Below are 57671 nucleotides of genomic sequence, written 5' to 3' on the forward strand. Positions count from 1 at the left end.
ACCACTGTTACGCCATCAGCAGGGTCTGCGCTGCGCTGTATCGATGGCTCCACGCAGCCCCTGCTGCTATAAATGGTGTCATTTCTATCTAGCGGAGATAGTGTCTTTTCTAATCAGCTCGAACATTGCGTGTGTGTAAGCGCGCTGCCGAGATGAGCCTCGCCGAACAGAGCATCGCGCGCAAAAGTGGAACCGGCTTTTCGCGCGATGCTTCGCCGACGCATTCCCGGTGGCGGTCCATTGTTGTTGACGGCAGTTTATATTCTGCCGTGCCTCGTGCACCGCTAAGGCTAATCCAGAAATCTAGTAGGTTGAAAGCTTTACGCGAAGCAGCGCAGGCTGTTCGTTGAAGTTGAAGCCATAGGAGATTTGATCACCATTCCAGCGGCGACTTGCTTGCCAGCGGCCATCGATGAAGGTCCCCTCCTCCGCACTCATGATCTGCCCGTTCACGGCCGGATCGACGGGCGTGAATTGAAAGCGGCTATATTGCCCGGCAACCAGAAATTCATTGGGGCCGAGCTGAGCGACCACACCGCCACCGACAGGCTCCTTCGCCCATGGCGGCGGTTCCATGCCCGGCCAGGGAATGTCGAAATTGTTGCGTCCATAGGTGACGGAAATCTTCCAGCTGCCCATGGAGGTCGAGTCCTCACCCGCGCTGTTCTTGGCGGTGCCCCAGGTCGGGTGCTCGCTGGCGATCGCAGCCCAGTCGCTCGCGATAGGCCGGAACAGGCGGTAAGGGGCGGCGAACGCTTCAATCGTGGCAGCGTCCAACTTGCGCGTGCCGAGCGGGTAATTGGAGTAGCTCGTCGCATCCATTCCAAATGGCGCCCAGCCGATAGCCCCCCGCCCCAGCGCGGCCCAGAAGAAACGAACGGCCCAGATTGCGTTGCTCGTCTCGGGGACAAACAGCGCATTGTCTGGCCGCGCATAGCGATCCAGCAGGCCCAGATAGGTCTTTTCAAGCGGCAGATAGAGGTCAGGTCCGATAAGATCCAGCGCAGGCGCAGCCGTCTTCCAGATTGGCAGCACGTTCCAATTGGGGCCGCCGCTCGCGACCTGGGCGGCCATGGCAGTGCCCGTCGCGTCGAAGACCGCGGCGTTGGTGTACAGGGGCAAGTTCTTCTCCGCCTTGCCAGCGACAGCCACTTCCTGCACGAACCGCGCATAGGTCCAGGCGGCGAATGCCTGGTCCGCTTCCTTGCCGAACGCCTCCGCCCATGTCCCCGCCTGCTTTCCTGATGCGCGGCGGATGTCTTCGGGCACCTGCTGGGCGAAAAGCCGATCGGCTGCTGGAGAATAATCGCGAGCAACGCCGTGGCTCCCGATCTCATTTTCAACCTGGACCATGATGACGGTGTGCTCGCGATCGACCTCGCGCAAATGCCGCATCAGTGCGACAAAGGCCTTTCGGTCGGCAGCAAGTGTCGCCTCACCAAGTGGGGAAAGCGTGGTTGTAGGGCGGCCGTCCCGCTTCTGCAGACGGGGGAAGCGCTTCGTGTCGCTTTTCACCCATTCCGGCGTGTAGGTTGAATCGCCGTTTTTCCAGCTTCCGAACCATAGCAGCACAACGCGCATGTCATTTTTACGCGCCTGGGCGAGCAGCGTATCGACCCAGCTATAGTCGAACCTGCCCTCGGTAGGCTCAAACTGTTCCCAGGCGACGGGAATTTCGATCGTATTGGCGCTCAGCGCCTGCATCACCGGCCACACCTGAGGCAGTACCGAGGGATAATTGCTCGAATTATGCACCTGCGCGCCCAGCATCAGATAGGGCTTGCCATCCACCAGCAACGCGTGCCGCCCATCTTCCGTGCGAAGACGCGGCAGTTCACCTGCATGGGCCGACGCAGCGGCAGCGACGCTGCAAAGCATTAGCGTCATCAAGCGAATAGAGTGGCGCACATGATCTCCTATCAACTGCCGCTTCTTATATCGACGCGCGCGACGAAGTAAACAATTGCGTTTTATTTCTTAGTCGCTGCGCGCGCTGTTGATCAGGAGATGTCTGCTGACGCGGAAAACGCGGAAATAGTCTGCACTCTGCCCGTTTATCGCGGCTATCGGCGCGAGACAGGTTGGGTCAGCGCCTTTGTTCCGCCGGTCCACTCCTTCCCCAGGCGGCTCCGTCCAGGGCGACGATCTGGCGGCACACGTCACCGGGTGTCACTTCTTCGAGCCATTCCTGTAGCATGTTCTCGATCCAGACCACCGCACTGTAAAATCCGCCTTCCAGCAACCGGGGGTCCATGCGGCTTTCCATGGCGCTGAAATATTCGTCGGGGAAATAATCCAGTGCATCCGAAAGAATGGTGACGAACATGAAAAGAGCGGTTGAATAGATCGACGCCTTATATCGGAAATATAGTTCGTCCCTGTCGATCTGCGGACCACCCTGGATGGCGCATTCTTCGATGAAAATATCGATCACGCGCTTCACCAGGGCGATATGCTTGTGCGGTTCCGGCATCATGAGCATACCGCTCAGTGCCTGCGCGATGCTCGCCTGGCCCGCACCGCCCCAATCCAGAATTCCGGCCTGAAGCTGTCCCTTTTCATCCCGCCAGAACCAGGCATTGTCTATATTCAGGTTGATGTGGCAAAGCCCGGTATAGTCGACATTCGACAGCAGATAAGCCAGCAGCTTGTCCTTATGCTCCAGGCCGAACAGCACGTCCTCGCGCCAGGTTTTCAGAAATTCCGGTTGGGTCACTTCCGAAGAAAAAAGTTGGGGAGCCACACTGCCGATGAAGTTGATAAGCCGGTCAAGGCGCGGTTCGGAATCGCTGATGGGTGCGAAGTCGGGCGCGGCTTTTCCGAACGGAAAAATCTCTTCCAGATCATGCCCCAGATCGCCCCGCTTATGCGCTGCCACCAACCGGGCAAGGCTGCGCGTCAGAACTTCATAATGTTCCTCCACATTCGGCACTTCATGGTCGTAACCTTTGCGATAAGCCGGTTCGACAGGATCGACGCCAAAGGGCACCCTCTCAGTTATGAGGATGTAGTTCCCGGTATATGAACTATAATCGCCGAAATAATATTGGGTCGTCGTCACCGGCAATTGCCGTTCGCGGGACAGGCGTCCCATTTCAATTTCGCCGTTCGACAACCGCAGCAATCCATATTTATGGTGGGCGTCGCCAGGGGGGAATTTCACGAACAACTCGGTCTGCAGGCCCGGTTCGTTTCGTGCATAAGCCAGCGTCAGCAGCCCGTTTTCCGACGCGCCACGAATATCCAGTTTATCGAGGGCGACGATATCCGTGACGCAATTGTCGCGTGAAAGGACGCCGGAAGCCTGGAACGCCGCTGTCAGAAACGCGGGGCCAGCTTTCCGCAATCCTGCCAGATCGATCGGGAATTCCAGCCGATAATGATCCCCTGGGGTGACGCACAGATGGCGCTCCAGAAAGCTTTCATAATCCAGCGCGATTTTGGTGAAAGGCGCTGCACGGCCAAGCGCGTCGGCATCCACCCAACCGTCGGGGCTTGCGATGCGGGCGCGATCCCGTCCCTTACCGTTTCTTGCCAGTTCCGCGCAGACGACCAGCGCGCCTTGGTGCAAATGATGAAGTTCGGGGGTATCGGTCCCCGGCCCCGCCGTTACCGCGATGCCCTGGTCCGCGACGATCCGGCATCGCATGCCGGGAGAGACTGCAATTTCTTCAATCATCGGCACTGCGCTCCCCCGGCTATTATTCAACAGCAATCATGCGCGCCCGCAAAAGACGCTATATTACACCTACGTGTGCATTTAAGACGGTGCCGCGTATAAGGCAAATCAAACGCACTGTTCGTGACAGGGCTTGCCTGTCACGAGCCTGCTCCCGCTATCAGCCGCCCATCTGGCTCAGCTGAACCACATGCCCTTCCGGATCGGCGATGAAGGCAACCTGCATACCGCCCATGCCAGGGACTTCGCGCGCGGCCTCAAGGACGCGGCCGCCAGCTTGTTCCGCCCGCGCGATGAGTCCGCCGATGTCCGCCGTCGCGAAACCCAGGATCAATTCGTTCGCAGCGGGCGCTTCAGTGTCATGGAATTGAGCCAGAATGAACATCGGGCCACCCGCATATGTCGGCATGAACACGACTTCGCTGACCTTGCGTCCCATCATTTCGGCCTCAAGCCGGTTCATCTCAACCAAGCCGATGACCGAACTGTAGAACCCGACGGCGCGGTCCAGGTCCTTGACCTGCAGCTTGATGAACATGAAATCGGTGTCCTGGGTTTTCGCGTGCGGTATCTGGCTTGCCATTATCGTCTCTCCTGAGATGGGATCATACCCCGTTAAATATGCGGCGGCTGCGCAATCGTCATGCGGTCAACATCTGCATCGGCTCTGGCCGTTATTTTCGCAGAAGATGACCGGCAGCTCCAAAACCGCCGCCATGTTCAGACATTCGGCCAAAACGCCCCGTTGGAGCAGCCGTCAGGCGGCTTTGTCCATCGCATCGGGCGGAATGTTGGCGGGGCCACCTATGTCATAGACCTTGGAAAGCAGGCCGACGAAAGCGTTGTCGTGCATCGGATCGGTCGGCACTTCGAACGCGACGCCGCGCTTCTTCATGTCGTCGATCAGCATGTTGATCGCCAGTTCATGCGTGATGTCGTCGCGATGGTCGTAGGTCAGCTTGAAGTCGTCCAGATCCTTGAACAGACGCGCGCCCCAATGGACGAGGAAGCGCATTTCCTGTTCGGGAACCCTTTGCGTGACTTCACCAAAGGTTTCGATCTGCCAGCCGGCAGGATCCTGCGGGTCAGCGCCGAAAGTGGAACTGATGTCCAACCCCTGCGGCCTGCGCATGGCGACCGGACCCCCAGCCTGCCCATGGTGGAACATCATTTCATTTTCGACGACCACTGCGCGCCCCCACATGGGTGCGTTGATCTGCAATGGCTCACCGCTTGGGCCATCGGGCCAGCAGTTGAAGCCGCCGCCTATTTCGCCATTATAATACCAGGCGATCACCTGCCCCTTCTTTGAGCGCCAGCGATTGAACAGGCAGGACTTGGCCATGGTCAGCAGCAGCCAGAGCGGCGTGTTTTCCATTGTGAGGCCACGAAAGACGGTGCCGTCCAGATGGGGCGGCCCGCCGAGCGGCGTCGGCCCCTGGATATTGAAGAGGAAGGTTTCGGGTTCCGCATATTGGCAGTCGTAATAATTGCGCACCAGCTCGAGAAAGCGGGAGTTGTAATAGCAATCCTCAATCTCCGGGTAGAAGCAGGTGCCCCCACGCGCCAAATATCCTCGAAATCCGGGATAGATGCCAATCATGTCCCAGGTCAGCTTGACCCCTTCCGGCAATTGCTTGCCTGCGCCTGAGGTCGCGGCGATAACCTCCTCCGCCGTCTTGAAGTTTTCCGCCAGCATCAGCGGCCAAGGACCATTGTTACGAGCAACACTCAACAAACGTGCATGCTGATCGTCCGTATAGGCTTTATCGATCAGCTGCGGCGGTGCGACAGGGCGGAACTGCTCTGCGAGATCACGAAGCATCATCTAGTCTCCCAATATTATTCGGTTTTCATCCGTTTCTTGTATGAAGGGGTCAGATGGTCAGCATTTCCATTTCGCGTGGTGCGGCCTTGGCGGCATCACCGGCGCGCGTGACATTGAAGTCTTCTGCGCGGGGCGAGCGCAGATCGTGCCAGATGCGCGAGTTGTGGCGCGGAATGGCCAGAATGACCTTCTTCTGCCCGTCGGCGCCCTTGTCACGATAATAGCCATGGGCGCTGCCGCACTGGACCCAGGCGGTCTTGGCCAGGTTCGCGTCAACATCGTCGATGAACGCCTGCGTTGCTTCCGGCGAGACATCGAAGGATGACAGATGATCATCGACCATCCATTGCAGCAGCTCGACGATATAATGGACCTGCTGCTCGCTCACGACCGCATGGTTGGCGACCAGATAGCTGTAGGGCGCGCCCATGAAGACGAAGTTGGGGAAGCCGGTGATCAGCATGCCTTCATAGGAGAAGGGATGCGGGTCGAACGCGTCCGTCAAAGTTTCGCCCCCGGCGCCGCGAATGTCGAACTGCCGCCCGAAATGGAGGTTGTAGCCGGTCGATAGCAGCAGCGCGTCGCATTCGATGCGGGTGCCATCGGACAGGATCACCGCGTCCGCATCGGCCTGCGCCAGTTCGCCGCGCACGATCGAGACATTGGGTTTCTTGAGCGTGTCATAGAAGCCGCAATCCAGGATTGGCCGCTTGGCGAAGACGGGGAAGTTGGGCGTCAGCAGCTCGACCATCTCGGGATTGTCGGGGAAATGGCTCTTCAGATAGCCTTCACACATCATCCGCATGCCATCGTTGATCGGACCGAAGCCGCCGGTCCTGGCGGCATATTCCTCATCCTTCATGATCATGCCGTGCATGTCGCGCATCTGGCTGTGCAGGCTCTGCAGACGCTTCCACTGGGCCACGAAGGGCACATGCTCCATTGCCCAGCGCTCCAACTCCCCGACCGGGGCATGCGCCTGCGGGTTGGGGATGATATGTTCCGGCTGGCGCTGCACGATCACCAGTTCGCCGACCTTGTCAGCGATGGCGGTCGCGACCTGCACGCCCGAGCAGCCCGTGCCGACCAGCACGACCTTCTTGCCCGTCAGATCGACATCATGATCCCAGACCGCCGAGTGGATCACCGGACCCTTGAACGAGTCCAGATTCTGGACCTTGGGATAATTGGGATTGTTGTTGGGCCCCACCGCCATGATGAGGACGTTGCATTCATAAGTTTCCGGCTTGCCGTTCCGTACCGCCTTCACGGTCCAGATCTTGCGCGCTTCGTCCCACTGCGCGCCTTCGACCCAGGTTCCGAACTGAATACGGTCGCGCAGATTATATTTATCGGTGACGCGGTCGAGGTAGGACAGGAATTCAGGACCGCGCGGATAGAATTGCGTCCACGAAGCATTGGGTTCGAAGGAGAAGGAATAGATGCGGCTGGGCGTATCGACCGCAGCACCCGGATAGGTGTTGGTGAGCCAGTTGCCGCCAACCGTGTCCATCGCTTCCAGGACGGTGAAGTCAAACCCCGCCTGCTGCAGCTTGATCGCGGCGTTGATCCCCATCATGCCCGCGCCAACGACCAGCACCTTGAAATCGGCGGGGGGCACGTCGGCGGCCTTGCGAACGCGGGTGTCCGTGGTGAACCCGGCATGTTGGAAAGCGACGTCCACCGACATTTCCGGCAGGTCCTGACCCAGCAACAGGCGGCTCATCCGCTTGAACATCGGGCGATCGATCTGCGACATGACCGGCGGCTTGCCCGACTTCACCGCGGCGCGCAGCTGATCGCGAATCTCACTGGCAACGGATGCATCGATCGAAGGCCGCTCTTCATGCGCATTGATATCGACGAAGGTCTCGATCAATTCTTCCTGCCGCCCGTCAATGTCATTCCAGTAACGATGAAGAAGAGTGCGGTCGCCGGTAATCTGGATCAGGGCCATCAGCGCCATCGTCGGGTCCAGCGCGTCGATGGCGGCGTCGATCTTCGAATCGGTAGTGGTAGCCGGGGCGTGCATCCTGTCTCTCCTGATATGCCTGTTCGCAGACTCGTTATGGACGAATTACACTTTCATGTGTAATTCTGTCAACAGGCGAGCAGCCCTTGCTATTCCCCCCCGGCTGCGCGACGAGGCGAAATATGGATAAACCGATCATGAAGAGGCGAGCCGGCCGTCCAACGCAGCAGGTGGCCGAGCAGAAGCGCAAAAACCTGATCCTGGTCGCCCTAGAGGAATTTGCGCGCGTGGGCTTTCATGCCGCATCGCTGCGCGACATCGCCGACAAGGCGCAGATATCAAGCCGCACGCTTTACAACCATTTCCCCGACAAACTGTCGCTGTTCGAAGCGTGCCTTGAACATTCCGGGGCCGAGATTCGGCCTGAAATGCCCGACATCAAAGGCGACCTGCACACGCAGCTCGTCACCTACGCCACCGAGATGCAGCGACAGCTATTTTCCGAGCGCAGTACGCGCCTCAGCCGACTGATCTATCGGGAAAGCAGCTATTTCGATGAACTGCGGCAGATCGCCCGCCTGCAGTTCGAACGGCACCAGGTCAGCCCGGTCGCGGCCATGCTGGAAGCAGAAGGCGCCGCCCCAGCCGAAAGCCACCGCATCGCCAAGCAATTTGTCTCCATGGCCTTTGGCGAATGGCAACGCCGCCTGCTGTTCGGCGGCGATCCCATGACCCAAGAGGAAATGGCCGATCAAGCCACACTCGTGACCGACATCTTCTTGAGCGGCATCAAATCCTATTTTTCCTGAGTTGGTCAGTCTTTAGGGCACTTCTCTGGTAGATCGAGGATGCTGCCCAAGCGGGCCAGCATGGCGGCTTCGCCGGCTGCGGTCGGATCGACAGGTTCATATTCCAGTTCGATCATTCCCGAATAGCGGGCAGCTTCGACAGCGGCGAGTATTGCGGGCCAGTTGAGCGTCCCAAGGCCAATGTCGATCCGGTTTGGCACGTCTACGGCCTGGATTAATCCAATGGCGTCAGCGCATTCATCCAGTGCGTCCGGCACCGCATGGCCCATCATTGCGACATGACCGATGTCGAACAACAGCCGCACCGATGGCATCCCGACAGCGCGCACCATGTCGAGCGCGTCCTCTAGCTGGTTAAGGAGAAGTCCGGCTATGCGGCTTTCAGCGATTGGCTCAACCAAAAGTAGCAGTCCTGCGCGGGCGGCCATTTCGGCGTGATGTTTCAGATTTTCGGTCATGGCCATGAGTTGCGCTTTGCGGGATCGGGCGGGGTCGAGGCCCGCGACGCAGACCGCCCCTGCCCCACCAAATTGGGCCGCGATGGCGCAGCTTTGCGTGACGCTGTCCTTTATCGCATCACGTGCCGCCGCGTCTTCTGTGCTCCAGAGTGGGGTGTTCCAATGCATCGGATCGCCGCCAAAGCTGGTCAGCACCAGTCCGCGACGTGCCATTTTTGCCGCCATCGCCGCCTGCTCCGACGGCGGTCTCAGCTTCAGGAACAGGTCTTGCACCCCGGCGAAGCCATGATCGGCAAGCGCGTCGATCTGGTCGAGCGACTTGGTGGAGCGGGCGAGATGCGCGAGCATCGGCCGGTCGGGGGAGCTGAGGCCGAGATGACCGCCGATAGGCCAGTGGTCGCTCATTGCGTCACCGCGCGGGCGAAGTCGAGTAGCGCCTTGTTGAAGGCGACGGGCTGTTCCTGCTGCACGAAATGGCCTGCTTCGGGGATGGCAATGATGTCGCGAAGGCCGGGGACGCGCTTGCGCATCCGCTCTTCCCAATCGGTGAAGAATCCGAAGGAGGGGTCCTTTTCGCCATAGAGGAACAGGGTGGGCGCTTCGACGTCATGGTCGGCCCATTTTTCGCCGATGCGCCAGTTCATATCAGCGGTGCGGTAGCTGTTGAGGCCGCCAATGAAACGCAGCATCGGGTCGGCATCGACATATTCGCTGACGAAGCGGCCGAACTCCGCTTGGGTGAGCCATGGCCAGGGGAGCGGCGGCGCGGGTGGCAGGACGTCTAGATAGCCGCTGCCGACGGAGGAGACCGTTTTCCAGCTCCAGAGATCGCCCTTTGATGAGAGGGCGTAGAAGAGGCGGGCGAGGAATTCGGGGGCTCGGTCGGCGAGTTCGCGCTCGGCGGGGCCTGCTTCCATGAAATAGTGGAAGTGGACGAAATGCTCGGCGGCCATGGCGGCGAAGCGTTCGCTGGGGAGGCGATCGGGGGAGGATGCTTCTGGCCTGGCGGGGGCGTCGGCTGGGAGGCGTGGCGCGCCGCCGAGCATGGCGCGTCCGGCCATGTCATAGTCGTAGGGGATGGTGGCGATGAGGCCCGCCACCCGGTCCGGCGCACGGACGGCGAGATTCCAGGCATATTGCGCGCCGAAATCCTGGCCGACGATGACCGCCTTGTCCGCTTGATAATGGTCGAGCAGGGCGATGAGGTAGGCCTGCATCCGGTCGGCGTCATAGGCGGCGGGATCGATGGGGCGGTCGCTGCCGCCATAGCCGAGGCTGTCGATGGCGACGGCGCGGAAGCCTGCTTGCGCCAGCGGCTCCATCTGGTGCCGCCATGACCAGGCGAGGCCGGGGAAGCCATGGATCATGAGGACGAGTGGCCCCTCCCCCTGTTCGACTGCGCGCAGGTGGTAGCCGCCAACGTCGATCAGCTTTTCGGTCATAGATGTGCATCCTCTTCCCCGCGGACGATGCGCCAGGCGAGGCCCGCTATTTCTCCCGCACGCGCGCCGTGGATCGCGGCGGCGTCGCTTGATGCATTGCCGCTGATCGCGCGGTGATAGACGCCCTGGCGGATGGCGGCGTTGCGGAACATGGCGAAGGAAAGGGCGTAGCGCCAATGGGTGGGGTCGATGGGACCTGCGCCGCTGCGCTGCGCATAGCGTTGGAGATAGTCGGCTTCGGACGGGATGCCGAGCGGGGGGAGGTCTGCGTCGGACAGGCCGCGATAGCCCTCCTTCGGCACACGCCACGCCATCAGATGCTGTGCAAGATCAGCGAGGGGATGGCCGAGCGTCGAGAGTTCCCAGTCAAGAACCGCGATGATGCGGGGCTCTGTGGGCGCGAAGATCATATTGTCGTTGCGATAGTCTCCGTGGACGATGCGGCTTGCTTCGAGGCCGGGATCGTTGGCGGGGAGCCAGTCGATGAGCTGCTCCATCGCGTCGAGCTGCTGCGTTTGGGTGGCGCGATATTGTTTGGTCCAGCGGGCGACCTGGCGGGCGAAATAATTCCCGGGCTTGCCATAGTCGGCGAGGCTGACCTGCGCCGGGTCGATGGCGTGGAGGGCGGCGAGGACGCGGTTCATTTCGTCATAGATGGCGGCGCGGTCTGCGGGCGTCAGGTCAGGGAGGCGGGCGTCCCAAAAGTTTCGGCCCTCTGCATAAGCCATGATGAAGAAGGGCGTGCCGACGATGCTGGCATCCTCGCACAGGGCGAGCGGACGGGCGACGGGGACGGCGCTGTCCTTCAGCGCATCGGTGACGCGATATTCGCGCTCAATCGCGTGGGCGGAGGGGAGCAGCACGCCATCGGGCTTGCGGCGCAGGACGAAGCGGGGGTGCCCGTCCACCGACAGCAAATAGGTGGGGTTGGACTGGCCGCCTGCGAATTTTTCCGCGCTGATCTCCCCCTCCGCGCCCGGAACATGGGCGCGAAGCCATGGGCCGAGGCGGCTGGTGTCGAGCGTGCGGACGTCAGTCATATTTGGCGAGTTCGAGGCGGCCGAGCTGGTGACGATGCACCTCGTCCGGGCCATCCGCAAAGCGGATCTTGCGAGCATGGGCATAGTAGCTGGCGAGGAAGAAATCCTGGCTGATGCCCGCCGCGCCATGCGCCTGCATCGCCCAGTCGATGACCTGGCAGGCCATGTTCGGCGCGGCGACCTTGATCATCGCGATGTCCGCTTTCGCCACCTTGTTGCCGACCGTGTCCATGCGATGCGCGGCGTGGAGGGTGAGGAGCCGCGCCTGGTCGATCATGATGCGGCTGTTGGCGATGCGTTCGATGATGACGCCCTGTTCGGCGAGCGGCTTGCCGAAAGCGACGCGGCTCTTCACCCGGCGGCACATGGCCTCCAGCGCGCGTTCGGCCATGCCGATCATGCGCATGCAATGATGGATGCGGCCGGGGCCAAGGCGGGCCTGCGCGATCTCGAAGCCGCGTCCTTCGCCGAGCAGCATGTTGGAGGCGGGCACGCGGACATTTTCGAACAGGATTTCCATGTGGCCATGGGGCGCGTCGTCATAGCCGAGCACCGTCATCGGGCGCAGCACCGTGATGCCGGGCGTGTCGCGCGGGACCAGGATCATCGACTGCTGCTTGTGCTTGGGCGCGGTCGGATCGGTCTTGCCCATGAAGATCATGAGCGCGCAGTCCGCCTCGCCCATGCCGGAAATCCACCATTTGCGGCCGTTGATGACATAGTCATCGCCGTCGCGGACGATCGAGCTTTCGATATTGGTGGCGTCGGACGAAGCCACCTGCGGCTCGGTCATGGCGAAGGCGGATCGCATTTCGCCCGCCAGCATGGGTTCCAGCCAGCGTTCCTTATGCTCGTCCGTGCCGAAGCGTTCGATCGTTTCCATGTTTCCGGTGTCGGGCGCAGCGCAATTGAACACCGCAGGGCACCAATGGACGCGGCCCATTTCCTCGCACAACGGGGCGTATTCGAGGTTGGTGAGCCCCGCGCCGTGGGTGCTTTCGGGGAGGAACAGGTTCCAGAGGCCTGCCTCTTTCGCCAGCGGCTTCAGTCTGTCGATCAGGGTGATGTGCGCCCAGCGGTCGCCGGTCGCCACCTCCTCATAGTAGCGCTGCTCATTGGGATAGATGTGCGCGTCCATGAAAGCGCGCAGGCGGGCGAGCAGATCGGCGGTCTTTGCGTTGGGATCGTAGCTCATGCGTAGAAGCCCCTGCCCTCGCGCGCATATTGGACGAGCAGCGGCGCGGGGGTCCAATAGGCGTCGCCTTGTTCGGCGCGGAATTTTTCGATGGTGGCGAGCAGCTTGTCGAGGCCGATCTGGTCGGCCCAATGCATGGGGCCGCCGGTGTAGCTAGGCCAGCCGAGGCCGTTAACCAGCGCCACATCGATTTCATGCGGGCGCGGGACGATGCCTTCGCTCAGCAGCTTGGCGCCTTCGTTGACCATGGCGTAGAGCAGGCGTTCGCGGATTTCATCCTCGCCAATGTCGCGCAGCTTGAGGCCGTGGCGTTCAGCGTGGGCGGCGATCATCTCGTCCGTCAGCGGATTGGCGCTGGCCTTGCGTTTTTCATCATAGCTGTACCAGCCCGACCCGGTTTTCTGCCCAAGGCGTCCGGCGGCGACCATCTGTTCGGGGAAGTCGGCGCGCAGTTCGCGCTCCGTCGCGCTGGCGGCGCGCACCTTGCGCGCGGCGGCCTGCACGTCGAGGCCGGCAAGGTCGCCCAGCGCGAACGGTCCCATCGGGAAGCCGTAGGAGAGCAGCACCTTGTCGATGGCGGCGGGCGTGGCGCCTTCCTCCACCAGGAAGAAGCCCTCGCGGGAGCGCTTGGAGAGCATGCGGTTGACGATGAAACCGTCGCACACGCCCGACAGGACGGGCAGTTTGCCGATGCGCTTGCCGAGCGCCATGATCGTCGCGACCACTTCGGGGTCGGTCTTTGCCGCGCGGACATTTTCCAGCAGGCGCATGACATGGGCGGGATTGAAGAAGTGCATGCCGCACACATCTTCCGCCCGCCCGGATGCGGCTGCCAGCGTATCGATATTGAGGAAGCTGGTGTTGGAGGCGAGGATGGTTCCAGCGGGCGTAACCTCGCCGAGCTTGGCGAAGACGGCCTTCTTGATTTCCAGATCCTCGGTCACTGCCTCGATCACCAATTGCGTCGGCGACAGATCGCGGGGGTCGTCGCTGGTGGTGATGAGCGCGAGGCGCTTGTCCATCGTCTCCTGCGACATGCTGCCCTTGGCGACGGAGGAGGACCACATTTTGGTGATCGCCTTTATCGCGGCGTCGATATTGGCCTGATCAAGGCCGATGGCGATAACCGGAATGCCGACGCTGACGAGGGCCATGACGATGCCGCGACCCATGACGCCAAGGCCGATGACGCCCACGCGTTGGATGTCGCGCACCGGCGTGTCCGCAGGCAGGTCGGCGATGCGGGCCACTTCCCGTTCGGCGGCAAACAGGTTGCGCAGCGCCTTCGACTGCGGCCCGGCCATGCATTCGCGGAAGATCGCCAGTTCTTGGCGAACCGCTTCTTCGAATGGCAGTTCATAGCCCAGGCGCACCGCCTCCAGCGCGCGCAGCGGCGCGGTCTGGCCGCGCATCTTTTTGGCCAGCAGCTTCCTTGCCTCTTCGAACAAGGCGGGATCATCGGCGGGCATGGGCAGCGTTGCTGCGCTGCGGGGGCCTTTGCCCCGCGCCACGAGCGTTTCGGCGAAGGCGTGCGCCTCTGCGGCGAGGTCGTCGCCTTCGGCCACGGCATCGATCAGATTGTCGGCCAGCGCCTTGTCCGCGCTGATCTGGTTGCCCTGCGTCAACAGCGGGAGCGCTGCGGCCAACCCGGCAAGGCGCGGCGTCCGCTGCGTGCCGCCGCCGCCGGGCATCAGGCCCAGCTTGACCTCAGGGAAGCCGAATTTCGTAGCTTTGGCGGCGATGCGATAATGGCAGGCGAGAGCGACTTCGAAGCCGCCGCCCAGAACGGTGCCATGCATCGCGGCAATGATCGGCTTGGTCGCGTGGTCCATCATTTCCATGACTTGCGGCAGGCCCGGATCGGCCATGGGCTTGCCGAATTCCTTGATGTCCGCGCCTGCGATGAAGGTTTTGCCAGCGCAGCGGATCACCAGCGCCTTTACGGCGGGGTCGGATTCCATAGCCTTGATGGCGCTGGCCAGCCCCTGGCGCACGCTGGCGGATGTGGCGTTGACAGGTGGATTGTCGATCAGGGCTTGGGCGATCGCTCCCTGGACGCTGTAGGCGACGGTGTCGGACATGATTGATTTTCCAGCTACTGTCAGGATGCAGGCGGAATGGTCAGCAGCACCTTGCCCTTGACCTTTCGCCCTTCGAGATGATGGAGCGCCGCGACAACGTCGGTCATGGCGAAGCGCGTATCGACGACCGGCCTGATCGCGCCCTGCGCCAGCCATTGGAGCAGCTGGCGCATGTTCGCCCCCTGCCTCTCCGGATCGGCGCGGAGGGAATTGCCCCACAGGACGCCGACCGCCGACGCGCTTTTGAGCAGCAGCAGATTGGCGGGGATGGAGGGGATTTCCCCACCAGCAAAGCCGATGACCAGTAGTCTGCCACCCCAAGCCAGGCTTTTGACGGCAGTCAGGTTCATGGGGCCGCCGACCGGGTCGTAGACGACATCGACCCCCTTGCCGCCGGTCAGCGCCTTGACCCGTTCGCGCAGGTCTTCGTCGGCATAGTTGATCAGTTCGTCTGCGCCCTGCGCCTTGGCCAGCGCCAGCTTTTCCGCGCTGGACGCGGCGGCGATGACATGCGCGCCCATCAGCTTGCCCAGTTCCACCGCAGTCAGCCCAACGCCGCCGCCTGCGCCCAGCACCAGCAATGTTTCGCCCGGTTGCAGGTTCGCCCGGTCCTTGAGCGCGTGATAGGAAGTGCCATAGGTGATGCAGATGCCCGCTACGATGTCCAGGTCGACGCCATCGGGCACGGGCCAGACCTGCGTTGCGGGGGCGCGAACCTGCTGGCCAAAGCTGCCGGTGCCGGTGAACGCGACGACCCGGTCGCCGATCGCGAACCCTTCCACGCCTTCGCCGATTGCCGCGACGCGTCCCGATGCTTCGCTGCCCGGCACGAATGGCAGGGGCGGTTTCGTCTGATATTTGCCCTGCACGATCAGCACATCGGGATAGTTCACGCCCGCGGCCGCGACATCGATGAGCAGTTCGCCCGGTTCGGGCTGTGGCGCAGGAACGTCGCCCCAGGTCAGAGCGTCGATCGGCGCGAAAGCGGGACAGATCACGGCCTTCACATCACTCTCCTTCTTTTCCGCACGGGGCGGGTTGGAGAGATGATTAGGCCCTTGCGCCTGTTGCTACCAATTCGAATAATCGACGCGATACATCAGAAAAACTGATGTTGATCACAGGTCAGCCTGCTCAGAAGCAAAGCTATGGAAGGCGCGGACGGCGGCGGGCAGTGGTGTGTCCCGTCGGCTGATCAGGCTGACGATGCGGGTGGAGCGAAGTTCGGGAATGTCGAGCAGGGACAATTCGCCCCGCGCCACTTCCTCCCCCACCGCCAGGCGGGACAGGCAGGCCAGACCCGCGCCGTCGCGGACGGCGCGCTTGATCGCCTCCACACTGTCGGCTTCCAGGACGATATTGAGCGAATTGAGGGATTTGAGCACTTCCACGGTGAAGAAGATGCGTTCGCTGGACTGGGTTTTTTCCAGCACCCAGGCTTCGTTCGCCAAGGCGGCGAGCGGCATTTCACCGCGCCCGACAAGCGGATGGTCCGGCGCTGCGCACACGGCCAGCGCGTCCCTGCGCCATGGCTGCGCCTCCAGATAGCTGGAATTGACCGGTGATCCGACGAAGCCGATGTCGAGCGCCATGTTGCGCACCCCTTCCATCACGTCGTGCGACGGCAGCACGCGCAATTCCATCCGAACGCCCGGATGGCGGCGCATGAAAGTGGCGCACAGGCGCGGCAGGACATGGTCGGCGACCGACGCGACGGCGCCTATGCGCAGACGGCCCCGCACTTCTTCCGGCAGGGAAAGCGCCTCCATATCGGCGACCTGCACCAGCACGCGCCGCGCCATTTCCAGCATGGGCCGCCCCTGATCCGACAACAACAACCGGCGGCCCGACCGGGCGAACAACCGGACGCCCAGATGGGTTTCGAAATCCTTGAGCGACATGCTGGCGGCAGAAGGGCTGAGCCCGATTTCCTGCGCCGCGCCCGCGACGCTGCCGGTCCGGGCGACGGATTCGAACACGGCAATCTGACGCAATGTAATCTTCACCCGCTACTCACATGGCCGTATTTCAAGAGTTCAAACCTTTAGGACAGGGCGAGCGAGGGACCAACAGGAAAGCAGGGCGTCGACTACAGCTTGACCGATACCGAACGGTTGGATACCGTTCCTTAAAAAGGAGAGGTTCATGAGCGCGCGTTGCGACCTGTTGATCCGTGGCGGCAGCATCGCCGACGGTAGCGGCGGCGAACCATTTATTGGCGATGTCGCGATCCTGGATGGACTGATCCTGTCTGTCGGTGCCTTCGATGGTGTGGCGGACGAGGTGATCGACGCGGCCGGCCTGACCGTCACGCCCGGTTTCGTGGACATTCATACCCATTATGACGGTCAGGCGATCTGGTCCGAACGCCTGTCTCCATCATCGTCGCATGGGGTCACCACGGCGGTAATCGGCAATTGCGGCGTCGGCTTTGCACCATGCCGAAAGCAAGATCATGACCGCCTGATCCGCCTGATGGAAGGGGTGGAGGATATTCCCGGCGTGGTCATGGCCGAAGGGCTTAGCTGGGATTGGGAGAGTTTTCCCGACTATCTGGACGCACTGGAATCGCGGCCGCGCGACATTGATGTGGCTGCGCTGCTGCCCCATAGCCCATTGCGCGTGTTCGTGATGGGTGAACGTGGGGCGCGACGCGAACCGGCAACCGAGGATGACCGCCAGAAGATGCAGGCGATTGCGCGTGAGGCTCTGGATGCCGGGGCGATCGGCTTTGCCACGTCCCGGCTGCTGATCCACCGCACGAAGGCGGGCGAGCATATTCCCACCTATCAGGCCGACGTGGAGGAATTGAAGGCCATTGCCGGGGTGATGCGCGACGCGGGCACCGGTGTGTTGCAGATGGTGCTGGACGCGCCCTTTTCCCCTTGGCCGGACGAGCTGGCGCATTTGTTGGCGGTTGCGCAAGCGTCGGGCCGTCCGGTGACTTTCACGCTGGGCACTTCAAACCAGGGCGATCCTGTGTGGCGCGAGGCGCTGCGCATATGCGACGATGCGAACGCGCGCGGCCTGTCGATCAGCCCGCAGTTGTTGCCCAGGCCCATCGGCATGGTCTGCGGCTTTGAACTATCCACCCATCCATTTTGCCTGTGCCCCAGCTATCAGCCGATTGCAGCGTTGCCACTTGCTGAGCAACTACCTTATTTGCGCGATCCGGCCTTTCGCGCGCGGCTGATCAGCGAAGCCCCGCAGGAAGGGCATCCGCTGGCGATGATGACGCGCAATTGGGACTGGATATTCCCCCTGTCCGATCCGCCCAACTATGAGCCGCCCGCCGAAACAAGCATCGGGGCGCAGGCGCGCGCGCGTGGTGTCGGGCCGGAGGCGGTTGCCTGGGATCTGTTGATGAACGACGGTGACGGCGACGGGCTGCTCTACAACACGCTGGGCAATTATTATGATGGCAGGCTGGACGAGATATATGAACTGATCAACCATCCCGGCGTGGTCATGGGGCTGGGCGACGGGGGCGCGCATTATGCGGCGATTTGCGACGCCAGCTATCCGACCTTCATGCTGACCTATTGGACGCGCGACCGTGAGGGGCCGAAACTGAGTGTCGCGCAGGTGGTCCAGGCGCTGACCGCCCGGCCCGCCCAGACGATGGGATTGCAGGACCGGGGGCGGATAGCCGTTGGTTACAAGGCGGATGTCAATGTCATCGACCTGGACGCGCTGATATTGCACGCCCCCCATATCCGGCATGACCTGCCCGGCGGCGGTCGGCGGCTGGATCAGGCAGCCACCGGGTTCGTGGCGACCATCGTGTCGGGCCGGGTGATCCGCCGCAACGATCAAGCCACCGATGCGCTGCCCGGTCGTGTCGTGCGTGGCGCGCAGGCCGCGCCGGTCGAAATGGCCTAGCCCGTATTCATGTGCGCCACGCGTTCCTGCAGCCACTGGGCGACGGCTTCTATCCGGGGGAGCTTGCGCAAATCTTCGTGGATCACCAGCCAGAAGCTGCGCGTGATCTGAACCGCATCGGTCAGCAGCGACCGAAGTTTACGGTCCCTGCGACCGATGAAGTCGGGCAGGATGCCGACACCCGCACTTTCCGCGATCATCCGATATTGCATGTTGATGCTGGTCGCCCTGAGATGTGCTTCCAGCCCGGCATGCACTTCATTGAGATAGTCCAGTTCGGGCGAGAAGATGAAGTCGGGGACATAGCCGATCAGCGTATGGTGCAGCAGGGCAGCAGGACTGGAAGGCTCCCCCCGCTGTTCCAGATAGGCGTCGGCGGCATAGAGGTGCAGGCGATAGTCCCCCAGCCGCCGCGCCGACAGACGCCCTCGCTGCGGACGCGCGAGCATCAGCGCCATGTCCGCTTCCCGCTTGGAGGGATTTAGGAAGCCGGACGCGGATATCAGGTCGAGCCGGATGCCGGCGTGGCGCGCGTGAAAATCGGCCAAGCCGGGCGCCAGCACCCATGTCCCGAAACCTTCCGCCACTGACAGGCGCACCTGCCCCGACAGCATCCGTGACTTGCCGGTTGCTTCTTCCATCGCAGCGAGGCTGGCGCTTTCGACGCGTTCAGCATGGGCCATCATCGCCAACCCCTGTTCGGACAGCACACGTTCGCCCATGCTGAGATCGAACAAACGCGCGCCCAGCGCCTGTTCCAACCGAGCGATCCGGCGCGTGAGCGTGGTCGGATCAAGCCCCAGCGCGCGGGCGGCGGGTGCGATCTTGCGCGCCCGCGCGACCGCCAGAAATACGCGCATGTCATCCCAGTCGAACATCGTCATCCTTATGCGGTATGCTGCATTTTTGCAGCCAATAGATGCAACAATACGCTATTGCATGCAATTGTGCTTACGCCCAGAGACGGCGCAACAGCAGGAGAGATATGCCATGCGCGAAATCAGCCACAAGCTCGCCTTTGCCGACGCGCCCGCCCCCGGCCGCTTTGGCGATGTGTTCGACCCCAATAATGGCGGTGTGCAGGCGCGCGTGGCGCTGGGCGACAGCGCGCTGCTGGACCGCGCCGTCGAAGCCGCGAAGAAGGCGCAGCCCGCCTGGGCCGCTGTCAATCCGCAGCGCCGCGCCCGCGTCATGTTCAACTTCAAGGCGCTGGTCGAACAGAATATGGACGAGCTGGCCAAGCTGCTCAGTTCCGAACATGGCAAGGTTGTGGCCGACGCCAGAGGCGATATTCAGCGCGGGCTGGAAGTAATCGAATTTTGCTGCGGCATCCCGCATGTCCTGAAGGGTGAATATACCCAGGGTGCCGGGCCGGGCATCGATGTCTATTCCATGCGCCAGCCGCTGGGCATCGGCGCGGGGATCACGCCGTTCAACTTTCCGGGGATGATACCGCTGTGGATGTCGGGCGTGGCGATCGCCACCGGCAATGCCTTCATCCTGAAACCGTCGGAGCGAGACCCTTCGCTGCCGGTCCGCCTGGCTGAGCTGTTCTTGGAAGCGGGCCTTCCCGAAGGCATCCTGCAAGTGCTGCACGGCGACAAGGAAATGGTGGATGCCATCCTGGATCACCCGGACATCGCGGCGGTCAGCTTTGTGGGATCATCCGACATCGCTCATTATGTCTACAAGCGCGGGGTCGCTGCGGGCAAGCGCGTCCAGGCGATGGGCGGCGCAAAGAATCACGGCATCGTCATGCCGGATGCCGATCTGGATCAGGTGGTGAACGACCTTTCCGGCGCGGCGTTCGGATCTGCGGGGGAACGGTGCATGGCGCTGCCCGTGGTCGTTCCTGTGGGTGAGAAGACGGCGGTGGCCCTGCGCGAAAAGCTGATCCCCGCAATTGCGGCGTTGCGTGTGGGCGTTTCCACGGATCCCGATGCGCATTACGGTCCGGTCGTCACCGCCGCGCATAAGGCCAAGATCGAAAATTACATCCAGATGGGCGTCGATGAAGGCGCGGAACTGGTGGTCGACGGTCGGGGCTTCACATTGCAGGGGCATGAGCAGGGATTTTTCGTCGGGCCGACTTTGTTCGACCATGTGAAGCCGACGATGCGCACCTATCGCGAAGAGATATTCGGCCCCGTGCTGCAAATGGTCCGCGCCGACAATTTCGAAGAGGCGATCGCCCTGCCCAGCCAGCATGACTATGGCAATGGCGTCGCCATCTTTACCCGCAACGGCCATGCGGCGCGCGAATTTGCGGCGCGCGTCAATGTCGGCATGGTGGGAATTAACGTCCCCATCCCCGTCCCTGTCGCCTATCACACATTTGGCGGATGGAAACGTTCAGCCTTTGGCGACACGAACCAGCATGGCATGGAAGGCGTCAAATTCTGGACCAAAGTGAAGACCGTGACCCAGCGTTGGCCCGATGGCGGCGCAAGCGGGGACAGCGCGTTCGTCATTCCGACCATGGGATGACCCGCGTCCTTCTGTCGGCGGCGGCGTCCCGCTATCGTACGGCAGCGGGATGCGCCAGAAAGCAGGAAGCCATGACCAACCAGTTCGACCTTACCGACGAGCAGCGAGAGATACAGGATCTGGCGCGCCGCTTTACCGCCGACGCGATCACGCCGCACGCGGCGGAGTGGGATGAAAAGCACATCTTTCCGCGCGACACGATCCGCGCGGCCGCGGAACTGGGGTTCGGCAGCATCTATGTGTCGGAAGAATCCGGCGGTATTGGGCTGGGACGGCTGGAAGCGGCGCTGATCATGGAAGCCATGGCCTATGGATGTCCATCCACCAGCGCGTTCATATCGATCCACAATATGGGCGCATGGATGATCGACCAGTTCGGCGGCCAGGCGGTCAAGGACAAATATTTGCCCGATCTGGTGCCGATGACCCGCATGGCGAGCTATTGCCTGACCGAAGCTGGGTCCGGCTCCGACGCCGCCGCGTTGAAAACGCGGGCGGTACGGGACGGCGATCATTATGTGGTGACCGGGTCCAAGCAGTTTATTTCGGGCGGCGGCGAAAACGAGATTTATGTCACCATGGTCCGCACCGGAGAGGAAGGGGCCAAGGGCATCAGTTGCCTGGTGATCGAAAAGGACATGGATGGCGTCAGCTTTGGCGCGCAGGAACGCAAGCTGGGCTGGCACAGCCAGCCGACCGCACAGGTCAATTTCGATGGGGTGCGCGTGCCGGTGGACAATCTGATCGGTGCGGAAGGTGAAGGTTTCCGCATCGCGATGATGGGACTGGACGGCGGACGGCTGAATATCGGTGCGTGCTCGCTGGGCGGTGCGCAGCGGTGCATTGACGAAGCGCTGCAATATACGAAAGAACGCAAGCAGTTCGGCCAGAACATTGCCGATTTCCAGAACACGCAGTTCATGCTGGCCGACATGCAGACCGAGCTGGAGGCAGCCCGCACCCTGCTATATGCCGCCGCCGTCAAGGTCACGGCAAATGCGCCCGACAAGACCCGCTTTGCCGCGATGGCCAAACGCCTGGCGACCGATACGGGGTCGGCGGTGGCCGACCGCGCCCTGCAGCTGCATGGCGGCTATGGGTATCTGATGGACTATCCGGTCGAGCGTTTCTGGCGTGACCTGCGCGTCCATTCGATCCTGGAAGGCACCAACCAGGTCATGCGCATGATTGTCGCGCGTGACATGCTGAAGCAGTAAGCGCCATGACGGATCAGCTCACCACCTTCATCGACAATGGCGTTGGCCGCATCCGGTTGAACCGACCCAAGGCGATCCATGCCCTGACACCGGAAATGTGCCACGCGATCATCGATGCTCTGGCCGCATGGGCCAAGGATGATCAGGTGGCCGCCGTAATGATCGACCATGCGGAAGGGAGAGGGTTCTGCGCTGGCGGCGACATTGCGCTGATCGCCAGTAGCGCAAAGGATGATTGCGCCGAGGCGGAACGGTTTTTCCATGTCGAATATCGCATGAACCATATGCTGTTTGGCTATGGCAAGCCGATCGTCACCTTCATGGACGGGATCGTCATGGGCGGCGGCGTCGGCATATCGCTGCCCGCCCGATACCGCGTGGCGACCGAACGCACGACATTCGCCATGCCTGAAACGGGGATTGGCCTGTTCCCGGACGTGGGCGGCGGCTGGTATTTGCCGCGCCTGCCGGGGCGGGCGGGCGCATGGCTGGCGACTACTGGCGCGCGGATCAAGGGGGCGGACTGCGTCGCCATGGGCATTGCCACCCATTATATGACATCCGACAAGATCGAAGCGGCCAAGGCGCGGATCATTGCGGAGCCATCGCGCCTGTCCGACATATTGGACGAGATGGCCGACGATGCCCCGCCGTCGCAATGGTCGGCCCGTCGCGCCGACATCGACCGGCTTTTCGCGTCGGACCGTTATGAGGATATATTGGCGGCGCTGGATGCGGATGGGTCCCCATGGGCACGCGAGCAGTTGGTCATATTGGCGTCCAAGTCGCCCCAAACGGTCAAGGTCGCACTGCGGCAGTTGGCCGAAGGCGCGGACTTCACTGATTTTGCCGACAATATGCGCAACGAATATCGCATCGCCTGCCATGTGATCCGCCGCCCGGATTTTGTCGAAGGCGTGCGCGCCGTCATTTTTGACAAGGACAATGCGCCGCGCTGGAATCCGGCGACTCCGCAGGATGTCACCCACGATCTGGTTGACAGCCTCTTTGCTCCGCTGCCACCGGGCAAGGAGTGGACGCCTTACCCGCAAAGTGGAGTTTGACCGATGACCTATGAAACCATCCTGGTGGAACAGCGTGACGCCGTTACGCTGATCACGCTGAACCGGCCGCAGGCGCTCAATGCGCTGAACAGTCAGGTGCTGAAAGATTTGAGCGCTGCCTTTGCTGCCTATGACGCAGACGCTTCGCAGCTGTGCGCGGTGGTGACCGGCAGCGGCGACAAGGCGTTCGCGGCAGGCGCGGACATCAAGGAAATGGTGGAAAAGGATGCCGCCGATTTCTTCCTGGAGGATTTCTTTTCCGGCTGGCAGACCGGCGTGGTGGCGACCCGCAAACCCTGGATCGCGGCGGTCAACGGCTTTGCCCTGGGCGGTGGGTGCGAATTGGCGATGATGGCGGACTTCATCATCGCGTCGGATACGGCCAAGTTCGGCCAGCCCGAAATCAAGCTGGGCGTGGCGCCCGGCATGGGCGGATCGCAGCGCCTGACCCGCGCCGTGGGCAAGGCCAAGGCGATGGAAATGTGCCTGACCGGTCGCATGATGGGTGCCGAAGAAGCGGAGCGTTCCGGCTTGGTCGCTCGCATCGTCCCGGCGGCTGAACTGCTGGATGACGCGCTCAAGACCGCGCAGGCGATCGCTTCGATGCCGCCGATGGCGACGATGATCAACAAGGAAATGGTAGACATGGCGTTCGAAACCGGTTTGGCCCAAGGCCTGCTGACCGAACGTCGCCTGTTCCAGATCCTGACCGCGACCCAGGACAGGATCGAAGGCATGACCGCCTTTGTCGAAAAGCGCCCTGCCCAGTGGAAGGGGCGCTGACCGGGACCTGATCCCGATCTTCAGCTAATATCGTAAGGAGACGGCCATGACCACGACCATTGCTTTCATCGGCCTGGGCAATATGGGCGGGGGCATGGCCGCCAACCTGCTGAAAAATGGCTACGCCGTCCGCGCTTTCGACCTGTCCGCATCCGCGCTGGATAAGGCGCGGGACGCCGGGGCCATCCCTTGCGCCAGTGCCGAAGAGGCCGTCGCCGGGGCCGATGCGGTGGTCACGATGCTGCCTGCGGGCAAGCATGTCGACGCGGTATATAACGGGTCGGTCTTTGCTGTCGCAAAGCCTGACACGATCATGCTCGACTGTTCGACCATCGATGTGGAAACCGCCCGCCGGACGATAGCGACGGCGGAAGGCAAGGGCTTCGCCATGGTCGACGCCCCAGTTTCGGGGGGAATAGCGGCGGCCCATGGCGGCGCGCTGACCTTCATGGTCGGCGGCACGGATGCGGCATTCCACCGGGCAAAGCCGATCCTGTCCGCCATGGGAAAGGCGGTCATTCACGCAGGGGCGGCAGGCAATGGTCAGGCCGCCAAAATCTGCAACAACATGCTGCTGGGCGCGACCATGATCGCGACCTGCGAAGCATTTGCCATGGCGCAGAAGATCGGGCTGGACCCCCAGACATTCTACGATATTTCCAGCGTATCTTCAGGGCAGAGCTGGTCGATGACCAGCTATTGCCCGCTGCCCGGCGTCGGCCCGGATTCACCAGCCGACAATGGCTATGAAGGCGGGTTCGCCGCCGCGCTGATGCTGAAGGACCTGAAGCTGGCCGTCGAAGCCGCCGCCGCCGTCAACGCCAGCGTGCCCATGGGCAGCAACGCGGAAGCGCTTTACCAGATGCTGGTCAACAATGGCGAAGGAGCCAAGGATTTTTCGTCGATCATCCAGTTGCTAAGGGGCTGAACACGGCAGTTTAGCCCTGCCAGCCCCCTGCGCGTCAACTGTTGCCGCCGGTCATATGGCGGGCGGCGACATAGCCGAAGGTCAGGGCCGGACCGAGCGTCACGCCCGCGCCCGGATAGCTTTCGCCCATGGACGACGCGGCATTGTTGCCGATGGCGTAGAGGCCGGGGATCACGGCCCCGTCGTCGCTGACCACCTGCGCATTTGCGTTGGTCTTCAACCCGCCATTGGTGCCGATGTCGCCGGGATAGATGGGCAACGCATAGAATGGCCCCTTGTCCAGCGGGCGCAGGCATGGGTTGGGCGAATGGCGGAAATCCCCATACATTTTGTCATAGGCGGCTTCACCCCGGTGAAATTCAGGGTCTTCGCCCTTGGCAGCGTTAACGTTGAACCGACCGATGGCCGATGACAGGCGGGCCGGGTCCACACCGATCTTCCCGGCCAGTTCCTCGATCGATCTGCCCTTCTTCAGGATGGAGCGGACGCCCTTGCTGTGCATGGCGACAGGCATCAGCGGGTAAAGCGGCCCCATCGGGAATTTATGACGATATTCATGGTCGAAGATCATCCAGCAGGGGTCGGCGTCGGCATGTTCAGCCTGTCGGCGGGCCATCTGCTGGCCGACGATGTGATAGGATGATGCTTCGTTCAGAAAACGCTCACCGCTCTGGTTGACCATGATGCAGCCCGGCAATGCGCGTTCGACCGTGCATAGCCGGCCCCTGTCCTCGCCAGGCACATAGAAGACCGGCGCGGCCCAGGCGGATTGCATGTTCATGGTGCCTGCGCCTACCGCTTCGCCCGCGACGATGCTGTCGCCGGTGTTGCTGGTCACGCCGCCCGAATAGCGCGCGGCAGGATAAAGGGGCGCGTTGCCGTCGCGCATCGCCTGATTCTTGTCAAAGCCGCCAGCGGCCAGAACGATGCCCTTGCGTGCGCGGATGCGGTAGGGCTTGCCGTCCTTTTCCACCACGGCGCCAGTGACCGCATCGCCTTCGCGCACCAGTTCCTTCAAGGGCGTTTCCAGCCACAGTGGTACGCCCTTTTTGTTCAGGGCCATGCGCAGGCCCCCGGTCAGCGCGTTGCCCAGCGTCAGCCGCCGGTCCTTGCGCGATGTCAGGCGGAAGGGCAGGTCCAGCCAGTATTTGGCCATGTTCTTGACCAGGTTCTTCATCCAGCCCTTTTGCCGATAAAGCAGTTCGTAGGTCTCGCTGAAATGCCAGTTCAGATAGCCGAACAGGCTGGCGGCGGGCGACGCAAAGCGGAGCGTGCGAACGTCCGCGCCCAGTGGCTTGCCGTCCAGGGGATTGGGCAAATGGGTGCGGAATCCTTTTGCCGACCCGCCGGGATTTTCGGCATGATAGTCGGGATAGGGAAAAGCCATGTATTGGACGGGCGTGTTCGCCATCAGCCAGCGCAGCATGGGCGAGGCGTTGTTGACGTAGGCGCGGATATTTTCGTCGGGGACGTTTGCGGCGGATAGCTTGCGTAAATACATGAAGGAGTCATCGATATTATCGTCGAAACCGGCCTGCTTCGCGACATCGCTGCCGGGTATCCAGATACCGCCACCCGATGTCGCCGACGTCCCGCCCCAACGGTCCGCCTTTTCCACGATCAGCACATCGGCATGATTGTGCGCGCCGACCAGCGCCGACATCAAGCCGCCCGCGCCCGATCCTATCACGAGGATGTCGACTTCCTTGTCCCAATTGTTCATATTCGCCCGCTTCAGAAAATTGCCCATGTCGCGGACGGATCAAGGCCCATCGCTGGACCATCCCAAAGGCAGATGCCTCTCCCGCTTCTTAAACGCAGACGTTGCCTTACCTTGCCTTAAAGTCAACATACGCGTAGAATTTTGTTCGATATATTGCGACAATCAAAGGAGAGGATATGCCCGCGTTAACGGGAAAGGTCGCGCTGATCACCGGCGCGGGCCAAGGGATCGGCCAGGGCACGGCGCTTGCCTTCGCCAGTGAAGGCGTCGACCTGCTGCTGGCGGGGCGAACGCTGGACAAGGTGGAGGAAACGGCGCGGCTGGTCAGGGAACGCGGCGTGCGCGCCGTTCCGGTCGCCTGCAACGTCAAGTCTTTCGACGATCTGGCCACTGCGGTGGACAAGGCAGCGGCGGAGCTGGGCGGCGTCGACATATTGGTCAACAATGCGCAGGAAGTGCCGCTGGGGCCGATCGATCAGGTCAGCGACGAGGCATTTACGGCAGGCTTCGAATCCGGCCCCCTCGCCTCTTTCCGGCTGATGAAGCTGGTGCGTCCCCACATGGTGCGGCGCGGCGGGGGCACCATTTTCAACTTCGCATCATCGGCAGGCATCCGCTGGGACATGAGCAATTATGGCTGCTATGCCGCGGTCAAACAGGCTACACGTGCCCTGACCAGGGCGGCGGCGGCGGAATGGGGGCGGGACAATATCCGCGTACTCACCATCGCGCCCCACGCGGAATCGCCGGGCCTGAAATCCTGGATCGACCATAATCCTGAGGAAGCCGAAGCCTTTTTCCGCACCATCCCGCTGGGGCGTGTCGGGCGGCTGGAGGAAGATATCGGCCGTGCGCTGGTTGCGCTGTGCGGATCGGACCTGACCTACCTGACCGGCGCGACCGTCCCGCTGGACGGCGGACAGGCGAATTTCGACTGACATTATAATCTGCCGGAGAGTGATATGGAAAAAGTGATTTGCGCGCTTTGGGCGCCGCAAGGCGAAAGCCGTGCCGACTATGGCGCGCGCCTTGTCGCGGAATTGCCCCGCGCGCTCAAGGCGGCGGGTGCGAGCGGCATTCGCCTCAACATCCGCGACGCAATAGTCGAACCCGCCGCGCCGCTGGTCCAGCAATGGCAGCCGCCACAGCAGGACGCGGTCGTGCAATTATGGCTGCCGAGCGCCAACGCCATCTTTCGCGAAGCGGTGGATGCGGTGCTGGCGCAGATGAGCGGGCGGTTCGAGGCGTGGCTGGTCGCCGAATCCACCATCATCGCCAATAGCCAGCATCAGCCCGCGCCGGGATCGCGGACATGGGGCTGGTCGCAGGCGAGCTTCATTTCATTCCGCCCCGACATGAAGTGGCAGGATGCCGTCGCGCACTGGCACAGCCACCATACGCGCGTCGCCATCGATACGCAGTCGAACTTCGAATATGTGCAGAATATCATCGTTCGTCCGCTGACCGGAGACGCTCCAACCTATGGCGCCTTTGTCGAGGAATGTTTCCCACTGGATGCGATGACCGATGGCCGGGTGTTCTTCGATGCGGTGGAGGATGAAGCGAAGTTCGCCAAGAATACAAAGGATATGGCTGATAGCTGCGCCGGGTTCATCGACTTTGCGCGGATCGACATCATTCCGACCAGCCAATATGACTTCGCGCATCTGGACCGCGCCTGACACGGGGGCATTCACAAAAGGCTGGTAAAACCGTGCAGGAAGATGGCGGCGGCGCGCTTTGCAAATCGCCGCCGGTCATCCTGCGCGACTGCCTGATCCGCGCCGAACAGCCGGTTGCCGCGCGTCGCCAGCACCAGCAATTGCCGCGCGAGCCATTCGCGGTCATCCCGCGCGCCCAGCGTCCCCAGCCAGTGCGATAGAGGCCCGGCCCAGGGTTCGCGCAGGATGGCGTAGATGGCGCGCGCCGTTTCAGGGTCGCGCCGCGACTGGCTGATCGCGGCACGGTGGAGCTGGATCGAGGGTGCGTCAGCAAGCGAGGCGATGGCCGCATCCAGGAACGCCTCCAGCGCGGCGCGGTCCAGCCTGGCGGAGGGAAGCGGTGGGGCCTGCGTGACTGCCACATTGCGGGCGTGATGGCGCAGGGAGGCGGCGAACAGGCCCGCCTTGTTGCCGAAATGGCGGTAGAGCGTGCCCCGCCCGACCCGTGCCTGCGCCCCGATCAGGTCCAGATTAGCGCCTTCATATCCCTGTTCCAGGAAATGACGGCCAGCCACATCCAGCAGGTTGCGGATATGGTCCGGCAACGCCTGCGTCCCACCGGGAACGGTTGGGGGAGTGGTTGCCGTGTCGGTCATGCCGCCTAGCCAAGGTTCGATTCCCTGGGAAAAGAGCAGCGCCGCCTGCCCTGCCAGCCTGTCCCGTTCATCCTTGCCAGGCGCGGGGAGGCCCATCAGCAGTGCCGGGCCTTCGACGGCGAGCGACCCGAAATCCAGCGCCAGTTCCAGCGGGACATGCCGCGCAAGGCCCTGTTGCCGGGCATATTCCTCCAGCGCCAGCCGCACCGGCTCCATCCGCGCCCATTGCTGGTCGCGTAGCACGGACGCCACATCCGGCATGCGATGGGCGACGCTGGTCGCGACCCACAGCACGCTGAACAGGCCCTGGTCGACGGTCGCGTCGATGATGGTGCGGGCGAGCCAGGCCAGTTCGATGCGCGGGTGGCTGGCCGCCTGATGAACCGCCTGTGCGCGGGCGGTAAATTCAGCGCCTGCCAGTTCCAGCGCGGCGCGAAACAATGCCTCCTTATCAGCGAAATGGCGGTAAATGGTTTCCTTGCTGACATTACCAGCCCGCGCGATGGCGTCGATGCTGACCGCGTCAAAGCCGCGCGCGACAAATTCGCCCCGCGCCACCGCCAGCAGATGTTGCACGCGGTGGGACGGGGTTTCAGCCGCCAGCTTCGAACCATCCGTCATCGCGTGCTGATGCTGCCCCATGCCATCGCTATATCAATTTGGCGGCAGCTTGCACCCCCTTACGGCCCGTGCTGTCCCAAGGCTTGACGATGTCCGAACGGTTGGATACCGTTCGGATACAGGAGAAGGACGCTATGGCGCAAATGGCGTGGGAAGAACGGCCAATCGATCCCTTCGGCATGGAAATCGTGATTCCCCTGGACGCGCCCCTGCCCGATGGGTTCGAACGACGAATGCTGTCGTTGTTCGATGAACATAAGCTGCTGCTGTTCCGTGATCAGCGGTTGGATGAGGATCAGCAGGTCCGATTACTATCCCTGTTCGGCAAGGTGCTGGGGGCGAAGGGCGAATTCCGCGAAATTTCCAGCGACGGCAATCTGGGTTCAGGCCCCCTTACCTGGCACAGCGACCTGGCGTTCACCGACGATCCGTTCAAGATCATCTCTTTGCACGCGGTCGATGTGAATGACGGGCAGAGCTGGACCGGCTTTGCTAATGGCGTGACCGCGATGAAGCGCATGCCCCCCGATCTGGCCGCCCGGATCGAAGGGCGCGACGCGGTCACTGCGCTGGCAATGATCCAGTCCCACCGCACCGTCGATCATGACGTGCCTGACTATGTGCCGCAGCAGAAGCGACCGGCGGTGATTCCCCACCCCCGCACCGGCGAGCCGACGCTATATGTCAGCGATATGCAGACCGCCCGGATCGAAGGGTTGGGCCGCGAAGAAAGCGACGCCCTGCTGGATGCGCTGTTCAGCGAACTTTATGCCCCCGACCGGATTTATCGCCATCATTGGAACAATGGCGACCTGCTGATCTGGGACAATATCGCCCTGCAACATTCGCGCTGCGACCTGACCGGCATGACGCCCCGCCGGTTGCAGCGGGTGTGCGTGGCGGACAAGAGCTTTTTCGAGCTGTTGCCGCAGTTCAGGATCGACGATCCGCGCATCGCCGCCTGGGGATCGGACGGCAAGAAGCTGGAACTTAGAGCATGATCCGATCATACTGGATCGGACCATGCTCTATTTTCTTTTTGTCTTCCGCATTTTCCGAGTCAGCAGATGAATCCATCTGCTTCGAAAATGCTCTAACTGACGGAGCGTGACCATGGCCGATCTTCCCTATCTGCTGCGGGGCGTGATGCCCGTCGGCACCGACAGCAGCGTTCTGGTTTCATCGTCGAAATATCTGAATAATCCCCGGCTTCGCGAATGGCTGGCGATGATCTGCCTGCGCAGGAACGGCGCGGACATGCCGCCTCAGGCGGAAATGTACGAATTTCTGCCCATTCTGGATTCCCTGCGGGATTTCGAAGCGGTGGAGGACATGTTCACGCAGGAGCGCAGGGTCAATCCAGAGCTGGACGCCTGGTTCGAAGAAGGTTTCATTTCCAGCTATCGGATCGAGGATTTCAGCGATTATCAGCCGGGATCGCTGGGCGGGATATTCTACACGCAGATGACGTCGGGCGATTATGAAATTCAGATCACGCCATGGCAGCCGCCGCAGACGCAGTTGCAATTTTATAATCTGAGGTCAGGCCAGACCCATGATTTCGAGCATATATTATGCGGGGGCGGGTTCAACTTCATGGGTGAACTGGTGCCCTATTGGTATCGGCTGACCAATGTGCCGCGATTTATCAGGAACCCCGAACTGGCGGCGGAGCTGAACCTGATCCAGTTGTTCGGGTCGCTGCGCTATACGGTGCGGACGATGCTGCATTATCCGCATGTGTGGCCGACCTGCGTCAATGCGATCCAGCGCGGGATGCGGGTGGGACAGGAAAGCGACGCGCTGTTCATGAAGAGGCTGGAGCCGGTATTCCACCTTCCGCTGGAAGAGGCGCGGGCGGCACTGGGCGTGCGCGGAGCGGTGGACGTCGATACCGACCGCGAAGGCGCTTATTGGGCCGGACGCGAACCGTTGGAATCGATTTTCGAGCCGGCCTGACGGACAGCGATCCGGCCCCGCCCGCACCCTCACCCTCACCCGGCGGGCAGTTCCCCCGACGCCAGGACGGTCAGGGACCCGTCCTCATTAATCTGTTCGGTCAGGATCGACGTGACCTGGCTGACGCTTTCGGCGATCCACCAGCGTCCGCCCTCGCGGCGATAGACATCCTCATACTCGACCGCCAGCCGCGTGACGTGGCGCGGTCCGGTCAGGATCGTGCGGAAATTGAGCGACCACAGCCCCTTCGCCTCGTCCGGCCCGGTCAGGCTGATGTCCCAGTTGGTGGCGTGATGGATGTCATATACGCCGCCATTGCACGCCATGCTTTCATAGGTGGCCACGAAGGCGTCGCGGTCAGTGAATATAGGAAAGCCGTGATAGGCGATCCGCACGCCGCCGGGCAGGAAACAGTCGCGCACCGCGTCGGGCTGCTTCAAATCACAGGCCCGCAGATAGCGCGATTTCAACAGCCGGATTTCTTCCTTATCCTCCAGCGCCTGAAGCCGTGCGGCCAGATTTTCCATGCTGTCGGCCATGCCCTCTCCTTATCATTGTTCGAAAATCCGGGCGTTGCGCCTGCCGCCCCGAAGAGCCAACGCCCCGGCGGTTGGGCCGGGGCGCGAAGTTCATCTTATCCCCATTCGACCACGGACAGAACGTGGTTGGCATAGCCGGGGAAGACATAATCAAATTCCAGGATCATGGTTTCACCCAGCATCCCGCTCGACAAAATGTCGGTTTCCAGAAAGGCCTGAACGCCATTCTTGCCATAGGCATGGCGCGTTGCGTTCTTGTAGATGGGCGACGCGTCCAGTCGAGCGTCGACTTCCGCAGTGCCGGGCAGTGCGCGGTTGTAGACCAGCTTGAGCCGACCCTTGAGTTCAGGATCGCTGCGGTTGGCCTCTTCCAGAGTCAGGAAGACATTTTCCAGATCTTCCAGACTTTCCAGCAGCGTGCCATAATGGAAGCCATATTCAGGGTCCTGGTCCATCTTTTCGCGCATGGTCGCGACGGCGGGATGTTCCTGCGGCGTCCCGATATTGAGCGCGCCGTGGATTGCTTCCATCAATTCGCGCTGCGCTTCGGGCACGCAGGACAGATAGACGATGCCGTCGCCACGCGGCTGATGCTTTCCATCGACCACGAAACGATAGAAATGCGTTCCGTCCGGCAGGGTCAGGTCCTGCGTGAGGACATAGCCGAGCATGCCGAGCAGGCGTGCGGCGAGCGGGCCTTCCTCAGGCTTTTTATAATGCAGGGCCATGTGGCCCATGGACCGGGGTCCGGTCGCGGTTTCAGATTTCAGTGCCGTTGCCATGATGTGTCTCCTGTCCAATAATCCCGCATGCTGTCCGCCCTTTTCATGGTCGGATCAGAACCTTGCATTCCGATGGCCGCGACCTCAGCGCCTCGAACGCCGCGGGCAGTTCATCCAGGCTGACCGTTGAGGTGTGGATCGGCCGGGCGTCAATGGCACCCCGTGCCAACGCGTCGATCACCGCTTCGAAATCGCGCTCCGTATAGGCCTGACTATATCGGATCGTCACCTCCTTGCCCAGCGCGGCGATGGGCAGGATGGTATCTTCCTGAAGCACCACGCCCGCCACGACCACCTGGCCGCGCACGTCGGCCAGGGCTATCGCCTGGGTCAACATGCCCGGAACGCCGACGCATTCGAAAACGACATGCGGCCGCTGAACCCCGGTCGTACGCGCGAATGCCGATGCGACATCTTCCGCCGATCGCGGATCGATGGCGGTCGCACCCACCGCCTCTGCCAGCGCGCGACGTTCCGGCGAAGGCTCGCTCACCACAACATGGCGCACACCGGCATGAAGCGCGAACAGGGCAACCGCTATGCCGATCGGGCCGCCGCCCAGTATCAGCACGGCAGCGTCACCGGGAAGATGCGCCATCGACACGATATGATGGCCGACCGCCAGCGGCTCCACCATCGCGCCTTCTTCGAAACTGATGCCCGCAGGAAGCCTTTGCACCATGGCCGCCCGCGCGCCTACGAACTGCGCGTAGGCCCCCTGCGCCAGCAGCGACGTGCCGGTGAAGAGATTGTGCGAGCAGAGCGCGGGCAAGTGCCGGTCGCATGCAACGCAATCGTTGCATATGTTCAGCGGCAGGGCAGTGACCCGGTCGCCCACTTTCCAGGGACCGGCCACATCCTTGCCCAACGCGGCGATCGTTCCGGCAAATTCATGGCCCAGGATAAGGCCTGCGGGGGAATAATCGCTTTCCACCATATGCAGGTCCGATCCGCAGATGCCGGAATGAGCGACCTGCACGATGACCTGATCCGCATCAGGCACGGGGTCGGCGACGGTTTCCACCGTCAGCGGGCTACCGACGCGATGAAAGACGGCTGCGCGCATCAGCGACACCCTTCCCACCGACGCGGCGATGCCTGTTGCCCTGCCATCCTGTTCCCACACTCCCCACCACGGACCAGAGGCACCGCGTATGAATGACCGAAATGGCCAACGCTATAAGGCATCTTACCTACATCTTGGCCGCGCTTCGCGGAGTACATAGCAACAAGTTTCACGCATCGCAAAGACAATGCCGGGCGTCGACCGTGATGGCGCCGTAGCCTCAGACGCCAAAGCCGCCTGCGACCGACAGCGTCTGGCCCGTTATATAATTGGCGTCGTCCGATGCCAGGAATATAGCCGCCTTGCCGATATCCTCTGCCTTGCCCCACCGCTTTATCGGCAGCAGTTTCTTGACCTCACGCTCCCAATTTTCGTCGAAATAGCCTTGTTCCTGGCCGACCTTGAACTGGCCCGCATCAATGACGCCCACGAGGATGGAGTTGGCGCGGATTTCGTTGACGCCTTCTTCCTTCGCGATGCCCTTGACCAACGATTCGTTGCACGCCTTGGGCGCTACCGACAGTCCGTCGAGATGCGGCCACCAGTCATGCCCGGCCGACCCAAGATGCACGAAGGAGCCGCCGCCTTTCGCGCGGAAGTGCGGGATCGCGATGCGCGCCGCATGGTAAAAGCCGAATGCTTCGATTTCCATCGACGCGCGGAATTGATCCAGCGACCAGTCGGCGATGTTGACCTGAGCCACGACCGGGCCAGCGCCCCAGACGATGCTGTGAATACGGCCATGGGATTCAACGGCGTCAGCGAAGCCGGCTTCCATTTCTTCATAATTGCGCGCGTCGGCCTGATGGATGGTGGCGTTGCGACCGAGGGCACGGATTTCCGCTGCCGTCGCTTCCGCCACCTGCTGTTTTGACCGATAGAAGATCGCGACATCGACGCCTTCGCGCGCGAAGGCCAGCGCCACGCCCTTGCCGATCCCGCCGCTGCCGCCAAAGACGGCGACCGCGCCTTCAGGAAATAGTCTGCCCATGGTCTTCCTTCCTATTATAGCTTGTCATTCGGCGGCGTCGGCCAGTCCGGGAGCGCCCGCTATGCCGCTGGTGTGATGCACGCCGTTGACGCGTGCCTGAAGCTCCAGCGCCTTGGCGCGTGGATTGTAGAATTGGCGATACCAGGCCCGGCTGCGGTGAAAGGGGCCGTCGGTCGGCAGGCGCAATATGTTGATGGCTGGCCCCTTCGTCCGCCAGATCGCGAAATCCTGGGAAAATGCGGCAAGCCCCGCGCCATGATATTGGTCGCGCATTTCCACATCGCGCGCCGACGGCGGCACGTCCTGTCCCCGCGTCACTATGCCGTGCCAGACCTGCGTGACGCCGTCTTCCTGGGGCGTGTGGCAAATGATCTGCACCGCGTCGGTTTCGCCCGAATAGCGGGCGATGAGGATGCCAGGTCCAGTGTAAAAGGCGTCAACGTCCAGCACGCCATCCTCGCTGGTCATGGTTTCATGTCCCCCGCCCGACAGTTGGCGACCGATCACGCCTTCGAAAACGGAGTCGAAATAGGCGAGCTTTTGCCCATGGATCGGCCCGAAGTGGCGGGTGTCGACCAGATTGTCGAGTATCTCCTGCGGATGGACGGGCAATGTGCCCAAATCATCATATTCCCCATGAATCCATTGCGGATCGGTCCATTCAGGCAGGGCCGGAAGTTCATAGTCCGCCTGTCCCCCTTCAGGATCGTGCCAGGCGAATATGCACCCGAATGCTTCCTGCGCCGGATAGGCGCGCAGCTTTGCCGCTGGCGGGATCGTGCCGTCGAAATAGGGGATGTGATCGCAGCGCCCGTCCGGCCCGAACCGCCAGCTATGATAGGGGCAGCGGATGGAATCGCCCTCTATCCTCTGCGCCGCCGCGCCTGACGTCTGCTCCGCCGCCAGATGCGCCTGCATATGCGGGCAATAGGCGTCGAGCAGGACGACCCGCCCCGAAGCGCCGCGATAGATGACGAGATCGCGCCCGAACATGCGCAGGGGCGTCGGCGCGCCGGTCAGGTCGCTGGCCCGCGCCACCATGAACCAGCCACGCGGAAAGGTGAATTCGCCCAGCCTGTAGTCCGCCGTCGTCGCCATATATCCTCTCCTACCAGCGCTTTTTCGCTGTGCCTTTAAAGCCTTGCGAAACTGGCCCTGCGGCTTTGACGGCGCAACAGCTATATATGTTGTGCTATCGCTACAGGATCGTTCACTATCATCAAGAGATAGGATGGTTGAAAATGACAAAGACGCGCAGGCCGGGCATCGCTACCATCCTGTCCACATTGAGGCGGGAATTGAAGGGGCGCGGCGTGCGGGTCGGGCAGCTTGCACAGGATATGGGCGTGGCCGAACCCACGATCTGGCGGTGGTTGCGCGGCGACGGCCTGACGCTGGACCGGCTGGACGAGATGTGCGCCCTGATCGGTATGGACATGCGCGACCTGATGGCGGGCGCCGAGGATGAACGGCTGGAAAATTTCACCCTGGCGCAGGAACGGGTACTGGCGGCCGATCGGGGACTCGCCCTCGCCTTCTTCGCGATCCTGAACGGGGCGCAGCCGCGCGACCTGGAGCGGGAGTTGGGCCTGCCCCAGCACCGGCTGGGTGATCATATCGACCGGCTGGCCCGGCTGGGACTGATCGACGTCGGGCCAAGCGGACGGGTTCGGCCCATGGTAAGGCGGTCGGTGCGGTGGCGTCGGGGCGGCCCATTGTCCGCCGCCTTTGAACGCACGGTAAAGCCGCTCTTCATGTCGATGGATTTCGGGGCGGAGGACGCCCTTTACGTGTCCGACATGGTGATCATGAGCAAGGCCGGGCGCGCGCGCGTCCACGCCCTGTTCGAAGCGTTGCGCGACGACATCCACATTATCGGCGAACAGGAAAAGGCCGCCCGGCTGGACGATCGCGAATGGAGCGGCGTGTTGATGATGGTCCGCCCATTCGACATGGACGAAACGACAGCGGAGTGGCGGGCCAAAAACTGACCGCCGCCAGAAACAAAGATGCAAGGGAGAAGATGTGGCTACATTTCCGGGAGGATGCGCACTGCTGTTCGGCGGCAGCGGCGGGATAGGCAGCGGCATTTCGCAGGTGTTCGCTCAGGGTGGCAGCGACGTCGCCATCGTCTATCGCAGCAATCATGATCGCGCGGAACAGGTCACGCAGGCGGCCCGTGATGCGGGGCGCAAGGCGACCGTCCACCAGGCCGACGTCGTCAGTGCAGAGGATGTGCAGGCCGCCGTCGCCCAGGCGATCGCCGCCCATGGCAGGGTGCACAGCGTGATCTGGGCAGCCGGGCCACTCGTCAACCAACGCTATCTTGCGTCAACGCCGATGGACGAGTGGCGGCACGCCTTCGATGTCGAAGTGCATGGCTTTTTCGCCGCAGCGCAGGCGGTCATCCCCCATATGCGCGAACAGGGCGGCGGCAGCTTCGTCACATTGGGGTCCGCCGGGCACGACTGGTGGCCAGCGCGCGACGGCATGTCGGTCGCCGTAAAGGCGTCGAACGAGCAACTGGTCAAAGGCATCGCGAAGGAGGAAGGGCGCTATGGCATCCGCGCCAATTCGGTGCTGGTCGGCGTGATCGACGCCGGGCAGTTGCACGAACTGACCCGCCTTGGCCAAATCGATGAGCGCTGGGTCAGCAACACGCATCGGCTGTTGTGCCTGAAACGGTGGGGCACGGCGGAGGAAATCGGCCAGGCCTGCCTGTTTTTCGCGTCGGACGAAGCGGCCTATGTCACTGGCCAGCGCATTTCGGTTTCAGGCGGCTTCGGGGTTTGATCGCGACCGGATTTAGAACAAAAGGATGCGTGACTTTTTACGCATCATCATTATTCATGCACCGATAAGCGAAAAATTGCGCATAAAAATGGGACGAGGATCCATGGCCTACACATTACAGCAACTTTCCGATCTGGAAGATATCCGTACGCTCAAGCACCGCTATTTTCGCGGGATCGATACGGCGGACATGCCGCTTTTGGGCACGCTCTTTACCGAAGATGTCACGGTGGATTATCGTGGCGGCACTTACCGCGTCCGCCTGTCGGGCCGTGCCGACATGCTGGAATTCCTGGCCAACAGTTTCCATTCGGGTGCGGTAGCCATGCACCATGGCCATATGCCGGAAATCACCCTGACCGGCCCCGACGATGCAGAAGGCGTCTGGTATCTGGAAGACATTTTTATCGATGTCGAACAAAGTTACCACACCATCGGCAGCGCCATCTATCGCGACGTTTACCGCCGTGAAGAAGGCCAGTGGCGGATCGCGCGGACCGAATATGACCGGGTGATCGAAGTCACGTCACCGCTCAGCCCGGAGTCCACCATTACCGCGCATCATCTGGCCAAGGCGGGGCGCAAGCCGCACGAACGTGCCGATATCGGCCATCTGATCGAATGGACTGCCTGACGAAACGGGCTATTGTCCGCCACTGATGCACAGATACAACGGGCGCGGCATTTTTGCTGCGCCCAGGTGAAGCGGCAGGCCGTCCGCGCTATGATCGGCCGCAATACACAATAATAAGAATGATATTTTTGGGGGAGGAAACATGCGCAATCATCTGCTTTCCATCGTCTCGCTTACCGCCCTGGCCGCGCCGGGTGCTGCGCTGGCCCAGATCAACGATCCGGGAGCATCGCAAGGCGCGCTGAGCAGCGACATCGTCGTCACCGCCCGCCGCCGCGAGGAACGATTGCAGGATGTGCCAATCGCGGTGACCGCCGTCGATTCCGCAGCGCTGGACAGCCGGGGCCTGGATAATGTGACGCAGATCGGCCAGATCGCGCCCAACATCCAGTTCACGCCGGGTCAGGGCGGCAATTCGGGCGGCATTGCGCCGTTCATCCGCGGCGTTGGCGAAAATGATTTCATCATCACGTCCGACCCGGCGGTGGGCGTTTACATGGACGGCGTCTATGTCGCCCGCACCTTTGGCGCGACGACCGAACTGCTGGGCATCGACCGGATCGAAGTGCTGCGCGGGCCGCAGGGCACGCTGTTCGGCAAGAATACGGTGGGCGGCGCGATCAACATCGTGTCGGCTATCCCCGGCCAGCAGCAGCGGATCGAAGCGGACCTGCGCTATGGGTCGTTCAACACCGTGCGTGGCCGGGTCTATGCCGAAATGCCATTGTCGGGCGACTGGTCGCTGGGCTTCGCTGCGCTGGGCGAATTTGGCGAAGGCTGGCAGAAGGTCCCGTCGGGCGACAATCTGGGCAATCGCAATGTCATCGCGGGCAAGGTCGCGCTGCACAAGTCCGGTCCGCTAGACATATTGCTGATGGTCGACGGGCTGCACCGGCGGCAGAACAGCGCGCCGCACAGCATGATCGCCTTTACGCCGACATTGCTGTCCTTCCTGCAATCCACGCTGATCGCGCCCTGCTGCACCGTGCCGGGCGATATTGACCGGACGGACACCACGCCTTCGTTAAGCAAGGATAATACGGACGCGATCAACGCCGCGCTGACGCTGACGGCGGACCTGGGCGGCATGACGCTGAAGTCGATCACCGCCTATCGATATGTCGATGCGCTGTTCGGGCGCGATGGCGATGCGTCGTCGCAAGTCAATTATGCCGGTGATATCCATGACGAAAATGCGCAGCAGGTCAGCCAGGAACTGCAGTTGCAGATGGACCTGGGCGGGCGCGGTTCGTTGTTGCTGGGCGCCTTTGCCTATCAGGAAATAGCGCGCGACAATACGCGGCTGGTCGTCGCCGATGGCCTGTATCCCGCGATGGTCGCCGCCGGGCTGGACCCGTTGGAAGTCGCGCCGGGGATTTTCATCCCGGCGGTGGCGCTGGACCTCAACATCGATTTCCGCAACCGGCAGAAGACCCGCAACCTGGCCCTGTTCGCCAACGGCAATTATGAACTGACCGACCAGCTGTCGGTGGAACTGGGCGCGCGTTATACGTGGGAGCGCAAGAATTTTTCCCAATCGGCGATGCGCATCTATTCGGGGCAGCCGCTGCTGGCGGGCACGCCCTATTATGAGCAGGCGAAAAGCTGGGACGCGTTCACGCCGCGCGCTTCATTGTCGTACAAGTTCAAGCCGGACCTGATGGCCTATGCTTCCTATTCGCGCGGGTTCCGGTCGGGCGGGTTCAACGGTCGTCCGACATCTCTGGAAGAAATCGGGTCCTATGATCCTGAATATCTGACGTCCTACGAAGCGGGTCTCAAGATGGGCTTTGGCCGGGTCGCCACCATCAATCTGGCGGTGTTCCGCAATGAATATCGCGACCAGCAGATCCTGATTTCGACCCTCAGCACCAGCGGGTTGATCGTCGTGCGGAACGAGAATGCGGGCCGGTCTCGCATCCAGGGTATCGAACTGGAGGGCGCTTTCCGCGTGTCGCCGAATTTCACGTTCACCGGCGCGCTGGGTCTGCTCGACGCCAAGTATAAGGACTATGTGTCCGTCATCAACAACGTGCCGACCGACGTCAGCGACCGCAAGCTGAAGCAGGCCCCTGACATCACCGCCAATGGCAGCGCCGTCTACCAGACGCCGCTGACCGATAGACTGGAGGGCATTTTCCGGGTCGATGTCGCCTATAAAAGCGGGGTGTTCGTCGACACCGAAAATACGCCGCTGCTGCGCCAGCCCGACCATGCGATCGTCAACGCCAGCGCGGAATTCCGTCTGGCAGACAGCGGCTTTTCCCTGCGCGCCGGGGTGGATAATCTGACCGACAAGCGGATCATCACGGCAGGCTATGATGCGTCCACCAGCTTCGGCTTTACCGAGGCCTATTATAATCCCCCGCGCCGGTACAGCGTCACGCTGGCCTATCGCCACTGACCTGCGATCCGGCATGGGCGACGGGCGGGAAAGACTTTGCGGCGGCCCGCCCGTTGGCTCTGGAGCGCGCTGCGTTTAATCGCAGGTTGCGCGCTCCAGTTTTTGATATCGCATCGCTTTTGGCGGAAAACCGGTTCCCACTTTTGCGCGCGATGTTCTAGGACAGGAACATGACCGATCCGGCCGTTCCCCTTCCCCCCGTCGCGCTGCTGGAGGCGCTATATGGCGGGCTGATGCAGGAGCCGCCCTGGGAAGGATTTCTGCGTGCGCTGGCGGATGCGGCCGACGCCACCTTCGCCACATTGCTGGTCGCTATCGGCCCGGCGGGGATCGATGCCCATGTCACGCCCGATGTCGATCCCGACCGGGCGGATGAATATCATAAACTGTCCGACGCTGATCCTTTCGTCGGCCTGCCCGAAGGTCAGGTAGTCGCGTTCCAGGATTTCGTGCGCCATGTGTCCCCGCGTTTCCGGGAATGGCTCGACAAGACAGGCGGCGGTCAGATTCTGGGCGTGGACCTGCAGGCCTCCTCTGGCGCTTCGGTGCGGTTGCGCGTCACCCGCGACCAGAGCCGCCCCGATTTCGATGATGCGCAAAGCGCGCTGATCGCCAGCCTGATCCCGCATCTGCGGATCGCGCTGGACCTGCATGCGCGGCTGACGTCCACCCAGGCGGAACGGCAGGTATTCAGCAGCGCGATGGAGGGGCTTGCCGTCGCGACGCTGATCCTGGCGCGCGACGGGCGCATCCTGCGCCGCAATGCGGTGGCGCAGCGCCTGCTGGAGGATGGGCGTTTCATTCGGGAGGATAATGGGCGGCTGGCCCCGGCCATGCACGCGGGCGGCGCCAGCCTGACCCGCCTGCTCGCATCGCCGCCGTCACCGGGCGAAGATGTGCGCTTCGAACTGCCCGCCGCCGATGAACCGCCCCTGCGCGGGGTCGCGCGGGCGCTGCCCTCCGCCGTCTATGGCGATGGGGCGCATGTGGCGCTGTTCCTGTCCGATCCTGCGCGGGCCGAAGGACCCGATGCGGAGTCGCTGAGGGACCGGTTTCAGCTTACCCCGGCGGAAGCGGCATTGGCCGTCCACCTTGCCCAGGGTGCGGCGCTGGTGGACGCGGCCCGCATCCTGGACATTGCGCATAACACGGCGCGGTCCCACCTGCGCGCGATCTTTGCAAAGACCGGCACGCATCGGCAGGGGGAGCTTATTCACCTGCTGCGCACGACCGGCAGCGATTTCGACCTCTGATCCATTTGGAGGATGCAAGAGCGCCGTTGGAGTCATAGCCTGCCCGCATAGACCGACATATGGGAGAGGTTGATGCGGTTCTCTATCATCTATGAAGCGCAGATGGCGGACACGTCGCGCGAAAATGAACAGCGCGTATTTCACGAGATCATCGAACAGTCGCTATTGGCGGAGGAGATGGGATTCGACGTCATCTGGGCGGTCGAACACACCGCGCTGACGCAATATGCGCATATGTCCGCGCCGGAAACCTTCCTGGCCTATCTGGCCGGTCGCACCACGCGCATCGGCATCGGTCATGGCGTCGTGTGCCTGCCGCCCGCGATGAACCATCCGGTGAAGGTTGCGGAGCGTATCGCGACGCTCGACATATTGTCCAACGGGCGCGTGCATTTCGGCATGGGCAAGGGCGGAACCCAGCAGGAAGCAGGCACATTTGGCTATCAACTGTCCGAACTGCAGCCGATGGTCGATGAGAGCATGTACCTCATCCCCAAAATATTGAAGCAAGGCGAGATCGAGCATGATGGGGAATATGTAAAAATCCCGCATCGTCCCATTCATCCCAGCCCCAAACAGGACCCGCATCCGCAACTCTACATGGCCTGCACCCGCGCCGATTCCCTGATCACCGCCGGTTCGCGCGGGTTGGGCGCGCTGGTGCTGGGCTTTGCCGGACCGGACGACATCGCCGACAAAAATGCCATCTACAGGGATGCCTATGCCAGCCGGAAGGCAGAGGACCAGGTTGGATACCGCCCGCAGGCGCATCTGGCCGCCCTGTGCCCCGCAATCGTTCTGGATGACCGGGAAAAGGCGCGCCGCGTCGGACTGCGTGGCCAGCGTTTCTTCGTGGAGTCGCTGGGCTACTGGTATTCAGGAGGTCCAAAGCCGTCGGTCGAGGATCTGGACGCCAGTGAACAGGAAGCTGCGCTGAAACGGCACAAGGAAGAAACCGTCGCCTGGTTGTCCGAAGAGAAGATCGAGGTTGGTCGCCATCATACCGAAAGTTTCGAAGTGGCGCAGGATGCCTATGGGACGCCCGATGACTGCATCCGCTACGTCACCCGCCTGTTCGACGCAGGCGCGGACGAAATATTGTTCATGTTCCAGATGGGCGGCATCCCGCATGAGGTGATCATGGAAACGATCCGCAATATCGGGGAAAAGGTCATTCCGCACTTCCGCGCCGCGCCCGCGCTGGCTGCCGAATAGCTGTGGTTACTGGCCAAGGGCGGGCGCGGATTATCACTGCGTCCGCCCTTGGCGGTGAAAAGTCCATTGTAACAAGATCGCTTTCCAGTGGCATGCGGGTGCAATAGGATCATCCGCAGGCGTAGCGGCGTTCCAGTCCTTTCGCCGGGAGAATGGAAGCCGATGACCCAGACCAGCGCCTGCATCAACGCGATCGGTTGCGCAGTGCCAGAGCAGGACGTGCACTTTTCCTTCATCCAGTGGGCAGCCCGGCAACTGGAGGATGATCGCGCGCGGCAGTTGTTCACGCGCATGGCCGACCGCAGCGGCATCGACCACCGCTGGTCGGTTCTACCCGCCGCGCCGGGGGGTGGCTCCCCCGTCGATCCGGGCGGCTTTTACGCGGACGGCATGCCTTCGACGGCGCGGCGCATGGCGCTATATGGGGAGTTCGCCCCGACGCTGGCGCTGCGCGCGATCGACGCGCTGAGCGCCAAGGTGGCGGTCGAGGACATCACCCATCTGGTGGTCGCCAGCTGCACCGGCTTCATAGCGCCCGGCGTGGATCAGATCATCGCCGCATCGCTGGGCCTTGCCGATGTGGAGCGGACGCTGGTCGGTTTCATGGGCTGCTATGCCGCGGTCGCCGCCCTGCGCACCGCCCGCCATATCGTTCGTTCCGAACCGGCGGCGCGGGTGCTGGTTGTCACGGTGGAGCTGTCGTCGCTTCATCTGCAACCGGAACAGCAGGTCGACCGGCTGCTGATGATGCTGCAATTCGGCGACGGTGCGGCGGCGGCGCTCGTCACGGCGGACCCGCGGGGGATCAGCCTGGGCCAGCCATTCGCGCTGACCCTGCCGGATTCCGCCGAACTGATCCGCTGGCATGTGGGCGATAGCGGGTTCCTGATGCACCTTTCCGGGGAAGTGCCCGCACGCATCCAGTCGGCGCTCAAGGACCCCTCCATCCGGCAACGGCTATGTGGATCGACCGACCCGGCTGAGGTCGACCATTGGGCGGTTCATGCCGGTGGCCGATCGATACTGGACGCCGTGGAACATGGGCTGGATCTGGACGAAGGCGCGCTGGCCCCTTCCCGTTCCGTCCTTGCCCGGCATGGGAATATGTCGTCCGCAACATTGATGTTCATTCTGGCCGATATGCTGGACGACCGGCGGGGGACAAATGGTGTGGCGCTGGCCTTTGGCCCCGGCGTCGCTGCGGAAGGTTTCCGCTTTTCCAGAGCGGGTTGATGCCCGTCCCCGCAATCATCATCGGCGGAGGCCCGGCTGGTTCGGCGGCGGCAATCACCTTGGCGAAGGCTGGACTGAAACCACGATTGGTAGAGCGGCACATGGCCCCGCCGCGCGGCGTGTGTGGGGGATTTCTGGGATGGGACGGGCTGGCGGCGCTCGATGATCTGGGCATCGACCCCTGGGCATTGGGCGCGCGCCCGATTTCCCGGTTCAGGCTGGTAACGCGCGGGCGGACGGTGACAGCCGATCTGCCTGCCACGGCCGCAGGCATTTCGCGCAAAGCCCTGGACAGTGCGCTGATCGATGCGGCCATCGCGGCGGGGGCCGACGTAACGCGCGGCCGGGCGGCGCGCGCCGTCGATCCGCTGGCCCGCACGGTGAGGTTGGACGACGGGGAAATCATCGCCGCCAACGCCATCTTCCTGGCGACCGGCAAGCATGAGATGCGCGGCCTTGCGCGTCAGTTCACCCATTCGTCAGTCGGGTTGCGCGCATCCTTGCCGCCTTGCCCGCCGCGGCTCGATGGGTTGGCCGGGGTGGTGGAGTTGCACCTGTTCGATCATGGCTATGCCGGACTGCTGATGCAGGAAGATGGGTCCGCCAACCTGTGCCTGTCGGTCAGCAGTGACCGGCTGAGCCAGGCGGGCGGTATCGCTGCGCTGTTGTCGGACCTTATGAGCGAAGCGCCAGCGCTTTCTGCCCGGATGGCCGATATCGACCCACCGCATTTCGAGGCCGTCGCCGGGGTCCCCTATGGCTGGCGCGCGCGGCGAAGCGAGGATGGCGTTTTTCGCATCGGTGACCAGTCCGCCGTCATCGCGTCCCTTGCCGGGGATGGGATCGCCATCGCGCTGACCAGCGGCGCGAGCGCGGCGCGCGCGATGATCGCCGGAGGTTCCGGGGCCGCGCCCGACTGGCAGCGCAGGATGAACCGGGAGTCCCGCCGACCGCTGGGCATTGCGGAAATGCTGCGCCGTGGGGCCGCCATGCCCCTGCCGCGCCGCGCGATGATGGAATTGATCCGATGGGTCCCCCGGTTGGGAACGCGAGCCGCTGCGCTGACCCGCATCGTCAGGGATTGAGAGGCGTTTCCCGCACCCGTTCAACGCACAGGCGAAAGGCAAAGCGACGGACGATCCTGACATGGTCGGGAGGAATATCGGCCTGAACCATCAAGTCACGCCACTCACCGGGCCGAAAAGCGCGCGCGATGGACAGTTGGCCGTCTTCTCGCACGATCCGGTGCACGCGCAACAGCCGCGCGAGCAGGGGATAGCCCCGATAGGCAAAGCCATGGCGATGAAGATCGCACAACAGCCAGCCGATCCGGGCTTCATTTTCCATATGGCGCAGGAATGTCATGAGCTGCGCATCGGTCATATGGTGCGCAACCTGGCTGGAAATGATGAAATCGAACCGTTCAGGTTGGTCGCGATAATCGCCAATCCGATAATCGATCGCCAGATCGCGCGGGGTGGCGTTACGCGCTGCGTTCAGGCTTTTTTCGTTGAGGTCGACGCCGACCAATTGCGCGTCGATCCCGCGCCGCCGTGCCCAGCGCGCAATGGCCCGCAAAATATCGCCATCGCCAAAGCCCACGTCCAGCAAGCGAAATTGCTTCGCCGATCCCACCGCCCGGTTCAGGAAGGCCATGGTCGGCCAGGCGGTGAAGGTCCAGCGATTGACGCGCGCCAGGTCGTGCAAGACGCGTTCATAGACCGCCGGGTCAAGGCCGGGGGCATCCATCTGCTCGTCCTGCCGCGACCTTGTCGCCAGGTCGATCATGACGCCGCCATTTTCACGCGTTGGCCAGATAAACCATATAGGTTCATCTATCGTGCCTTCCACTCGAACATGCCATAACGCATCGCGCCCGTTCGCAGTGCGATGATCAGGCGAGGCAGACTGAGCATGAAATCGCGGCTTTGGGTGGTTCGACCGAACGCCAGCCGTCTGATTTCGCGATCGGTGACCAGCCCCTTCAACAGGCGCATCAGACAGATCGACCAGGTGCGCCGGACCTGCCGGCTGATATCCTGATAACCCGCCAGCGCGAACCCTGCGTTCGCCGCCAGTTCGATATAATCAGCCCGACTACCCATGCTCGGCAGCCTTCCTTCGCGGCAGATGGGAAGCAGCAGGTAGCGGGCCTGCCATGACGGGACGCCCTCCCCTTCCAGCCATGCACATACGACCAGCCTGCCGTCGGGCCGCAATATGCGCCTCGCCTCCGCAAAGAAGCGCGCCTTGTCGGCCATATGTTCAGAACTTTCGATGGCATATGCCCTGTCGTAGGCGCCGGTTTCCAGATCATTGTCCATCCAGTCGCGTAACAGGCACTTAAAGCCCGCATCACGGTCCATGGCAACCCGCTGCTGCGCCGCCGACAGGGTCAACCCAACGATCGATACGTCATTTCGGCTCAGAAGATCGGCGGCGGTCGCTCCATATCCGCACCCGATGTCGCAGACCTTATGCCCCGGCTTCAACGCAAGCCGCTGCTCCACCAGCGTGACCAACGCCGCCACCGCCTGTTCGACGGTTTCGCTGCCGTCGCGCCAATAGCCATGATGGACATGATCCCCCCACATGCGGCGATAGGCGATGTCGAGTTCATCATAATGAACCGCTACATGCGCAGCGGTCGCGGGTCCGTCCGGCACGATCATGCCGATGTTATCCACGTCGGCGGCCTTATCCGCAAGCGTGAAGTCCCGCCGAATCATGGCGGCAAAATAGAAACGCCCCCGTCGCTTTTGTTAAAGATCAGGGGTTTAATATACGCACTTTAATGTTCGTTACCGAAATTATAGCCACTATACGTAGAGTTGCGAAGATGCTATAAAGTATCTGGGTGTGTGGCGTGCTTGAGTGCCGTTTATGACCATTCTGGTACACCACCATCACAAAAAGAACAAATAGGGAGAGGAAGATGGCGAGTGTAGCTCGTTCGGCGCTGATGGGGGGCGTAGCCTTCGCAGCGTTTTTCGCAAGTCCGGCAATTGCGCAGGACAATCAGCCAACAGCCAATGAAAGCGCGTCACCGGGCAGGGTCGGCATTTCCAGCGCCGACATCATCGTCACCGCACAAAGGCGCGAGGAACGGGCACAGGATGTGCCGGTGGTCGTGACTGCGTTCACGCCGGAACGACTGGAACAACTCAACATCTCCGAACCGCAGGATCTGTACGGAACCGTGCCGTCGCTGGTGGCGGGTACGCAGGGATCGGCGACGTCGGATTCCCAATCCTATTCAATCCGTGGCCAGTCGACCGGCTTCCTGTCGTCACCAGCAGTGGCGGTCTACATGGCCGAAGTGCCGGTTCCCGCATCGATCAGCCTGCCGTTGCAAGGCGGTCCGGGCATGTTCATCGATCTGGAAAATGTTCAGGTCCTGTCGGGCCCGCAAGGGACTTTGTTTGGACGTAACACCACGGGCGGCGCGGTGCTGTTCACGCCGCACAAGCCGACGAACAAGTTCGAAGGCTATGTCCAGGCGTCCGTCGGAAACTACAACCTCGTCAGTCTGGAAGGCGCGATCAACGTTCCGATCATCAGCGAAAAACTGATGGTGCGTGCGGTTGCCGCCTATGAAGACCGGCGCGGCTACACCAAAGATATCGTGTGGAATAAATGGCGGGACGACAAGCATTGGTATTCGGGCCGCATCGGCATCATGATGAGGCCAACGGAGCGTTTCGAAAACTATCTGCTCGCCTATGGCACCAAATCGTCAAATAATGGCGCGGGGTTCATCCATCGCGGCTGGAACTTTGACTTGCTTCAGGCGGTGGGTTTTTGCGGCAATCCGCCCGTGCCTGGCCTTGGCGTGTCCTGCGATGTTTACCAGGAACAAACCGACCGGGCGAACGCCATCGGCCCGCGTCGGACGCGCATGAGCACCGACGCCTTCAGCAAGATCGAAACCTGGGGTGTCATCAATACGACGGCGCTAGAGTTAAGCGACGAACTCACGCTGCGAAACATCATCAGCTTCCAGAAATTGCGCAGCGATTATGGGACGGATCAGGACGGCACGCCGCTCCAGCAATATGATCCTGCCCGACAAAATGCCGACCTGCCCGACTTCCCGATCCCTGGACTGTCGGAATTTGGCCTGCCGATCACTCCGGGCAATGTCTATGTGAACGGAGACGACAACTGGGACTTCCCTCGCGACTCGCTGAAGCAGTTCACGGAAGAATTGCAGATCCAGGGGGCGATGCTGGATGACCGCCTGAACTTTACGGCGGGCGGATTTTACTATGACTCCAAACCTGACCGGCTGTGGGGCGGTGCGTCGTTCAACTTCTGCCCTGCCCTATATACGGGCGTTTGCTCCCCTGGAGTGTCCTATACCGGCGTCAGCAACAAGTCTAAGGCGCTTTACGCCCAATCGACGCTCGACCTTGGCGTCCTGACATCGGCCGTTGCAGGACTCCGGCTGACTACGGGCTTTCGCTACACCTGGGACACCGTTTCAGGCTTTAGCTATGGCTTCCGTCAGGATTCGGAGATCCCCGGTAACGTCATCTGTAACGTGAATGGCGAGTCGGTGCCGCTGGGTGACGCGGCGAATGACTTTGATGCAGGCGGCGCGCCAGGTTCGGGCTGTCAGTTCGACGCCACGCTCAAGAGCAAGGCGCCGACCTACACGCTGGGCCTGGACTATCGGCCGACGAGCGATTTGATGCTCTATGCCAAGGTGAGCCGGGGATATAAGGCTGGCGGCATCAATACCTTTGCCGTGCGTCCCGAAACGCGGGTATTCCAACCCGAAAAGCTGATGAGCTATGAAGCCGGTTTCAAATCCGACTGGCGCTTGGGCGGCACAATTCCATTCCGGTTGAACGCAACCTATTATTTTTCGAAATATAATAATATTCAACGTCCTGCGGGCGACTTCAACGTCATTACCAGCGCCCAGGGCGCGCAGGTGCTGGGCGCTTCGGCACATGTTCAGGGGCTGGAAGTTGAAACGTCAATCCGGCCGTTCGACCTGCTGGAACTCGCCGCGACGGTCAGTCATACCGACGCGGACTACAAGAAGTTCGAACAGTTGGTGCTGACCCCGGCGGGGCAATTTGCATGCAATGGCGGCGATTTCCCTGGTGGGCGCGTGCCCGCCGGCGAAGTGGCTGATTATAGCTGTAATCGGTTCCAATTCCTGACGCCGTGGATTGTCAATCTGCGCGGCACGCTGGACATCCCCGTGCCTGAGGATATGGGAAAAATGTCGCTGTTCGTCAGCTATTCCTATCTGTCCAGCCAGAACACCTCTCCACTCAGCCCGCCCGAACTCAACGGCGTGCCCGTGGAACCGGGGGTGACATTCAAGGCCTACAGCCTGTTGAACGCGTCGATCAACTGGCGCAATGTCGGTGGCAGCGGGTTCGATGCAACCCTGTTCGGCACCAACCTGACCAACAAGCTGGTTCCGGTCGGCAATTCCGGGGTGTTCCAGACATTGGGCGTGTGGTCGACAAATTATGGCGAACCCAGAATGTACGGGTTGAAGCTGCGCTATCGCTTCGGCGGCTAAAGGGCGGCAATAGCGAGAAGCGGCCCAAGTGCTTGGCCGCTTCCTCCAAGCCAATGCTGGAGGTCCGCCTTGCATAAGGGCGGGCCTCCTCTTTTTTAAAGCTAGAGCGCGCTGTGTTTAATCGGACGCAGGTCGCGCGCTCTAGAGCATGATCCGATCATACTGGATCGGACCATGCTCTATTTTCTTTTTGTCTTCCGCATTTTCCGAGTCAGCAGATGAATCCATCTGCTTCGAAAATGCTCTAGTTTTTGTTATCGCATCGTCTTAAGCGCAAAACCGGTTCCCACTTTTGCGCACGATGCTCTCAGGTTGGTCGCGGGTCGTCGCCTGGTCAGGCGGCGGCGTCCGCGTCTTTATCGGTCGCGATCCACATTGCGGCGACCATTTCCAACAGTTGATGGGCGTCGAAAGGCTTTGCCACCACCGGTATGTGGTCGAACTGTGCCGGAAGATGTTCGCTGCCATAGCCGCTGACAAAGATGAACGGAATCTGCCTGTCGGTCAGCGCCTGCGCCACGCGGTCGGCTGGCTCCCCCTGCAAATTGCCGTCGACCAGGGCGCCGTCGAATTCGCGGCCCTTGATCATGGCTCGCGCCTCGTCCACCGAGGCGACCGGGCCGACTAAAGTTGCCCCCGAATCTTCCAATATGGCGGCAAGTTCAAGCGCGATCAGCGCTTCATCCTCAATCAGCAGCAGCCTTTTGCCTTGCAAGTCCACGCCGCCCGTCCCGCTTCCTTCGCCCGCGCGGCCCATCACTCTGGGGCGAAGTCGCGGGCCACGATGTCGCGCACCTGCCATATAGGGCAGGGTTAGTGTCCAACCGATCCCGTCGGCGTCATAATGCGGTTCCGCGCTACCGCCATCTGCCCGCAGGCTTCGTTCAATCAGTGCGGTGCCAAAGCCCCGGCGCGTGGGCGGCGTCACGGACGGACCACCGCGTTCCTGCCATTCCAGAACCAATTGGTTATCATTGACGTCCCACGCCAGACGCACACGTCCTTCCGGGACGGAAAGCGCACCATATTTATGCGCGTTGGTGACCAGTTCATGCAACACGAGCGCCAGATGAAGGGCGGGTTCAGGGGGAAGGTCGACCGGGGGGCCGGCCGCTTCGAACCGGTCCGCTTCAATAGCGCCGATCGACAATTGTCCTTCGATCAGTTCACGCAGGCTGGCGACCTGCCAGGTCGCGCCGCTCAGCAGGGAATGGGCGCTTGCCAAGGCATGAATGCGCCCAATGAAGGTAGGCGCGAAATCGGAAGGGCCAGTCGAATGGCGCAGCGTTTGCGTCGCGATTGCCTGAACGGATGCAAGCGTGTTTTTTACCCGGTGGTTCAGCTCGCCAATCAGCAACTTCTGGGTTTCTTCGGCGCGTCGGCGATCAGTGACGTCCAATATCTGCAAGTTGATCGAAAAGAAGCGCCCCGTCCCATCCCGCAGCGCAGAACAATAGCATTCGCAATCCAGCGATAATCCCTCAGCCGAATGAAAGCGCAGCGTCTGCGTGGCGCGGGGGAGCGTACCGTCGATCATATCATTCAGCAGCGCGGCAAAATCCGCCTCTTGCTCGGCGCCCAGCCACTTGACCTCGACCGCGCCAAAGCCCGCGACTTCAGCGGAGCGCCACCCAAAAAGCCGTTCCGCGCCCTTCGACCAGGATATGATCCGCTGATCTGCGTCAAGTTCGACCAGCGCCAGTGGCGAATTGTCGCCATGCGCCGTCAGCTTGGCAAGAGCGGCGGCATGGTCGTCGCGCTGACGCGACAGTTCCAGCCGTTGCCGGAACAGCTCCACGAAAATGGCGACCTTGCTCCGCACGATCTGCGGGTCGACGGGCTTTAGCAGATAATCCACAGCGCCGGTTTCATAACCCCGAAAGCGGCGGCGTTCGTCCGTGGCGACCGCTGTCAGGAAAATGATCGGCACGCGGCGCGTTCGTTCAGTCCCTCGCATCAGTTCGGCCAGTTCGAACCCGTCCATTCCGGGCATCTGCACGTCCAGCAGGGCAAGGGCGACGTCATGCTTCAGCAGCAGTTCCAGCGCCTCATCGCCCGACCGCGCCTGCAACAGCTCCAACCCTTCGCCGCTCAACAGAGCATCGAGCGCGGCCAGATTTTCGGGCACGTCGTCCACGGCCAGTATCTTCACTGGATCAATATGCATCAGTCTGCCCCACCCAGAGCCTGGCCATTGCGCCGGAAAATCTTTTCCGCTTCGTCAAAATCGGTGAACCCGGATGAATGGCGTGAAAAGCGCAGCGTTTCCTTGGACCCCAGACCCAGGAAGCCGCCGCGCACCAGCGATCCACCAAATAGTCCCAGCGCGCGGTCCTGCAAGTTGCGGTCGAAATAGATCAGAACATTGCGGCTCGACACAAGCTGCACTTCGGAAAACACCTGGTCGCTGGCGAGATTATGTTCCGCGAAAACGGCGCGGCGGCGCAGCGATTTGTCGAACACGGCGGCGCCATATGCGGCGGTATAATAATCTGACAATGACGTCCTGCCGCCCGACCGGCGATGATTTTCAGTGAAATGTGCGATCTGGTCGCGACTATATATGCCCGCCTCCGCTCGTTCGAGGGCAGCCGGGCTGATGTCGGTGCAGTAGAAAATGGTGCGGTCTTCCAGCCCCTCTTCCCGGAACAGGATGGCGAGCGAATAAAATTCCTCTCCATTGGCGCATCCCGCAATCCAGACCTTGAGCGAAGGGTAAGTCCGCAGGTGCGGGATCACCTTTTCCCGCAGAGCGCGGAAATAAGCGGGGTCCCTGAACATTTCGCTGACCTGGATCGTCAAGAAGCTCATCAAATCCGCGAAAATGGCCGGTTCGCGTAAAAGGCGATGTTGCAGGTGGGACAGGCTGGCACAGCCAAAATGCTGCTGCGCCCGCGCCATGCGACGATGCAGCGATCCACGAGAATAGCCCCGGAAGTCATAATGATAATGCCGCCAGATCGCCTCCAGCAGCAGATCAAGTTCTATTTCGTCAAGTGGCCCCCAAGCCGGCTCTGTCAGCGCGGCATCCATACCCGCACCAGACTGAGCAGTTTATCGACGTCGAGCGGCTTTGCCAGATAATCATTCGCTCCGGCCTGCAGGCATTCCTGCTGGTCCCGCGCCATCGCCTTGGCCGTCAGCGCAATGACTGGCATCGACTTGCCCCAGGGCTGGCTGCGGATTTCGCGCGTACAGGTGAGCCCGTCCATTTCCGGCATCATCACGTCCATCAGCACCAGGTCCACAGGCGCGGCGGCGCCGCGCGCGCTTTCTTCAAGCGCGACGAGAGCCTCGCGGCCATTACGTGCGATACGGACATGCACCCCATGGGGTTCGAAAATGCTCGTCAGGGCATAAACGTTCCGTATGTCATCCTCGACCACCAGAATATTTCGACCTTCCAGCCCTTCGTCGCGGTTCAGGGACTTGGCGATCAGTTGCTGTTGGGGTTCGGGCAGTTCGGACACGATCTGGTGCAGGAACAGCGTCACTTCGTCCAGCAGGCGTTCGGGCGACTTGGCGCCCTTCACGATGATGGACTTGGAATATTTGCGCAGGCGCAATTCCTCATTCTGACTGAGGTCGCGACCGGTATAGACGATGACGGGCGGAAAACCGACGCTGTCATCGGCGCTGAGCCGCTCCAGCAAATCAAGGCCGGTTGCATCGGGCAGGTTGAGGTCCAGCACCATGCAGTCGAATGTTTCGCGCCCCAGCATGTCGAAACATTGCGCGGCGGAATGCGCCTCCAGCGTTTCCACATCGCGGGACGCGAGCAGCAGCTTGATGCTTTCGGCCTGCTGGGCGTCATCCTCCACCACCAGCACCCGGCGCATCCGCTGGTCCATGCGCGCTTCCAACCCTTCGAGCATGTCGATCAGCTGTTCGCGCTTCACAGGTTTGAACAGATAGCCGATCGCGCCGCTCGACAACGCCGCCTGACTGTCGTCATCCACCGATACGACGTGCACCGGAATATGTCGGGTGCGAACGTCGCGCTTGATACGGTCCAGCACCGACAGGCCGGTATGGTCGGGCAGGTTCATGTCCAGGATGACGGCATGGGGCACATATTGCCGCGCCATCAGCGTGCCTTCATCGGCGGTGCCCGCGATAAGGCATTGAAATCCCTGTTCATGCGCGATGTCGCACAGGATGCGGGCGAACACCGGGTCGTCCTCTACAATCAGTATGACACGCGCGTCCCCGGCAAGCTGTCCGCGATCATCCTCGATCACGGTCACTGGCCGCAAGCGGGGTGGCGTGGGGTTGGATGGACGCGGGCGCACCGGATCGGGCGCACCAACGGACGGCACCTGACTCAAGGACGGGTCGAACCGCTGCGGCAATAGCAGGGAAAAGGCGCTGCCCTGCCCCGGCGTGCTTTCAACGCGCACTTCGCCGCCAAGCAGGCGCGCCAGTTCACGCGAGATCGACAGGCCAAGGCCGGTGCCGCCATATTTACGGCTGACGGTCCCGTCGGCCTGGCGGAACGCTTCGAAAATGACCTGCTGCTGATCATCGGGAATGCCAACGCCGGTATCGCGGACGGTGAAGGCAATCCGGCCATCGGCTTCCTGCCCGACGGTCAATGCGACCTCACCCTTTTCCGTGAATTTGATCGCGTTGGACAGGAAGTTTTTCAGCACCTGTTCCAACCGCTGCTGATCGGTTTCGATGTCCGCCACATCGGTTTCTTTCGCGATGCGGAAGGCCAGGCCCTTTGCCTGCGCAGACGCGCCAAAGATCGCCTGCAATTTTTCGATGACAGGAACGACCCGGAAACGGCGTGGCTGAAGTTCCAGCTTGCCCGCCTCGATCTTCGAAATATCCAGGATATCGTTGATCAGGGTCAACAGGTCGTTACCCGACGTTTCGATGGTTTCAGCGTGGCGCACCTGATCCGCGCTGAGATTGCCCGCGCGGTTTTCCGCCAGCAGCCGCGCCATGATGAGCAGGGAATTGAGCGGCGTGCGCAATTCGTGGCTCATATTGGCCAGGAATTCGGACTTGTAACGGCTGGCCTGCTCCAGATCGCTCGCCTGTTTTTGCAACGAACCCTGAGCACGGGTCAGGTCATCGCGCTGAATTTCGAGCTGGCGGGCCTGTTCTTCCAATCGGGCGTTGCTTTCCTCCAGCTCGCTCTGCTGGGCTTCCAGCCGACTTGCGGAGTCCTGAAGCTGGCGGCTTTGCGTTTCAAGCTCGTCATTATTGGCGCGCAGCTCTTCGCTTTGCGTCTGCAATTCTTCGGCCTGTTGCTGGGTTTCTTCCAGCAACTCGCGCAATCGGGCGCGGTATTTGCCGGACCGGATCGCCACCCCCAGTTGATGACCGACGCGAGCAAGCAGCTGATCCGCCAATGCGGCGTCGGCGCGGGCCAGGCCCAATTCGATCACCGCATTGACCACGCCGTCCGCCTTCGTCGTGGCGATCAGCAGTGTGTCGGGCTTGCTCTGTCCCAAGCCCGATCCATAATAGAGATATCCGTCAGGCACCGCATCCAGCATTATAGCGCGACCGTCCCGCGCAGCTTCCGACAGCAGGCCGTCGGACAGTCCGAAGCGCGTCGGCACCTGCGCCTCTGCCGGGACGCCATAGGTGGCATGGCGGCGAAAGCCATCGCCATTGCGTATGAAGATGGCGCCGGCCTTTGCATTCAGCTGACCGGCCAGGAAAACCAGCGCGCTGCGCGCCAGTTCATCCAGCGGCTGTTCGCCCCCGACCGCTTCCGCCAGTCCGACCTGACCGGTCTGCAGCCACTCTTCCCGCCGTACGGCGTTACGGCTGCGAATGAAAAGAAATCCGACGATCGCAAGGATCCACGTCACCGCGCCGCCCAGCGTACGGTTAAGCGCAGCTACCGACGGGTCTATGCCGACCGGAGCGAGGGTGAAGCCGATCATGGTCAACAGGGTCGAAATTGCCGCCACTACCAATGGCGCCTGCGGGCGGGGCGAAAGATAGGCGATCACCGCGGGCAGCAGATAGGCAACCCACACCGCCGTCCCCAGTGGAAAAGCCAGGTCCGCCATAAAAGGCAGCGCCAATAGCGCGATCAACAAAGCATAGATCAGGGAGGAACGGGCGCGATCAGTCAGGGACGGCATATGCATACTCAACGGTGACAATGCGTACCCCCTTAATGCGGGTGACCGCGCTGTCGCAAATTTTCCTTTGGCGAAACCCGATTTTCATCCCGATTCAATCCCCCGATTCAATCCAATACCGCCATCGGCAGCAATCAGCTCCCTCCAGCGACGCTGTGTCATTAATGTCGCACAAGGACCAAGGAATAGCTCTGCATCGACCAGCTTTGACCCTGAAAGGCAGCGCTCAAAAGCCGCTCGTGCAACTCGTCAATTATTCAACACAAGCGTCTGATTTTCGATGGATTTCCGGGCCTTCTGCAAGCCCATAAATTCCGGCAGGCGGAGCGATTTGATCGTTAGCACCTACTCACATTGTTGTTTCAGAGCCATTTTTACCGTCTTGACAAAGTAGACCATGGGGAGCAGTTCGCCGCCCAATATTTGGGAGAGGATCTTCATGAGCCGGAACTTTTTGACATTTTTGTCCAGTGGCGTCGCAATTTCGGTGCTGGCATCGATCGCGCCTGCCTATGCCCAGGATGATAGCGCACAGGCGCCCCAGGGCGCAGCCGCTGAACCGGTTTATGAAGAAATCATCGTGACGGCCACGCGTAGCTCGCGCAGTCTTCAGGATGTGCCGATGTCGGTCAATGCCGTCACCGGCGCACAGCTGCAGAAGCTGAACATCCTCGACACCAAGGACATTTCGCGTCTCGCCCCCGGCCTTGAGCTGACGAACACCACTGGCCGTAACAACACGATCGCGCTGCGCGGCATCGGCTTCGATCCCGATCAGGGCACTGACCCGACGGTTCAGGTCTATCTGAACGAAGCGCCCGCCAATGCGCAAACCGTCTTCACGGCGCTCTACGACATCGGCCAGATCGAAGTGTTGCGCGGGCCCCAGGGCCTGCTGCGCGGTCTGTCCTCGCCGGGCGGTTCGATCACCGTGACGACCCAGCGCCCGAAGTTCGACGAAGTTGAAGGCTATATGCAGGGCACCGTGACCGATCGTCACGCCTATAACGTCCAGGGCGGCGTGACCCTGCCGTTCAACGACAAGGTTTCGCTGCGCGTCGCGGCTCTGGTCGACGGCAATCGTGGCAACCAGGTGCGTAACGCCAGCAACGGCGACTTCTCCCGCGGCAACACGCAGAGCGCGCGCCTGACGCTGGGCCTGCGCCCGACCGAAAACTTCACCGCCTACCTGACCTACCAGTATCTGCAGTCGGACATCCGCCAGTATCAGCAGGTGTTCGGCGAAGGAAACAGCTTCGGCGGCGTGGCGACCGGCCCCGGTGACATTTCGATCCGTGATCGTCTGGCTGTCGGCGAAGGCTTGAACCGCTTCAAGAACACCTCGCACTTCGTCAACCTGAACATGGACTGGGACCTGGGCTTTGCCAACCTGACGGGCGTCGCATCCTATCAGGCCAGCGACCTGGTGCAGGAGCGTGACAGTGATCCGGCGAACAGCTTTCCGGGCCTAGCTCTGCAGCAGCGCAACACCATTCCTTACCGCGTTCCTGTGTTCGAACTGCGTCTGGCATCGAAGAATGACGGCATGTTCGGCTGGGGCCTCGGCGCCTTCTATCAGAAGACGAAGGGCACGACCCGCGTGAACCAGGACACGGCTCAG

Annotated in this window: 46 protein-coding genes (1 of these 46 running past the window's edge); 21 read left to right on the forward strand and 25 right to left on the reverse strand. The window is 61.9% G+C overall.

The window, feature by feature from the left end; translation table 11 throughout:
- Positions 1–303 precede the first annotated feature (303 nt).
- The 5 genes from ACI3KQ_RS09155 to ACI3KQ_RS09175 all read right to left on the reverse strand — a co-directional run bounded on the left by ACI3KQ_RS09155 (position 304) and on the right by ACI3KQ_RS09175 (position 7539).
- The gene (locus ACI3KQ_RS09155) at positions 304–1908 is read right to left on the reverse strand and encodes a DUF5597 domain-containing protein (RefSeq protein ID WP_404956872.1); all 1605 of its coding nucleotides are present in this window, start codon (positions 1906–1908) and stop codon (positions 304–306) included.
- A gap of 178 nt (positions 1909–2086) precedes the next feature.
- Positions 2087–3679, reverse strand: a complete 1593-nt coding sequence (locus tag ACI3KQ_RS09160) for a hypothetical protein (RefSeq protein WP_404956874.1) — start codon at positions 3677–3679, stop codon at positions 2087–2089.
- Positions 3680–3839: 160 nt separating this feature from the next.
- Complete coding sequence (locus ACI3KQ_RS09165) at positions 3840–4262, reverse strand: VOC family protein (RefSeq protein WP_404956876.1); 423 nt, start codon at positions 4260–4262, stop codon at positions 3840–3842.
- Positions 4263–4436: 174 nt separating this feature from the next.
- Positions 4437–5507, reverse strand: coding sequence for a hypothetical protein (locus tag ACI3KQ_RS09170; RefSeq protein WP_404956878.1), 1071 nt, complete (start codon positions 5505–5507; stop codon positions 4437–4439).
- 49 nt (positions 5508–5556) lie between these two features.
- Complete coding sequence (locus ACI3KQ_RS09175) at positions 5557–7539, reverse strand: flavin-containing monooxygenase (RefSeq protein WP_404956880.1); 1983 nt, start codon at positions 7537–7539, stop codon at positions 5557–5559.
- Between the two features lie 137 nt (positions 7540–7676).
- On the opposite strand from ACI3KQ_RS09175, the gene ACI3KQ_RS09180 reads away from it, so the two are divergent.
- Positions 7677–8288, forward strand: coding sequence for a TetR/AcrR family transcriptional regulator (locus ACI3KQ_RS09180; RefSeq protein WP_404956882.1), 612 nt, complete (start codon positions 7677–7679; stop codon positions 8286–8288).
- A gap of 5 nt (positions 8289–8293) precedes the next feature.
- On the opposite strand, the gene ACI3KQ_RS09185 is transcribed toward ACI3KQ_RS09180, so the two are convergent.
- From ACI3KQ_RS09185 to ACI3KQ_RS09215, 7 genes are all read right to left on the reverse strand, one after another.
- Positions 8294–9151, reverse strand: a complete 858-nt coding sequence (locus ACI3KQ_RS09185) for a TIM barrel protein (RefSeq protein WP_404956884.1) — start codon at positions 9149–9151, stop codon at positions 8294–8296.
- Entirely contained in the window at positions 9148–10188 is a 1041-nt protein-coding gene (locus ACI3KQ_RS09190; protein ID WP_404956886.1) for an alpha/beta hydrolase, read from the reverse strand. Before ACI3KQ_RS09190 ends, ACI3KQ_RS09185 begins: the two co-directional genes overlap by 4 nt.
- Positions 10185–11228 (reverse strand): phosphotransferase family protein, encoded by a 1044-nt coding sequence (locus tag ACI3KQ_RS09195; RefSeq protein WP_404956888.1) that lies wholly within the window; start codon positions 11226–11228, stop codon positions 10185–10187. Before ACI3KQ_RS09195 ends, ACI3KQ_RS09190 begins: the two co-directional genes overlap by 4 nt.
- Positions 11221–12423 carry an acyl-CoA dehydrogenase family protein gene (locus ACI3KQ_RS09200; protein ID WP_404956890.1) on the reverse strand — a complete coding sequence of 401 codons (1203 nt, stop codon included), beginning with the start codon at positions 12421–12423 and terminating at the stop codon, positions 11221–11223. The genes ACI3KQ_RS09195 and ACI3KQ_RS09200 overlap by 8 nt, the downstream gene beginning before the upstream one ends.
- Complete coding sequence (locus tag ACI3KQ_RS09205) at positions 12420–14504, reverse strand: 3-hydroxyacyl-CoA dehydrogenase NAD-binding domain-containing protein (protein WP_404956892.1); 2085 nt, start codon at positions 14502–14504, stop codon at positions 12420–12422. Before ACI3KQ_RS09205 ends, ACI3KQ_RS09200 begins: the two co-directional genes overlap by 4 nt.
- 20 nt (positions 14505–14524) lie before the next feature.
- Entirely contained in the window at positions 14525–15511 is a 987-nt protein-coding gene (locus tag ACI3KQ_RS09210; protein WP_404956893.1) for an NADPH:quinone oxidoreductase family protein, read from the reverse strand.
- 111 nt (positions 15512–15622) lie between these two features.
- Positions 15623–16510: a LysR substrate-binding domain-containing protein gene (locus ACI3KQ_RS09215; protein ID WP_404956894.1), complete on the reverse strand. Its 888-nt coding sequence runs from the start codon at positions 16508–16510 to the stop codon at positions 15623–15625.
- Positions 16511–16649: 139 nt separating this feature from the next.
- Between ACI3KQ_RS09215 and ACI3KQ_RS09220 the strand changes: the two genes are divergently transcribed.
- Entirely contained in the window at positions 16650–18386 is a 1737-nt protein-coding gene (locus tag ACI3KQ_RS09220; RefSeq protein WP_404956897.1) for an amidohydrolase family protein, read from the forward strand.
- On the opposite strand, the gene ACI3KQ_RS09225 is transcribed toward ACI3KQ_RS09220, so the two are convergent.
- Positions 18383–19264 carry a LysR family transcriptional regulator gene (locus ACI3KQ_RS09225; protein WP_404956899.1) on the reverse strand — a complete coding sequence of 294 codons (882 nt, stop codon included), beginning with the start codon at positions 19262–19264 and terminating at the stop codon, positions 18383–18385. The genes ACI3KQ_RS09220 and ACI3KQ_RS09225 overlap by 4 nt on opposite strands.
- Positions 19265–19376: 112 nt before the next feature.
- On the opposite strand from ACI3KQ_RS09225, the gene ACI3KQ_RS09230 reads away from it, so the two are divergent.
- From ACI3KQ_RS09230 to mmsB, 5 genes are all read left to right on the forward strand, one after another.
- A complete protein-coding gene (locus ACI3KQ_RS09230) occupies positions 19377–20873 on the forward strand; it encodes a CoA-acylating methylmalonate-semialdehyde dehydrogenase (protein ID WP_404956901.1) in 1497 nt (498 codons plus the stop codon).
- 71 nt (positions 20874–20944) lie between these two features.
- Positions 20945–22090 carry an acyl-CoA dehydrogenase family protein gene (locus tag ACI3KQ_RS09235; RefSeq protein ID WP_404956903.1) on the forward strand — a complete coding sequence of 382 codons (1146 nt, stop codon included), beginning with the start codon at positions 20945–20947 and terminating at the stop codon, positions 22088–22090.
- Between the two features lie 5 nt (positions 22091–22095).
- Complete coding sequence (locus ACI3KQ_RS09240; RefSeq protein WP_404956905.1) at positions 22096–23154, forward strand: enoyl-CoA hydratase/isomerase family protein; 1059 nt, start codon at positions 22096–22098, stop codon at positions 23152–23154.
- 3 nt (positions 23155–23157) lie between these two features.
- Complete coding sequence (locus ACI3KQ_RS09245; protein ID WP_404956907.1) at positions 23158–23937, forward strand: enoyl-CoA hydratase-related protein; 780 nt, start codon at positions 23158–23160, stop codon at positions 23935–23937.
- Between the two features lie 46 nt (positions 23938–23983).
- On the forward strand, positions 23984–24865 hold the full coding sequence (mmsB, locus tag ACI3KQ_RS09250) for a 3-hydroxyisobutyrate dehydrogenase (protein ID WP_404956909.1): 882 nt from the start codon (positions 23984–23986) through the stop codon (positions 24863–24865).
- Positions 24866–24899: 34 nt separating this feature from the next.
- Here the strand turns inward: mmsB and ACI3KQ_RS09255 are convergent, their stop codons facing one another.
- Positions 24900–26588: an FAD-binding protein gene (locus ACI3KQ_RS09255; RefSeq protein ID WP_404956911.1), complete on the reverse strand. Its 1689-nt coding sequence runs from the start codon at positions 26586–26588 to the stop codon at positions 24900–24902.
- Positions 26589–26764: 176 nt separating this feature from the next.
- Here ACI3KQ_RS09255 and ACI3KQ_RS09260 point away from each other — a divergent pair, with 176 nt between their 5' ends.
- Both ACI3KQ_RS09260 and ACI3KQ_RS09265 read left to right on the forward strand, forming a co-directional pair.
- Complete coding sequence (locus ACI3KQ_RS09260) at positions 26765–27526, forward strand: SDR family NAD(P)-dependent oxidoreductase (RefSeq protein WP_404956913.1); 762 nt, start codon at positions 26765–26767, stop codon at positions 27524–27526.
- A gap of 24 nt (positions 27527–27550) precedes the next feature.
- Entirely contained in the window at positions 27551–28270 is a 720-nt protein-coding gene (locus ACI3KQ_RS09265) for an EthD domain-containing protein (RefSeq protein ID WP_404956915.1), read from the forward strand.
- A gap of 11 nt (positions 28271–28281) precedes the next feature.
- Here the strand turns inward: ACI3KQ_RS09265 and ACI3KQ_RS09270 are convergent, their stop codons facing one another.
- Positions 28282–29547: a TetR/AcrR family transcriptional regulator gene (locus tag ACI3KQ_RS09270; RefSeq protein ID WP_404956917.1), complete on the reverse strand. Its 1266-nt coding sequence runs from the start codon at positions 29545–29547 to the stop codon at positions 28282–28284.
- Positions 29548–29615: 68 nt separating this feature from the next.
- Between ACI3KQ_RS09270 and ACI3KQ_RS09275 the strand changes: the two genes are divergently transcribed.
- Both ACI3KQ_RS09275 and ACI3KQ_RS09280 read left to right on the forward strand, forming a co-directional pair.
- Positions 29616–30527 carry a TauD/TfdA dioxygenase family protein gene (locus ACI3KQ_RS09275; protein WP_404956919.1) on the forward strand — a complete coding sequence of 304 codons (912 nt, stop codon included), beginning with the start codon at positions 29616–29618 and terminating at the stop codon, positions 30525–30527.
- A 112-nt stretch (positions 30528–30639) separates the two neighbouring features.
- On the forward strand, positions 30640–31485 hold the full coding sequence (locus ACI3KQ_RS09280; protein WP_404956920.1) for a hypothetical protein: 846 nt from the start codon (positions 30640–30642) through the stop codon (positions 31483–31485).
- 35 nt (positions 31486–31520) lie between these two features.
- On the opposite strand, the gene ACI3KQ_RS09285 is transcribed toward ACI3KQ_RS09280, so the two are convergent.
- The 5 genes from ACI3KQ_RS09285 to ACI3KQ_RS09305 all read right to left on the reverse strand — a co-directional run bounded on the left by ACI3KQ_RS09285 (position 31521) and on the right by ACI3KQ_RS09305 (position 35961).
- A complete protein-coding gene (locus tag ACI3KQ_RS09285) occupies positions 31521–32024 on the reverse strand; it encodes a nuclear transport factor 2 family protein (protein WP_404956922.1) in 504 nt (167 codons plus the stop codon).
- Positions 32025–32119: 95 nt separating this feature from the next.
- Positions 32120–32806: a hypothetical protein gene (locus tag ACI3KQ_RS09290; protein WP_404956924.1), complete on the reverse strand. Its 687-nt coding sequence runs from the start codon at positions 32804–32806 to the stop codon at positions 32120–32122.
- Positions 32807–32849: 43 nt separating this feature from the next.
- The gene (locus ACI3KQ_RS09295) at positions 32850–33872 is read right to left on the reverse strand and encodes an alcohol dehydrogenase catalytic domain-containing protein (protein ID WP_404956926.1); all 1023 of its coding nucleotides are present in this window, start codon (positions 33870–33872) and stop codon (positions 32850–32852) included.
- A gap of 220 nt (positions 33873–34092) precedes the next feature.
- Positions 34093–34863: an SDR family NAD(P)-dependent oxidoreductase gene (locus ACI3KQ_RS09300; protein ID WP_404956928.1), complete on the reverse strand. Its 771-nt coding sequence runs from the start codon at positions 34861–34863 to the stop codon at positions 34093–34095.
- A 24-nt stretch (positions 34864–34887) separates the two neighbouring features.
- Complete coding sequence (locus ACI3KQ_RS09305) at positions 34888–35961, reverse strand: Rieske 2Fe-2S domain-containing protein (RefSeq protein ID WP_404956929.1); 1074 nt, start codon at positions 35959–35961, stop codon at positions 34888–34890.
- Between the two features lie 143 nt (positions 35962–36104).
- On the opposite strand from ACI3KQ_RS09305, the gene ACI3KQ_RS09310 reads away from it, so the two are divergent.
- From ACI3KQ_RS09310 to ACI3KQ_RS09345, 8 genes are all read left to right on the forward strand, one after another.
- Positions 36105–36854 (forward strand): helix-turn-helix domain-containing protein, encoded by a 750-nt coding sequence (locus ACI3KQ_RS09310; protein ID WP_404956930.1) that lies wholly within the window; start codon positions 36105–36107, stop codon positions 36852–36854.
- Between the two features lie 34 nt (positions 36855–36888).
- On the forward strand, positions 36889–37656 hold the full coding sequence (locus ACI3KQ_RS09315) for an SDR family NAD(P)-dependent oxidoreductase (protein WP_404956932.1): 768 nt from the start codon (positions 36889–36891) through the stop codon (positions 37654–37656).
- Positions 37657–37759: 103 nt separating this feature from the next.
- Positions 37760–38290, forward strand: coding sequence for a nuclear transport factor 2 family protein (locus tag ACI3KQ_RS09320; protein WP_404956934.1), 531 nt, complete (start codon positions 37760–37762; stop codon positions 38288–38290).
- 142 nt (positions 38291–38432) lie between these two features.
- On the forward strand, positions 38433–40694 hold the full coding sequence (locus tag ACI3KQ_RS09325; RefSeq protein WP_404956936.1) for a TonB-dependent receptor: 2262 nt from the start codon (positions 38433–38435) through the stop codon (positions 40692–40694).
- A 170-nt stretch (positions 40695–40864) separates the two neighbouring features.
- Entirely contained in the window at positions 40865–41947 is a 1083-nt protein-coding gene (locus ACI3KQ_RS09330) for a helix-turn-helix transcriptional regulator (RefSeq protein ID WP_404956938.1), read from the forward strand.
- A 72-nt stretch (positions 41948–42019) separates the two neighbouring features.
- The gene (locus tag ACI3KQ_RS09335; protein WP_404956940.1) at positions 42020–43162 is read left to right on the forward strand and encodes an LLM class flavin-dependent oxidoreductase; all 1143 of its coding nucleotides are present in this window, start codon (positions 42020–42022) and stop codon (positions 43160–43162) included.
- Positions 43163–43324: 162 nt separating this feature from the next.
- A complete protein-coding gene (locus tag ACI3KQ_RS09340) occupies positions 43325–44395 on the forward strand; it encodes a type III polyketide synthase (protein WP_404956942.1) in 1071 nt (356 codons plus the stop codon).
- Positions 44395–45480, forward strand: coding sequence for an NAD(P)/FAD-dependent oxidoreductase (locus tag ACI3KQ_RS09345; protein ID WP_404956944.1), 1086 nt, complete (start codon positions 44395–44397; stop codon positions 45478–45480). Before ACI3KQ_RS09340 ends, ACI3KQ_RS09345 begins: the two co-directional genes overlap by 1 nt.
- On the opposite strand, the gene ACI3KQ_RS09350 is transcribed toward ACI3KQ_RS09345, so the two are convergent.
- Both ACI3KQ_RS09350 and ACI3KQ_RS09355 read right to left on the reverse strand, forming a co-directional pair.
- Entirely contained in the window at positions 45470–46183 is a 714-nt protein-coding gene (locus ACI3KQ_RS09350) for a methyltransferase domain-containing protein (RefSeq protein ID WP_404956945.1), read from the reverse strand. The genes ACI3KQ_RS09345 and ACI3KQ_RS09350 overlap by 11 nt on opposite strands.
- Before the next feature lie 47 nt (positions 46184–46230).
- Entirely contained in the window at positions 46231–47082 is an 852-nt protein-coding gene (locus ACI3KQ_RS09355; RefSeq protein WP_404956947.1) for a class I SAM-dependent methyltransferase, read from the reverse strand.
- Positions 47083–47330: 248 nt separating this feature from the next.
- Between ACI3KQ_RS09355 and ACI3KQ_RS09360 the strand changes: the two genes are divergently transcribed.
- Positions 47331–49940 (forward strand): TonB-dependent receptor, encoded by a 2610-nt coding sequence (locus tag ACI3KQ_RS09360; protein ID WP_404956949.1) that lies wholly within the window; start codon positions 47331–47333, stop codon positions 49938–49940.
- A 334-nt stretch (positions 49941–50274) separates the two neighbouring features.
- On the opposite strand, the gene ACI3KQ_RS09365 is transcribed toward ACI3KQ_RS09360, so the two are convergent.
- Genes ACI3KQ_RS09365 through ACI3KQ_RS09375 form a run of 3 tightly spaced genes read right to left on the reverse strand, consistent with a single transcriptional unit; the run spans position 50275 to position 56050 of the window.
- Positions 50275–52107: a response regulator gene (locus ACI3KQ_RS09365; RefSeq protein WP_404956951.1), complete on the reverse strand. Its 1833-nt coding sequence runs from the start codon at positions 52105–52107 to the stop codon at positions 50275–50277.
- The gene (locus tag ACI3KQ_RS09370; RefSeq protein ID WP_404956953.1) at positions 52107–52973 is read right to left on the reverse strand and encodes a CheR family methyltransferase; all 867 of its coding nucleotides are present in this window, start codon (positions 52971–52973) and stop codon (positions 52107–52109) included. The genes ACI3KQ_RS09365 and ACI3KQ_RS09370 overlap by 1 nt, the downstream gene beginning before the upstream one ends.
- Complete coding sequence (locus ACI3KQ_RS09375) at positions 52958–56050, reverse strand: response regulator (RefSeq protein ID WP_404956955.1); 3093 nt, start codon at positions 56048–56050, stop codon at positions 52958–52960. Before ACI3KQ_RS09375 ends, ACI3KQ_RS09370 begins: the two co-directional genes overlap by 16 nt.
- Before the next feature lie 439 nt (positions 56051–56489).
- Between ACI3KQ_RS09375 and ACI3KQ_RS09380 the strand changes: the two genes are divergently transcribed.
- Positions 56490–57671, forward strand: partial view of a TonB-dependent receptor gene (locus tag ACI3KQ_RS09380; protein WP_404956957.1) — the 5' portion only. The gene runs 1221 nt beyond the window's last position; only the first 1182 of its 2403 coding nucleotides appear in the window; it begins with the start codon at positions 56490–56492; the stop codon falls past the right edge of the window.

It is taken from the genome of Sphingobium sp. ZW T5_29 (assembly GCF_044987515.1).
Lineage (GTDB): Bacteria > Pseudomonadota > Alphaproteobacteria > Sphingomonadales > Sphingomonadaceae > Sphingobium.

Bases quoted from the DNA above. Each gene is read 5' to 3' on its own strand.
- ACI3KQ_RS09270 (WP_404956917.1), bottom strand. From the start codon at position 29,547: ATGGGGCAGCATCAGCACGCGATGACGGATGGTTCGAAGCTGGCGGCT.
- ACI3KQ_RS09345 (WP_404956944.1), top strand. From the start codon at position 44,395: ATGCCCGTCCCCGCAATCATCATCGGCGGAGGCCCGGCTGGTTCGGCG.
- ACI3KQ_RS09230 (WP_404956901.1), top strand. From the start codon at position 19,377: ATGCGCGAAATCAGCCACAAGCTCGCCTTTGCCGACGCGCCCGCCCCC.
- ACI3KQ_RS09320 (WP_404956934.1), top strand. From the start codon at position 37,760: ATGGCCTACACATTACAGCAACTTTCCGATCTGGAAGATATCCGTACG.
- ACI3KQ_RS09325 (WP_404956936.1), top strand. From the start codon at position 38,433: ATGCGCAATCATCTGCTTTCCATCGTCTCGCTTACCGCCCTGGCCGCG.
- ACI3KQ_RS09375 (WP_404956955.1), bottom strand. From the start codon at position 56,050: ATGCCGTCCCTGACTGATCGCGCCCGTTCCTCCCTGATCTATGCTTTG.
- ACI3KQ_RS09225 (WP_404956899.1), bottom strand. From the start codon at position 19,264: ATGTTCGACTGGGATGACATGCGCGTATTTCTGGCGGTCGCGCGGGCG.
- ACI3KQ_RS09190 (WP_404956886.1), bottom strand. From the start codon at position 10,188: ATGACCGAAAAGCTGATCGACGTTGGCGGCTACCACCTGCGCGCAGTC.
- ACI3KQ_RS09335 (WP_404956940.1), top strand. From the start codon at position 42,020: ATGCGGTTCTCTATCATCTATGAAGCGCAGATGGCGGACACGTCGCGC.
- ACI3KQ_RS09265 (WP_404956915.1), top strand. From the start codon at position 27,551: ATGGAAAAAGTGATTTGCGCGCTTTGGGCGCCGCAAGGCGAAAGCCGT.
- ACI3KQ_RS09245 (WP_404956907.1), top strand. From the start codon at position 23,158: ATGACCTATGAAACCATCCTGGTGGAACAGCGTGACGCCGTTACGCTG.
- ACI3KQ_RS09360 (WP_404956949.1), top strand. From the start codon at position 47,331: ATGGCGAGTGTAGCTCGTTCGGCGCTGATGGGGGGCGTAGCCTTCGCA.
- ACI3KQ_RS09165 (WP_404956876.1), bottom strand. From the start codon at position 4,262: ATGGCAAGCCAGATACCGCACGCGAAAACCCAGGACACCGATTTCATG.
- ACI3KQ_RS09290 (WP_404956924.1), bottom strand. From the start codon at position 32,806: ATGGCAACGGCACTGAAATCTGAAACCGCGACCGGACCCCGGTCCATG.
- ACI3KQ_RS09170 (WP_404956878.1), bottom strand. From the start codon at position 5,507: ATGATGCTTCGTGATCTCGCAGAGCAGTTCCGCCCTGTCGCACCGCCG.
- ACI3KQ_RS09310 (WP_404956930.1), top strand. From the start codon at position 36,105: ATGACAAAGACGCGCAGGCCGGGCATCGCTACCATCCTGTCCACATTG.
- ACI3KQ_RS09175 (WP_404956880.1), bottom strand. From the start codon at position 7,539: ATGCACGCCCCGGCTACCACTACCGATTCGAAGATCGACGCCGCCATC.
- ACI3KQ_RS09275 (WP_404956919.1), top strand. From the start codon at position 29,616: ATGTCCGAACGGTTGGATACCGTTCGGATACAGGAGAAGGACGCTATG.
- ACI3KQ_RS09180 (WP_404956882.1), top strand. From the start codon at position 7,677: ATGAAGAGGCGAGCCGGCCGTCCAACGCAGCAGGTGGCCGAGCAGAAG.
- ACI3KQ_RS09330 (WP_404956938.1), top strand. From the start codon at position 40,865: ATGACCGATCCGGCCGTTCCCCTTCCCCCCGTCGCGCTGCTGGAGGCG.
- ACI3KQ_RS09255 (WP_404956911.1), bottom strand. From the start codon at position 26,588: ATGAACAATTGGGACAAGGAAGTCGACATCCTCGTGATAGGATCGGGC.
- ACI3KQ_RS09260 (WP_404956913.1), top strand. From the start codon at position 26,765: ATGCCCGCGTTAACGGGAAAGGTCGCGCTGATCACCGGCGCGGGCCAA.
- ACI3KQ_RS09220 (WP_404956897.1), top strand. From the start codon at position 16,650: ATGAGCGCGCGTTGCGACCTGTTGATCCGTGGCGGCAGCATCGCCGAC.
- ACI3KQ_RS09195 (WP_404956888.1), bottom strand. From the start codon at position 11,228: ATGACTGACGTCCGCACGCTCGACACCAGCCGCCTCGGCCCATGGCTT.
- ACI3KQ_RS09350 (WP_404956945.1), bottom strand. From the start codon at position 46,183: ATGATCGACCTGGCGACAAGGTCGCGGCAGGACGAGCAGATGGATGCC.
- mmsB (WP_404956909.1), top strand. From the start codon at position 23,984: ATGACCACGACCATTGCTTTCATCGGCCTGGGCAATATGGGCGGGGGC.
- ACI3KQ_RS09280 (WP_404956920.1), top strand. From the start codon at position 30,640: ATGGCCGATCTTCCCTATCTGCTGCGGGGCGTGATGCCCGTCGGCACC.
- ACI3KQ_RS09160 (WP_404956874.1), bottom strand. From the start codon at position 3,679: ATGATTGAAGAAATTGCAGTCTCTCCCGGCATGCGATGCCGGATCGTC.
- ACI3KQ_RS09235 (WP_404956903.1), top strand. From the start codon at position 20,945: ATGACCAACCAGTTCGACCTTACCGACGAGCAGCGAGAGATACAGGAT.
- ACI3KQ_RS09240 (WP_404956905.1), top strand. From the start codon at position 22,096: ATGACGGATCAGCTCACCACCTTCATCGACAATGGCGTTGGCCGCATC.
- ACI3KQ_RS09285 (WP_404956922.1), bottom strand. From the start codon at position 32,024: ATGGCCGACAGCATGGAAAATCTGGCCGCACGGCTTCAGGCGCTGGAG.
- ACI3KQ_RS09200 (WP_404956890.1), bottom strand. From the start codon at position 12,423: ATGAGCTACGATCCCAACGCAAAGACCGCCGATCTGCTCGCCCGCCTG.
- ACI3KQ_RS09295 (WP_404956926.1), bottom strand. From the start codon at position 33,872: ATGCGCGCAGCCGTCTTTCATCGCGTCGGTAGCCCGCTGACGGTGGAA.
- ACI3KQ_RS09365 (WP_404956951.1), bottom strand. From the start codon at position 52,107: ATGCATATTGATCCAGTGAAGATACTGGCCGTGGACGACGTGCCCGAA.
- ACI3KQ_RS09340 (WP_404956942.1), top strand. From the start codon at position 43,325: ATGACCCAGACCAGCGCCTGCATCAACGCGATCGGTTGCGCAGTGCCA.
- ACI3KQ_RS09185 (WP_404956884.1), bottom strand. From the start codon at position 9,151: ATGAGCGACCACTGGCCTATCGGCGGTCATCTCGGCCTCAGCTCCCCC.
- ACI3KQ_RS09205 (WP_404956892.1), bottom strand. From the start codon at position 14,504: ATGTCCGACACCGTCGCCTACAGCGTCCAGGGAGCGATCGCCCAAGCC.
- ACI3KQ_RS09370 (WP_404956953.1), bottom strand. From the start codon at position 52,973: ATGGATGCCGCGCTGACAGAGCCGGCTTGGGGGCCACTTGACGAAATA.
- ACI3KQ_RS09300 (WP_404956928.1), bottom strand. From the start codon at position 34,863: ATGGGCAGACTATTTCCTGAAGGCGCGGTCGCCGTCTTTGGCGGCAGC.
- ACI3KQ_RS09305 (WP_404956929.1), bottom strand. From the start codon at position 35,961: ATGGCGACGACGGCGGACTACAGGCTGGGCGAATTCACCTTTCCGCGT.